Source organism: Bdellovibrio sp. GT3 (assembly GCF_037996765.1).
Taxonomy (GTDB): Bacteria; Bdellovibrionota; Bdellovibrionia; order Bdellovibrionales; family Bdellovibrionaceae; genus Bdellovibrio.
This window is the reverse complement of sequence record NZ_JBBNAD010000002.1, coordinates 1-44,697: the sequence shown is the minus strand read 5'-3', so window position 1 is coordinate 44,697 and position 44,697 is coordinate 1. Positions and strand designations below refer to the sequence as shown.

Annotated in this window: 48 protein-coding genes and 1 tRNA gene; 21 read left to right on the top strand and 28 right to left on the bottom strand. The window is 45.4% G+C overall.

Translation table 11 applies throughout. From position 1 onward, the window contains the following. The first annotated feature begins 203 nt into the window (after positions 1-203). On the top strand, positions 204-2,030 hold the full coding sequence (locus AAAA73_RS01115) for a hypothetical protein (protein ID WP_340596300.1): 1,827 nt from the start codon (positions 204-206) through the stop codon (positions 2,028-2,030). Between the two features lie 67 nt (positions 2,031-2,097). Here the strand turns inward: AAAA73_RS01115 and AAAA73_RS01110 are convergent, their stop codons facing one another. The 3 genes from AAAA73_RS01110 to AAAA73_RS01100 are packed head-to-tail and all read right to left on the bottom strand — an operon-like array spanning position 2,098 to position 4,593. Next, a complete protein-coding gene (locus AAAA73_RS01110; protein ID WP_340596299.1) occupies positions 2,098-3,327 on the bottom strand; it encodes a glycosyltransferase family 4 protein in 1,230 nt (409 codons plus the stop codon). Between the two features lie 22 nt (positions 3,328-3,349). Continuing rightward, positions 3,350-3,976, bottom strand: a complete 627-nt coding sequence (locus AAAA73_RS01105; protein ID WP_340596298.1) for an acetyltransferase — start codon at positions 3,974-3,976, stop codon at positions 3,350-3,352. After that, a complete protein-coding gene (locus tag AAAA73_RS01100; RefSeq protein WP_340596297.1) occupies positions 3,973-4,593 on the bottom strand; it encodes a sugar transferase in 621 nt (206 codons plus the stop codon). The genes AAAA73_RS01105 and AAAA73_RS01100 overlap by 4 nt, the downstream gene beginning before the upstream one ends. A 162-nt stretch (positions 4,594-4,755) precedes the next feature. Here AAAA73_RS01100 and AAAA73_RS01095 point away from each other — a divergent pair, with 162 nt between their 5' ends. Both AAAA73_RS01095 and AAAA73_RS01090 read left to right on the top strand, forming a co-directional pair. Continuing rightward, a complete protein-coding gene (locus tag AAAA73_RS01095; RefSeq protein ID WP_340596296.1) occupies positions 4,756-5,967 on the top strand; it encodes a DegT/DnrJ/EryC1/StrS family aminotransferase in 1,212 nt (403 codons plus the stop codon). Between the two features lie 21 nt (positions 5,968-5,988). Beyond that, positions 5,989-7,839 (top strand): polysaccharide biosynthesis protein, encoded by a 1,851-nt coding sequence (locus AAAA73_RS01090; protein ID WP_340596301.1) that lies wholly within the window; start codon positions 5,989-5,991, stop codon positions 7,837-7,839. A 67-nt stretch (positions 7,840-7,906) separates the two neighbouring features. Here the strand turns inward: AAAA73_RS01090 and AAAA73_RS01085 are convergent, their stop codons facing one another. The 4 genes from AAAA73_RS01085 to AAAA73_RS01070 all read right to left on the bottom strand — a co-directional run bounded on the left by AAAA73_RS01085 (position 7,907) and on the right by AAAA73_RS01070 (position 12,560). Then, positions 7,907-8,995 carry a DegT/DnrJ/EryC1/StrS family aminotransferase gene (locus AAAA73_RS01085; RefSeq protein WP_340596295.1) on the bottom strand — a complete coding sequence of 363 codons (1,089 nt, stop codon included), beginning with the start codon at positions 8,993-8,995 and terminating at the stop codon, positions 7,907-7,909. Positions 8,996-9,132: 137 nt separating this feature from the next. After that, complete coding sequence (locus AAAA73_RS01080) at positions 9,133-9,603, bottom strand: hypothetical protein (protein WP_340596294.1); 471 nt, start codon at positions 9,601-9,603, stop codon at positions 9,133-9,135. Between the two features lie 96 nt (positions 9,604-9,699). Further along, positions 9,700-11,142 carry a phosphomannomutase gene (locus tag AAAA73_RS01075; RefSeq protein ID WP_340596293.1) on the bottom strand — a complete coding sequence of 481 codons (1,443 nt, stop codon included), beginning with the start codon at positions 11,140-11,142 and terminating at the stop codon, positions 9,700-9,702. Positions 11,143-11,324: 182 nt separating this feature from the next. Then, positions 11,325-12,560, bottom strand: a complete 1,236-nt coding sequence (locus tag AAAA73_RS01070) for a hypothetical protein (RefSeq protein WP_340596292.1) — start codon at positions 12,558-12,560, stop codon at positions 11,325-11,327. 337 nt (positions 12,561-12,897) lie between these two features. On the opposite strand from AAAA73_RS01070, the gene cysK reads away from it, so the two are divergent. Both cysK and AAAA73_RS01060 read left to right on the top strand, forming a co-directional pair. Continuing rightward, entirely contained in the window at positions 12,898-13,896 is a 999-nt protein-coding gene (gene cysK, locus AAAA73_RS01065) for a cysteine synthase A (protein ID WP_340596291.1), read from the top strand. A 3-nt stretch (positions 13,897-13,899) separates the two neighbouring features. Further along, the gene (locus AAAA73_RS01060) at positions 13,900-14,646 is read left to right on the top strand and encodes an endonuclease/exonuclease/phosphatase family protein (RefSeq protein ID WP_340596290.1); all 747 of its coding nucleotides are present in this window, start codon (positions 13,900-13,902) and stop codon (positions 14,644-14,646) included. Positions 14,647-14,655: 9 nt separating this feature from the next. On the opposite strand, the gene AAAA73_RS01055 is transcribed toward AAAA73_RS01060, so the two are convergent. From AAAA73_RS01055 to AAAA73_RS01045, 4 genes are all read right to left on the bottom strand, one after another. Continuing rightward, positions 14,656-14,961, bottom strand: a complete 306-nt coding sequence (locus AAAA73_RS01055; RefSeq protein WP_340596289.1) for a BrnA antitoxin family protein — start codon at positions 14,959-14,961, stop codon at positions 14,656-14,658. Beyond that, positions 14,867-15,193, bottom strand: a complete 327-nt coding sequence (locus AAAA73_RS17375; protein WP_445292014.1) for a BrnT family toxin — start codon at positions 15,191-15,193, stop codon at positions 14,867-14,869. The genes AAAA73_RS01055 and AAAA73_RS17375 overlap by 95 nt, the downstream gene beginning before the upstream one ends. 114 nt (positions 15,194-15,307) lie before the next feature. Then, positions 15,308-15,835 (bottom strand): hypothetical protein, encoded by a 528-nt coding sequence (locus AAAA73_RS01050; RefSeq protein WP_340596288.1) that lies wholly within the window; start codon positions 15,833-15,835, stop codon positions 15,308-15,310. Beyond that, positions 15,822-16,358 carry an RNA polymerase sigma factor gene (locus tag AAAA73_RS01045; protein ID WP_340596287.1) on the bottom strand — a complete coding sequence of 179 codons (537 nt, stop codon included), beginning with the start codon at positions 16,356-16,358 and terminating at the stop codon, positions 15,822-15,824. Before AAAA73_RS01045 ends, AAAA73_RS01050 begins: the two co-directional genes overlap by 14 nt. A 66-nt stretch (positions 16,359-16,424) precedes the next feature. Between AAAA73_RS01045 and AAAA73_RS01040 the strand changes: the two genes are divergently transcribed. From AAAA73_RS01040 to AAAA73_RS01025, 4 genes are all read left to right on the top strand, one after another. Next, the gene (locus tag AAAA73_RS01040) at positions 16,425-17,072 is read left to right on the top strand and encodes a hypothetical protein (RefSeq protein WP_340596286.1); all 648 of its coding nucleotides are present in this window, start codon (positions 16,425-16,427) and stop codon (positions 17,070-17,072) included. A 12-nt stretch (positions 17,073-17,084) separates the two neighbouring features. Then, a complete protein-coding gene (locus AAAA73_RS01035; RefSeq protein WP_340596285.1) occupies positions 17,085-17,360 on the top strand; it encodes a heavy-metal-associated domain-containing protein in 276 nt (91 codons plus the stop codon). Next, the gene (locus AAAA73_RS01030; protein ID WP_340596284.1) at positions 17,335-17,712 is read left to right on the top strand and encodes a hypothetical protein; all 378 of its coding nucleotides are present in this window, start codon (positions 17,335-17,337) and stop codon (positions 17,710-17,712) included. Before AAAA73_RS01035 ends, AAAA73_RS01030 begins: the two co-directional genes overlap by 26 nt. A gap of 152 nt (positions 17,713-17,864) precedes the next feature. Further along, positions 17,865-19,928, top strand: a complete 2,064-nt coding sequence (locus AAAA73_RS01025; protein WP_340596283.1) for a sodium-translocating pyrophosphatase — start codon at positions 17,865-17,867, stop codon at positions 19,926-19,928. A 139-nt stretch (positions 19,929-20,067) separates the two neighbouring features. Here the strand turns inward: AAAA73_RS01025 and AAAA73_RS01020 are convergent, their stop codons facing one another. After that, positions 20,068-20,340: a TMEM165/GDT1 family protein gene (locus AAAA73_RS01020; RefSeq protein WP_340596282.1), complete on the bottom strand. Its 273-nt coding sequence runs from the start codon at positions 20,338-20,340 to the stop codon at positions 20,068-20,070. Positions 20,341-20,401: 61 nt separating this feature from the next. Here AAAA73_RS01020 and AAAA73_RS01015 point away from each other — a divergent pair, with 61 nt between their 5' ends. After that, positions 20,402-20,989 carry an exopolysaccharide biosynthesis protein gene (locus AAAA73_RS01015; RefSeq protein ID WP_340596281.1) on the top strand — a complete coding sequence of 196 codons (588 nt, stop codon included), beginning with the start codon at positions 20,402-20,404 and terminating at the stop codon, positions 20,987-20,989. 66 nt (positions 20,990-21,055) lie between these two features. Further along, positions 21,056-21,505 (top strand): cysteine rich repeat-containing protein, encoded by a 450-nt coding sequence (locus AAAA73_RS01010; protein ID WP_340596280.1) that lies wholly within the window; start codon positions 21,056-21,058, stop codon positions 21,503-21,505. Between the two features lie 47 nt (positions 21,506-21,552). On the opposite strand, the gene tsaA is transcribed toward AAAA73_RS01010, so the two are convergent. The 4 genes from tsaA to AAAA73_RS00990 are packed head-to-tail and all read right to left on the bottom strand — an operon-like array spanning position 21,553 to position 26,094. Next, entirely contained in the window at positions 21,553-22,338 is a 786-nt protein-coding gene (gene tsaA / locus AAAA73_RS01005; protein WP_340596279.1) for a tRNA (N6-threonylcarbamoyladenosine(37)-N6)-methyltransferase TrmO, read from the bottom strand. Further along, entirely contained in the window at positions 22,308-23,090 is a 783-nt protein-coding gene (locus AAAA73_RS01000) for an RNA methyltransferase (RefSeq protein ID WP_340596278.1), read from the bottom strand. The genes tsaA and AAAA73_RS01000 overlap by 31 nt, the downstream gene beginning before the upstream one ends. Continuing rightward, complete coding sequence (gene metG, locus AAAA73_RS00995) at positions 23,090-25,159, bottom strand: methionine--tRNA ligase (RefSeq protein WP_340596277.1); 2,070 nt, start codon at positions 25,157-25,159, stop codon at positions 23,090-23,092. Before metG ends, AAAA73_RS01000 begins: the two co-directional genes overlap by 1 nt. 35 nt (positions 25,160-25,194) lie before the next feature. Beyond that, positions 25,195-26,094 carry a carbonic anhydrase gene (locus AAAA73_RS00990; RefSeq protein ID WP_340596276.1) on the bottom strand — a complete coding sequence of 300 codons (900 nt, stop codon included), beginning with the start codon at positions 26,092-26,094 and terminating at the stop codon, positions 25,195-25,197. 144 nt (positions 26,095-26,238) lie between these two features. Here AAAA73_RS00990 and AAAA73_RS00985 point away from each other — a divergent pair, with 144 nt between their 5' ends. After that, complete coding sequence (locus tag AAAA73_RS00985) at positions 26,239-27,198, top strand: aminotransferase class IV (protein ID WP_340596275.1); 960 nt, start codon at positions 26,239-26,241, stop codon at positions 27,196-27,198. Between the two features lie 34 nt (positions 27,199-27,232). Here the strand turns inward: AAAA73_RS00985 and AAAA73_RS00980 are convergent, their stop codons facing one another. Both AAAA73_RS00980 and AAAA73_RS00975 read right to left on the bottom strand, forming a co-directional pair. Further along, positions 27,233-28,276 (bottom strand): rod shape-determining protein, encoded by a 1,044-nt coding sequence (locus AAAA73_RS00980; RefSeq protein WP_340596274.1) that lies wholly within the window; start codon positions 28,274-28,276, stop codon positions 27,233-27,235. Position 28,277: 1 nt separating this feature from the next. Continuing rightward, on the bottom strand, positions 28,278-28,895 hold the full coding sequence (locus AAAA73_RS00975) for a hypothetical protein (protein ID WP_340596273.1): 618 nt from the start codon (positions 28,893-28,895) through the stop codon (positions 28,278-28,280). Positions 28,896-28,978: 83 nt separating this feature from the next. Between AAAA73_RS00975 and AAAA73_RS00970 the strand changes: the two genes are divergently transcribed. From AAAA73_RS00970 to AAAA73_RS00960, 3 genes are all read left to right on the top strand, one after another. Further along, positions 28,979-29,740 carry a glycosyltransferase family 2 protein gene (locus tag AAAA73_RS00970; RefSeq protein WP_340596272.1) on the top strand — a complete coding sequence of 254 codons (762 nt, stop codon included), beginning with the start codon at positions 28,979-28,981 and terminating at the stop codon, positions 29,738-29,740. After that, positions 29,721-30,695 (top strand): hypothetical protein, encoded by a 975-nt coding sequence (locus AAAA73_RS00965; protein ID WP_340596271.1) that lies wholly within the window; start codon positions 29,721-29,723, stop codon positions 30,693-30,695. Before AAAA73_RS00970 ends, AAAA73_RS00965 begins: the two co-directional genes overlap by 20 nt. Positions 30,696-30,775: 80 nt before the next feature. Further along, positions 30,776-30,851: transfer RNA gene (locus tag AAAA73_RS00960), tRNA-His, on the top strand. A 47-nt stretch (positions 30,852-30,898) separates the two neighbouring features. Here the strand turns inward: AAAA73_RS00960 and soxR are convergent. After that, complete coding sequence (gene soxR / locus AAAA73_RS00955) at positions 30,899-31,348, bottom strand: redox-sensitive transcriptional activator SoxR (protein WP_340596270.1); 450 nt, start codon at positions 31,346-31,348, stop codon at positions 30,899-30,901. Between the two features lie 83 nt (positions 31,349-31,431). Between soxR and AAAA73_RS00950 the strand changes: the two genes are divergently transcribed. After that, complete coding sequence (locus AAAA73_RS00950) at positions 31,432-31,800, top strand: hypothetical protein (RefSeq protein WP_340596269.1); 369 nt, start codon at positions 31,432-31,434, stop codon at positions 31,798-31,800. Between the two features lie 41 nt (positions 31,801-31,841). Here the strand turns inward: AAAA73_RS00950 and AAAA73_RS00945 are convergent, their stop codons facing one another. The 8 genes from AAAA73_RS00945 to AAAA73_RS00910 all read right to left on the bottom strand — a co-directional run bounded on the left by AAAA73_RS00945 (position 31,842) and on the right by AAAA73_RS00910 (position 39,615). Next, positions 31,842-32,489, bottom strand: coding sequence for a sulfite exporter TauE/SafE family protein (locus AAAA73_RS00945; RefSeq protein ID WP_340596268.1), 648 nt, complete (start codon positions 32,487-32,489; stop codon positions 31,842-31,844). After that, positions 32,486-33,889: a cytochrome c oxidase accessory protein CcoG gene (gene ccoG, locus AAAA73_RS00940; protein ID WP_340596267.1), complete on the bottom strand. Its 1,404-nt coding sequence runs from the start codon at positions 33,887-33,889 to the stop codon at positions 32,486-32,488. Before ccoG ends, AAAA73_RS00945 begins: the two co-directional genes overlap by 4 nt. Beyond that, entirely contained in the window at positions 33,886-34,455 is a 570-nt protein-coding gene (locus AAAA73_RS00935) for a cbb3-type cytochrome c oxidase N-terminal domain-containing protein (RefSeq protein WP_340596266.1), read from the bottom strand. Before AAAA73_RS00935 ends, ccoG begins: the two co-directional genes overlap by 4 nt. Beyond that, a complete protein-coding gene (locus tag AAAA73_RS00930) occupies positions 34,439-34,624 on the bottom strand; it encodes a cbb3-type cytochrome oxidase subunit 3 (protein ID WP_340596265.1) in 186 nt (61 codons plus the stop codon). The genes AAAA73_RS00935 and AAAA73_RS00930 overlap by 17 nt, the downstream gene beginning before the upstream one ends. After that, entirely contained in the window at positions 34,621-36,744 is a 2,124-nt protein-coding gene (ccoN, locus tag AAAA73_RS00925) for a cytochrome-c oxidase, cbb3-type subunit I (RefSeq protein WP_340596264.1), read from the bottom strand. Before ccoN ends, AAAA73_RS00930 begins: the two co-directional genes overlap by 4 nt. Further along, positions 36,728-36,895, bottom strand: coding sequence for a cbb3-type cytochrome oxidase assembly protein CcoS (ccoS, locus tag AAAA73_RS00920; RefSeq protein WP_340596263.1), 168 nt, complete (start codon positions 36,893-36,895; stop codon positions 36,728-36,730). Before ccoS ends, ccoN begins: the two co-directional genes overlap by 17 nt. Further along, entirely contained in the window at positions 36,892-39,063 is a 2,172-nt protein-coding gene (locus AAAA73_RS00915) for a heavy metal translocating P-type ATPase (protein WP_340596262.1), read from the bottom strand. The genes ccoS and AAAA73_RS00915 overlap by 4 nt, the downstream gene beginning before the upstream one ends. A gap of 258 nt (positions 39,064-39,321) precedes the next feature. Then, positions 39,322-39,615: a helix-turn-helix domain-containing protein gene (locus AAAA73_RS00910; protein WP_340596261.1), complete on the bottom strand. Its 294-nt coding sequence runs from the start codon at positions 39,613-39,615 to the stop codon at positions 39,322-39,324. A 108-nt stretch (positions 39,616-39,723) separates the two neighbouring features. Here AAAA73_RS00910 and AAAA73_RS00905 point away from each other — a divergent pair, with 108 nt between their 5' ends. Together AAAA73_RS00905 and AAAA73_RS00900 are read left to right on the top strand one after the other, a co-directional pair. Next, a complete protein-coding gene (locus AAAA73_RS00905) occupies positions 39,724-40,374 on the top strand; it encodes a hypothetical protein (RefSeq protein WP_340596260.1) in 651 nt (216 codons plus the stop codon). Between the two features lie 20 nt (positions 40,375-40,394). Next, on the top strand, positions 40,395-41,018 hold the full coding sequence (locus AAAA73_RS00900) for an iron-containing redox enzyme family protein (RefSeq protein ID WP_340596259.1): 624 nt from the start codon (positions 40,395-40,397) through the stop codon (positions 41,016-41,018). On the opposite strand, the gene AAAA73_RS00895 is transcribed toward AAAA73_RS00900, so the two are convergent. After that, positions 40,975-41,664 (bottom strand): hypothetical protein, encoded by a 690-nt coding sequence (locus AAAA73_RS00895; RefSeq protein WP_340596258.1) that lies wholly within the window; start codon positions 41,662-41,664, stop codon positions 40,975-40,977. The two genes, AAAA73_RS00900 and AAAA73_RS00895, sit on opposite strands and share 44 nt — an antisense overlap. A gap of 186 nt (positions 41,665-41,850) precedes the next feature. Between AAAA73_RS00895 and AAAA73_RS00890 the strand changes: the two genes are divergently transcribed. The 3 genes from AAAA73_RS00890 to AAAA73_RS00880 all read left to right on the top strand — a co-directional run bounded on the left by AAAA73_RS00890 (position 41,851) and on the right by AAAA73_RS00880 (position 44,173). Next, entirely contained in the window at positions 41,851-43,173 is a 1,323-nt protein-coding gene (locus tag AAAA73_RS00890; protein ID WP_340596257.1) for a hypothetical protein, read from the top strand. 171 nt (positions 43,174-43,344) lie between these two features. Continuing rightward, positions 43,345-43,695 carry a hypothetical protein gene (locus AAAA73_RS00885; RefSeq protein ID WP_340596256.1) on the top strand — a complete coding sequence of 117 codons (351 nt, stop codon included), beginning with the start codon at positions 43,345-43,347 and terminating at the stop codon, positions 43,693-43,695. A gap of 205 nt (positions 43,696-43,900) precedes the next feature. Continuing rightward, a complete protein-coding gene (locus AAAA73_RS00880; RefSeq protein ID WP_340596255.1) occupies positions 43,901-44,173 on the top strand; it encodes a hypothetical protein in 273 nt (90 codons plus the stop codon). The last annotated feature ends 524 nt before the right edge of the window (positions 44,174-44,697 follow it).

Sequence of the window (44,697 nt, the reverse complement as noted above, 5' to 3'; positions counted from 1 at the left end):
TGGTACTGGCTTACTTTATCTAGTATCTGGAGGAATTGCGTGCCTTGCGCCTTCGAGTGCAATATCCAGGGCTGGCTTTTGGTTGTTTATTGCTGGAGTCGTAGTGAGGCTTGGCTTGGACCATGGGGAGTTGCAGTCAAGGTCAAGGACTAGTTGATATGCGATTTTCAACTTGTTAGTATATTTAGTCATTGGGAGTTTTTATGTGCGGTATTTTCGGCGTAGTGTCAAAGAAATCTATAGATAAACGAAAAGTTAAAGTTATTGCAAAACACGCACAACAGCGCGGGAAAGACTCCAGCGGTCTTGTCGTTGTGTCTAGTAGTGATATGAATATCTTAAAAGCCGATTTCGATATTATGTCTTTGTTTGCGAAAGCGAATTTGGATGGGGCAAGATTTGTAGCGGGGCATAGTCGGCTGATCACTAATGGTCATTCTGACAATCAACCTGTAATAACCGACGATATTATAGTTATTCACAACGGTATTATCGTTAATGAAGATGAAATTTGGTCAAAGGTAAAAACGCAACGAACACTTAGTATTGATACTGAAACAATAAATGCGCTGGTTGCAGATATCATTAATTCGGGAGAGAGCACAGACTTAATTCCTTCCCGGGTTCTGGGGGCAAGTAAAGGAGTTGTTGCTTGTGCCGTTATTTTGCCGAAATTAGGTAGAGCATATCTCTTTTCAAATAACGGAAGTTTGTATGTCGGAACGCATGAAGACGCGAACTACTTTTCTTCTGAAAAGTATCCACTTGAAGTCATTGGTTGTGAAAATATTGCGCAAGTGTTTGGTGATGCAGCGGTTTGGGAATTCTCGGTCGTTAATTCGAACTTTCAAACTCAAGAGTTTAAGGAAGTACGAGACGACTTAGTTCCAGGATTGGTTTTAAAGCACTCCCAAGAGAAGTTGTTGGAATATGAGCATCCCCACCTTCACCGCTGTTCAAAATGTATTCTTCCGGCTACCATGCCATTTATTAAATTTGATGAGAATGGAATCTGTAATTATTGTCATTCTTATCGCAAAAGGAATGTGCCTAAGCCTAGTGAGGAGCTCTATAAACTTGTGGCTCCGTATAGGAAAGCGGGTGGAGAGGCTGATTGTATCGTACCGTTTTCGGGGGGACGTGACAGTTGTTTTGCTCTTCATTTGATTGTCAATGAACTTAAGATGAAACCTATTACGTACACATACGACTGGGGAATGGTGACAGATCTTGGTAGGCGGAATATTAGTCGAATGTCATCAATTCTTGGGGTTGAGAATATAATAGTAGCTGCAGATATTACGCAGAAGCGACTTAATATCAAACGAAATTTACAGGCGTGGCTGAAGTCACCACACTTGGGTATGATGAGTATCTTGACAGCAGGAGATAAACACTTCTTTAGGCATGTTGAAACGGTCAAGAAGCAAACTGGAATTGGATTGAATTTGTGGGGGGTGAATCCGCTAGAGGTGACTCACTTTAAAACCGGATTCTTGGATATCCCTCCGGACTTCGAAAGTAAAAAAGTGTATACGCATGGAGTGTTGAACCAGTTTCGATATCAAGCTAAGCGATTCGCAGCTATGAGTCATAGTCCAGGTTACTTTAACAGTTCTCTTTGGGACACTCTATCTGGAGAGTATTATAGATCGTTTACAGAGAAGAGTGATTACTATCATTTATTTGATTACTGGCGTTGGGATGAAGGCGTAATTGATAAGACTTTGTTAGGAACTTACGATTGGGAGAAGGCGCCAGACACCAGTACTACATGGCGAATCGGCGACGGAACTGCTGCATTTTATAATTATGTTTACTACACTGTAGCCGGATTTACGGAACATGACACCTTTAGAAGTAATCAAATTCGTGAGGGGGATATTTCTCGTGAAGAGGCCTTGGAATTAGTGAAGGACGAAAACAAGCCGAGATATCCCAATATTAGATGGTATCTAGATGTTTTAAAGTTAGATTTTGATGAAGTTATTAATGTCGTAAACAATATTCCAAAGCTATATTTCAAATAGGATTTCTGCTTTTAACTAAAGGCTGGATACAACCCAATTTCTTCGGAGATTGGGTTGTGGTATTGGTCTAATGAGTATGTAATAAGTTTTTAATTATTTCATTATAGTCATTAGCTAACACAGTATAAGTGCGATTTTCGTATATCCATTTGTTTCCACGACTACCAATAGCAAGTCGCTCCTCCTTGGGCATTTGCATATACTTACTTATTGTCTTAACAACAGCCTGGGTGTCATGCGCTGGAATGAATTCGCCGCAATTAGCTTCGTTTACCATAGATGGGTATCCTGAATAAGATGCGATTATTGGCTTCCCGGCTCGCATGTAATCAATAAGCTTATTAAGTGACAGGCCAAAATTCCATACTTTGGAGTTGTGTGTTGAGAAGTAAAGAAGATCTGCCTGTGCTAACGCACTTTGCACCATATTTCTTGGAATCTTTGGAGCAAAAATTAGGTTTGGTAGATCGTATTTGCGCATGTACTCCTGTCGAAGTGCACCATCTCCTATCACAATAAAGCGAAGTTCTTTTTCGGATTGCATTCCCTTGGCTGCGTTCAGGAATGGCTCAAGCGCGTTGGTAATTCCGACAGTTCCTGCGTAAACGAAATTGAAATATTTTTTATCAAAATAAGTTAATTTATAGTTTTCAGTGAGTGGAATTGAGTCATCGGCAATATCCTTATCAATTCCCATCGGAATACATGCAACTGGAGGGTGGTTTTTTGTGACGGATTCTACGTGGTCTAACAAGTTTGGCATTGTACCTATAATATAGTCTGAATTTTTATAAGCCAACCTCTCCACTATTCCGAGGAGAAAAACAAAAGGATTGTTTTTACTAAAGCCGCCTTCTTCGATAATGGTTAATGGCCAGATGTCTCTGACTTCAAAAATCAGTTTTGCGCCGAATTTATTCTTGAGATGGAAGCCGTAGAAAATTGTCAGAAGGGATAAGCTAGACACTATGACCACATCAGGTTTCGGAAGATCTTGGGTTTTGAAAGTAAAGAGATTCCACTCAAAATGCAGCCAACTTAGGATTCGTTTGATTGATTTTGCCGTAGTGTATTTTAGAGTTTTCAGAAAAATCAGACGGTAGCCGTGCTTCTTTTCCGAATGACTTTTCCCAACAAACGAGGGGATTTCGCACAGATTATTTGAATCTGATGAAATCACTGTGACATTGTATTCAAGTTTTGCCAACTCTTTCATTAGAGAGTGTCCGCGTCCTCCAAATGAGCTCGCCGTTTGAGGTGCAAAATACTTTGTGATATACCACAGATTCGTTTTCATGTTTTGTTCCATGCCCCAAGATCTAATTTTTAATTTTTGCGGGTGTGCCCACGGCACAAGCATCATTGGGAATATCTCTGACGACCACGGATCCTGCGCCAACCGTTGCACGGGTTCCGACTTTCATCATAGGAATAACAACTGAGCGTGCGCCAACCAATGTTAAAGTGCCGACCGATACGCCACCACAAAGTACAGTTCCAGGCGCGATATGTGTAAACGCACCAATAAAACAGTCATGCTCCACTATGGCTCCGGAGTTGAGGATGCAGCCTTCGGCGATTTTTGCATCAGCATTAACGATAACGCCTGGAAACACCACGCTGCCTGCACCCAAGTTCGCAGTTGACGAAATAATCGACGATGAATGTACAAGGACGGGCAGATTGAAGCCAATTTGGGCTGCTTCAATCTGCAGTTTTTTTCGTGCGTCATTGTTGCCTATAGCAACAATAGCATGAGAAACCTGATTCTCATTGGCATAATTTTTAAGTTGCTGAATGTCGCTAAAAACTGGGGCTCCAAGGAAGTTAGTCTCTTTGGGGTTATTGTCGAAAAAAGCTGCAACTGAGAAATCTGATTTCGATTGAATGATGTCGAAGACTACTTTTGCATGACCACCGCAACCAAATATAACGATTTTTTTCATGTGATATCCGTTTTTTTAGTGGAATTTGAGCTGGCGTCAGCAAATGGTATCATCGTTTCTGAGTTTTTTGCGGCAACGCCCTCTCGGCGGAAAACTTTCCAGATCGTCATCAGAATTATTTTAATATCTAACAACAGACTTTGGTTCTCTACATACCATACATCCAAGTTAAACCTGTCTTCCCAGTTGAGCAGGTTTCTTCCATTTACCTGTGCCCAGCCTGTAATTCCGGGGAGTACATCATGACGACGTGATTGATGAGGGGAGTAGTGAGGTAGGTACTGCATCAACAGAGGTCGAGGTCCCACAAAGCTCATTTCTCCTTTTAAAACGTTTAGAATTTCGGGCAACTCATCAAGACTGGTGCGGCGAAGAAGAAGTCCGAATCTTGTCAGGCGCTGTGAATCCGGAAGAATATTGCCGGACTTGTCGTGCGCGTCCGTCATTGTTCTAAATTTGTACATTTTGAATGGTTTCCCGAGCTTTCCAGGGCGTACCTGGCAAAAAATTGCAGGTTTCCCTAGAAAAAGAATCACTCCAAGGTAAATGAGTGACATGGGAGCTGCAAAAATGAGGCAGCACAATGTGGCTAGAATGAGGTCGAAGCCTCTTTTCATAGATCTCCCTGAGTGAAAAATGGCTCACAGGCTAGCGGAAAAAGTATTGTATCTCAAGTGCTCTCGCGCAGCGCATCCTATAGAGATTCAAATCCGATATTTTGAGGACGCATGGTTTTTTTTAAATTATGCTACACCGGTTTGTATTAAAGAGGGAAAGTAATGAACAGCTTGTTAGCAATAGATGGTGGAGCCGCGCAAAGAAATACGGCTATTGCGCCATGGCCGTATTACGATAAAGATGAAGTTGATAAAGTGGCATCGATACTTGCTTCCGGCAAAGTTAACTATTGGACCGGTAACGAGACTAAGTTGTTCGAAACGGAGTTCGCAGCTTTTCATGGAATGAAGCATGGAATTGCGCTTGCCAACGGTACGCTGGCTTTGGAACTTGCGCTGATTGGTTATGGAATTGGTGTGGGCGATGAAGTGATTACCACTTGCCGAACATTTATTGCTTCAGCGAGCTGCGTTGTGCGAGTGGGGGCGACGCCAGTTCTTGTGGATGTCGACCCTAAGTCACAGAATTTGTTGCCGTCAGAAATTGAAAAATCGATAACTCCAAGAACGAAGGCCATTATTGCTGTTCATTTGGCGGGTTGGCCTTGTGATATGGAGGCCATTCTTTTTATTGCGAAGAAGTACAATCTGAAGGTTATTGAAGATTGCGCGCAAAGCCATGGAGCAAAATACAAGGGAAATTACGCTGGTTCTTATGGTGATATGTCGGCCTTTTCTTTCTGTCAGGATAAAATTATGTCCACTACGGGCGAAGGCGGAATGTTGTTATTGAACGATACAGAGCTCTACGAAAAGCTCTGGGCTTTCAAAGACCATGGTAAAAGCTATGATGCGGTCTTTAGGCGCTCTCATCCTCCGGGGTTCCGATGGCTACATGAAAGCTTTGGTACTAATTGGAGGATGACAGAGATTCAAGGGGCTGTTGGACGAATTCAGTTAAGAAAGTTAAACGACTGGATTTTGAAGAGACGCTTATTGGCAGACGCCATTAGTGCGGGGATTGTTAATGTTCCGGGGCTTGTCGTTCATAGACCAGACGACACAATTTATCATTCTTATTATAAATTCTACGCGATGGTAGACAGCGAGAGATTAAATCAAGGTTGGAATCGCGATCGAATTATGGCGGCTATCAATGCTGAAGGTGTTCCATGTTATTCAGGGAGCTGTAGTGAAATTTATCTAGAGCGAGCTTTTAAAGATGCTGGCCTAGGGCCTTCAGGGCGGTTTGTAAATGCACAGCGAATGGGTGATGATAGTTTGATGTTTCTTGTGCATCCAACTTTGGATTCTGAATATGCTAATGATCTGGTCGATGCTATCACGAAAGTGATGAAAGTGGCTGCTGGTTAGTCGAGAGGAACGGTGTTTTCTATGTTTGTGCGACTGGCTGGGCTGCCAAGGCGAATTAAAATATTATTGATGCTATTCAGTGATTTGGTACTGTTGCCATTGGCTCTTTGGTCTTCGGTCGCACTACGAATGGGTTCTTGGGATCCTGATGTTAGAAGTTATATCTGGTTATTTTTTGTTCTTCCGTTTGTGACGATACCAATTTTTATACGTATTGGTTTGTACAGGGCGGTGATTCGTTATTTGGACGACAAAATCATATATACAGTTTTTTACGGGGTAACTCTTTCAGTTCTTTTGTTGACGGCGGTCATTGTAATGGGGCGTGCTTCAGATTTGCCGCGCTCATCTTTGATAATTTATTGGGTCATGGCTATTGCATATATTGCTTCTAGTCGTTTTTTGGCTCGTGGTTTAATGCGTAGTCTTGAAAGGATAGAGGATCATCGTCAACCGGTCGTTATTTATGGTGCGGGAAGAGCTGGATTGCAAACGGCGTTGGCTTTGATGTCGGGACCTGAGTTTCGGCCGGTGGCTTTCTTTGACGATAATCGTGAGGTTCAAGGAACAAATGTAGTTGGTATACGTGTCTTTGATCCTTCTGAGGCACTTGAGGTAATGAAGGCGAAAGAATGTAGGCAACTGTTGATTGCAATGCCTTCAGCAACTCGTTCCCGTCGAAAGGAAATTATCCAGAAATTTGAGCGGGAGGGCATAGTTTTGAAAACCCTGCCTGGAATGGGAGAACTTGTGGGGGGGCGAGTTCGAATTGAAGACATTCGCGAAGTTGGAGTCGAAGATTTACTTGGGCGAGACCCTGTGCCCCCTTTTGAAGATCTTATTAATTCATGTATTCGTGACAAAGTAGTTTTAGTTACAGGCGCAGGTGGCTCAATTGGGGCTGAATTATGTCGCCAGATTGTTCTCAATACGCCTCGCAAACTGATTCTATTTGAGCAAGCAGAATTTGCGCTTTATAAAATCGAACAGGATATTCATCGTCATCGCATTAATTTTGAAGTCATTCCTGTGTTGGGCGATGTTCTGAATTCAGGGCATCTGGAAAAAGTAATTTCCAAGTATGGAGTTCAAACAGTTTATCATGCTGCTGCCTATAAGCATGTACCTCTGGTTGAAGAAAATATTATTGCAGGTGTTTTGAATAACGTATTTGGAACGTTGGCTGCCTCTAAAGCTGCTACAAGGGGAAAAGTTGATACGTTTGTGTTGATTTCCACTGATAAGGCAGTGAGGCCTACAAATATAATGGGAGCTTCAAAACGTCTTGCGGAACTTATTCTACAGGGTGCAGCTCAGGATACAACACATCAAACTCGTTTATGTATGGTTCGTTTTGGAAATGTTCTGGGGTCTTCTGGATCAGTAGTTCCTTTGTTTAAAGAACAGATTCGAAGTGGTGGCCCTGTCACTGTGACCCATCCTGAAGTCACTCGTTTCTTTATGACCATTCCAGAAGCTGCGCAACTAGTATTGCAAGCGGGAGCGATGGGTAAGGGCGGAGATGTTTTCGTTCTCGATATGGGTGAGTCTGTAAAGATAGTAGATCTGGCCAGAAAGATGATTGAACTCAGTGGTTTGGAAGTTCGAAATTCAGAAACTGGACAGGGTGACATCAGTATTGAATTCACGGGGCTTAGGCCGGGTGAAAAGCTGTATGAGGAGCTTTTAATTGGTGACAACGTTTCCTGGACATCGCATCCACGAATTATGACTGCGAAAGAAGTATCCATTGAGTTTAATCAGTTGATGTCTGCTTTGGAGAGTATGCGTGAAGCTTGCGTTGTCGGCGATGAAAAAATCGTACGGTCGATGTTGAAACAATTAGTTCCTGAGTATCAGTGTCCTCAGTGACCGTTGATGGTATTTGTATTCGCCCACAGAAACATGATTGTAACTGTGGGATAGTCAGCATTAGAATTTATTTTAGGGATTCTTTAACTGCCGCCACAACTTTATCTTGAGTCGCCTCATCTAAGTATGGATGCATAGGCAAGCTCACAACGCGGCTCGCAGCCTCTTCTGACTTAGGGTAAGAGCCTGCCTTGTACTGTCCTGCATAGACTGGCTGTAAGTGCAGAGGAATAGGGTAGTGAACAGCCGTAGGAATGCCTTGTTCTTTCATTTTATTGATGACTGACTCCCGGTTGTCGACTTCAATCGTATACTGTGCATAAGCTGAAGTGTTCTCTGTAAGTATTTTTTGAGTTGGGGCAATGTCTTTAATTAGTTTGGTATAGCGTGCGCCTATTTCATGTCGCAGTTGAATTTCATCGTCAAAGATGTCCATTTTAGCCAGGAGAATCGCAGCTTGAAGAGTGTCAAGTCGTGCATTCATGCCAATTTCTGTGTGGTAGTATCTTTTAGCCTGACCATGAGTGCGAAGAATTTTGATTTTCTCGGCAATTTTATCATCATTGGTAAAGCAAGCTCCACCATCTCCGTAGCAGCCCAATGGTTTTGATGGAAAGAAACTCGTGCAGGAAATTTTCGTAAGATTGCATGATTTTCTGTTCTTATATGTAGCTCCAAAACTTTGCGCAGCATCTTCAATCGTGACGATACCGTATTTCGCGGCAATTTCTTCAATGACATCATAATCGGCGCATTGACCATACAAACTTACAGGAAGGATCGCTTTTGTTTTTTTAGTGATTTTCTCTTCGATCAGATTGGCATCTATGTTGTAAGTTTCTCTATCTATGTCTACAAAAACCGGCACGGCGCCGAAGAAGCTAATAACCTCTGAAGTCGCAAAGAAGCTGAACGGAGTAGTGATGACCTCATCGCCTGGCTTGATGTTGATCGCCATAAGCGCCAGCATAAGAGCATCAGTGCCATTTGCATTCGTTATGCAATGTTTTGCACCCGTGTATTTTGCAAGACGTTCTTCCAATTCAAAAACCTCTGGACCCATGATGTACTGACCGTGATTCAGAACAGTATTAATTTTTTCCTGAACTTGTTTTTGAATTCTTTTTTGCTGGGTCTTTAGGTCGATAAATTCCATGTTGTAAACCTTAGGGATATGAATTGAGTAATGACGAAAGTTTTCTTAAAAAATGACAGAACAATGCAGAAACGCTGCTGTATTGTTTATTAATGTTTGGGTTAATTGTATGGGAACATTTTGTTAGCAGAGGAGAATTAAAACCTAAATCTAACCCCAAACCCAATATCCAAATCCGCATCCACCTTCGGGGAAACGTTCATCGCAACAGCCAACTCCCCAAAAACCTCCATCGCAGGATCAGAGATCATATAAGTCAAACCAACTGGCACACGTGGACCAAACGCCACATCACCGTCGTATTTGCCGTCATCGACAAAGATCAAACGGGCGCCGACGCCAGTGTATAGGTTCATTGGACCTTCAGTCGCCACTTCCCAGGATTGAACGTTGTCGAATAGGAATGTCGAGTGGAGTTGCAAACCACGGTATGAACCGCTGGATGCGCCCACGAAACCATCAACGGAGTTTTTTTCGTTCAAAGTCAAACGACCTGTAAAGCCAATAGGATCACCAACGACTAAGCCTGCTGCAAAGTCGGCGTGAGCCGTGGATGCACATAGAAGAGAGAATGAAAGAGCAAGTGCGGTAAGTACGTTTTTGGTCATAGGAATAAACCCTCCGCGGTAAATTCTGGAGGGCTCGGCTGCAATTGTCTACGCATTTGGTGCCAGGTCCTATTTACGGAAGCATTGGGTCATAGATTAAGGAGTCTGGATAAATTCCTTAATTTTTCCCAAAGCCTTTTCCGCAATTGCATCAGCCTCTTTTTGTGTAGAAGCCTCAGTGTAACAACGGAACTCCGGTGCATTCCCCGACGGGCGCAGGTGAACCACTTGCTCGCTGGTCGTCGTCATGCGCAAACCATCTAGAGTGTTCTTGGACCAAACATTGGCTGTCGGGAGAAGACTTTTGATGAAAGCGTCTGGATTGGCACTTACGGATTCTATAATTTTAGCGCTTTTTTCCGGCGGACAATTTTTCGCAAGCACACTTGATGTGAATCTTGGTGGAAGCTTGTCGACAACATCGGCAACTGTGCACTTTCTTTTCGCAGCCATCCCCAAAATAGCCAAAGCAGGCAGGATCGAGTCGCGCGTTGGCAGGGATTTTAGTTCTGTCGCAAGTTTAACAGGGGAGGATAGAATGTAACCTCCGTTTGCTTCAAAACCCGCCACTGATTTAAATTCGGAGTTCAGGTTGTTTAGCGCCTCAACCACATAAGGTGATCCGATTTTAGTGAAGATGATCTTTTTAAATTCTTTGATTTTAGAAACTCCAGAATTACAGCTGATCGGAAGTGCGATCGCCTCGACCCCTAGGAATTCGGAGCAAATAATCCCAAGCTTGTCCCCTTGAACCAGGCGGCCTTTGTTGTCGATGACCAGAGGTCTATCGCCATCACCATCTGTGCTGATCAGTGCGTCGGCATTGTGCTCGCTGATCCATTTTTTGAATAGATCCAAGGACTCAACAGCCTCTGTGTCGACGGGAATAAATTGATCGCTGCGGCCTACGCGAATGACCTGAGCTCCAAGGTAGTCAAGGATGCTGCCCATGTATTCACGTGCGGCAGAGGAGTGTTCGTAGAAAATAACTTTTGTACCTTTAAGGCTGTGATTCGCCAGTGCTTTTACATAGCGGTCGATGAAAAGCTCTTTGGCATCATCAGATGCTTTTTTGGTGTCAACGGCGGATTTTCTGATCAAGGACCCCTCTTCGTCGAAGAGTTCCTTGGCGAAGTTCTCTTGTTGCAGTCTTTCGTAATTTTTGAAGATTTGCTCGTCGTCGCTTTTTAGTGTTTCGCCTGTTGCCAGATAAAATTTGATTCCATTGCGATCAGCCGGGATGTGACTGCCTGTCACCATGATAGCTAGGGATTTGTTTTCTGCAGAGTAATAAGCCAGGGCCGGAGTCGGCAGCACACCACAGTTGTGGATGCCCTTTTTATGATCGGCTAGTGCATGCTCGATGGCGTTTAGAATCTTGGGGCTGCTTTCTCTAAGATCCATACCCACTGAAACGTTGCTCGCTGGAGTCGCGATATTCGCATGTTGAAGAAATGCAGTCGTAAGAAGATACGCCTCGCGGTCCGTAAACTCCGTCACCAATCCACGCACTCCGCTAGTCCCAAATTTCAATCCCATGCTTGTCTCCGAAAGGTACGCCGTACCTTCGGAGGTGCGGCGCAGAACCGCCGCGGTTCCGCACTGAGTAATGTATCGTATGAAACGGGTCAGGGGGAAGCTGCGTTTGGTGCCAGGTCCTGTTTACGGAAGCGGCGCAGAACCGATATCGGTTCTGCGGGGCGTAATACAATGGTTGGTAATTAATTTCCTATTGTTACACGAACGTTGGTATCGATCATTCCTAGTTGCCCGTCATCGCCGTCTTTGCCATCGGCGCCATGTTCGCCATCTTTACCTTTGTTGCCGGGAGATGCGCTTGCACATTTATGGAAATGATTGCCTGGAGCGCCGCCTGGTCCACCGATTTGTCCAGGGTTACCTTTGCCTTTGCGGCCACCTTTGCCGGTTTTTTGGAAAACTTCTAGTGAAAACTTAGAATGATCTTCGATTTTTACACTGAGGTTTCCTGTTGAACCACCTTTAGATCCATCTTCGCCGCGGGAGCCACTTAATCCGTTTGCCCCATCTGAACCGGAGGTTGGGTTTGTGATACATCGTGGTTCTTGGGCGCCAGAGCAGTGCTTGCCGTGACAAGGGATCATTTTGGATAAAACTCCATCTTCGCCATTCTTGCCCGCAGCTGCAGGTTGACTCATGTGTCTGCGGCCTTGTTCAGAAATTAAGTCAATAGCGTCTCTTCCATCTGTGCCATCAGCGCCAATCATTGCGACGCGAAGATTTCCTTCGGCATGGTCTGCTTCAATGGAGATATTGGAATTTTGAAACTGAAGCGGTTTGTTTCCTATTGTCTTTTGATTAAAAGTGACAATATGCGATCTATCTTCGGCAATACCTGTTTGGTTTTCAATGTCTTCAACATAAAGTTTGTTGGTCTCAATTCTTATGTTGTGGCCGTTAGTGAAGAGTTGTGCGCCATTTAAAAAGTATGTTCTGTTAGGTGTGATATTAAGTTCGGTAGATAGCGAACCTGATTGCGTAACAATATAGTCATATGGGCTGACTAAGTCTGTGCGTTCAAGTTTGGAAAGGAACGAGCCACCATGGACGGGCGCAGCGTAAGCACGAAGAGTAAGATTAATCTTTTGATTGTGTTTTGTGTCGTATTTGAAAAAGTTGTTTCCGCTGACTGATTTTTGGAAGTTTCCATTAATGTACACCTCCATAGACCCAACTTCTTCAGGCCATTTAACAACCATCTGATAGTAACCGGGCTCATCCAGCTCTACGAATTCAACCGAGGTATTTGAAGGTTTAAGAACCACAACGCCGTTCTTATGATCCTCCTGCATCTGCTTCGTAACCTCATCCGCCAAGTCCTGGCGCTGTTTATCCTCAGCATCTTCCTTCTTGAAGGCACATGCGCCGACAAACAAACACAAACCAAGAACCAACAATTTATGTAGTGATAGCTTCATAAAAACGCTCCATTAACAGGGCAGTATAAATAATCACATTCGTTATACCCGAATTTTTGCCCGTTTCAGAGGCAAGGATTGGGGAGGGAAAGAGTTACCTAAGGTGTCTGATTTTTAGACATTGCCAAGGGCCAATAGGCAAATAAACAGCATCCTGTGAATAAGCAGTCGTCTATGTTTTGGACGCATTAAAACCTTGTACTAAAACAAGGTCGGGGAATAGCAGAATTCCCGCAAAATCCCCCTCTGCCACTGGTGTCTCTTCAGACTCGGGAGTAGACTATATATCTAGTCTCCGGTCCGAGGGGGCTTCCAAAATAAAAGGAACTTTTCAGCCATGAGAATCTATTCAGACATCACAAAAACTATTGGTAAAACACCCCTCGTTCAAATGCAAAGAATCGGCAAGGGGCTTCCGGGAATTCTGCTTCTAAAACTTGAATTCTTCAATCCGTTGGCTTCGGTTAAAGATCGTATCGGTCTTGCGATGATCGAAACTGCCGAGCTAGAAGGAAAATTAAAACCCGGCATGGAAATCATCGAGCCCACCAGTGGCAACACGGGAATCGCGCTGGCTTTTGTGGCGGCAGCAAAGGGCTACTCAATTACTTTAGTGATGCCAGAGACCATGTCGCAAGAACGCAGAACTTTGCTTCTGCTTCTTGGGGCAAAAATAATCCTGACTCCGGGGCCACTTGGTATGAAGGGTGCGATCGCTAAAGCGACCGAGCTTCATGAGCAAAGTAAGAACTCGTGGATGGCCGGGCAATTTGATAATCCAGCCAATCCGGCAATCCACAAAGAAACCACCGCCCTGGAAATCTGGCAGGATACTGACGGACAAGTGGATATGGTCATCAGTGGAGTGGGCACTTCGGGAACAATCACAGGTGTCGGGCAAGTTCTAAAAGCAAAAAAACCTTCCGTGAAAATCATCGCGGTCGAGCCAACTGAAAGCCCCGTGCTCTCGGGCGGTAAGCCAGGCCCCCATAAAATCCAAGGGCTTGGCGCGGGCTTCGTGCCCTCTGTGATGGATCGCGGGGTTGTGGATGGTGTGGAGCAAGTCTCTTCCGAAGAATCCATCAAGATGGCTCGTGAAATCATCAAAAAAGAAGGCATTCCTGTGGGAATCTCTTCTGGTGCCGCGGTTGTTGCGGGTCTTCGTCAGGCCTCCAAAGAAGAAAATCGGGGCAAGAATATTGTTGTTATTATTCCAAGTATGTCGGAAAGATATCTTTCAACTCTTCTGGCCGAGCAGGAGCGCACGGAAGCTCAGGCTTTGAAAGTACAAGAAGTGAATGAAGCCTATCTCGCAAAAGTGGGCAACAAAGGATAGCGAATGGTTCCCTTTAAGATTCCAGATATTGGAAAAGTATTAATGAAGATCGGGGAGGCGGGCGAAGTGCTTGCTCCCACGTCTGAGTTGAATATCTTTGTCTGGAATGTGTATAAGGGACAGCGTGCACATATCTTTGAAAATGATTTCCGTAAGCACGGCAGTGGTAAGGATTTTATTCTGCTGCAGGAAGCCTTGGTTGATAACAAGATGCCGCTTCTATGGAAGCAGGATTTTTCCTCTTATGAGTGGCATCTGGCGCAAAGCTTTCACTACAAGAAAAACCAGAACAGCACCGGTGTTGCCATCGGCTCCAAATACACTCCCAGTGCCGTTGATTTTATCCGCTCCAGCTCGCGAGAACTTTTTTGGCTGACTCCCAAGTTGACGCTTTTTAGTGAGTATGAGTTCGAAGGTCGTAAGGTTCTGGTCGTGTGCACGCACGTTCTGAATTTCGTGACCACGGGGGCCTTTACAACTTCACTTTATGAAATAGCCGAGCGCATATCCACGTTCGATGGCCCTGTGGTTTTGGCCGGAGACTTTAATACGTGGAATGTAAAACGGCATTTGATTATGAAATCAATTTTCCGTGATTTAAAGCTGGAACATCTAGATCTGGAAAATGACGGACGCTTGCTGAAGCTTGATCACGTCTTCGTGCGTGGCTTCGATGTTCTTAAAGCCGAAGTGCACAGCTCGGTACTTAGTTCCGACCACTTTCCGCTGGAAATTAAGCTAAAACTTTAAGCTTAGGTCTTAGACAGCTTTCTTTAAAATTTCGTTGATCAGGCTCTGGTAGGGAATGCCTTGCTTCTTGGCTTTCTTTTTAAGTTTATTTAGAACTTCTTCGTCAATTCGAATGGAAATGGCCTTGCGCGGGAAAAAAGAGATCAAAGGACGGCCAGGGCGCACCATTCTATCCAGCTGCTCCGGGGTTAACTCAGGCATATCCGAATAGTCTATATCCTCATCCTTTACTTCTCTGGGAATACCTATTTTTTTCGCTCTTACTAGCACTTCTTGCATTGATAATTCTACAATATTGGATTTCTTTTTTCTCATCTGCTGATCTCCTTATTGTGAAGGTCACCGATAAAATGCGACCGTTCATGGAAAGTCCAAGTGCAGTAAAACGCTTTTCGTTCTGCGAATGCTTCAAGTCTTCTTCTATTAAAATAGAGGCATCTAGCCAAACCGTACCTGCTTCGCTAAAGTCTATTCCGTGTTTTAGAATATTTCTGGCACTCTTGGTGGGATCCCATTGAAATAGGATCCCTTTATTATGTATATACATAATTATTCTCTAAGTAAAGATGTTAGAGAACAGCTATAAGCAATTGCTGTGCGCCAATTACTTATAATTAAAATGTATTAGGTAAATTCTGAAAAGCGAATGTCGGACTTGTGTTTAGCTAAAGCTAAAAACCTTCTTCAAAGTCATGCGCGAAACCGAAGCCATCTCTCCAGCCACCAAAGCGCCGAAGATCCAGAAAACCCCGGCTTCCCATGAAATCCCTTGAGCCAGCATCGCAAACACGCCTAGTGATAGCAATGCCACAGAGCCGATCGTCAGTGCGCGAGAGCGCATCACCACCAACCACTCGTCATACTTCAATACAAAGCGTGCCAGGATGAAAGTCACAGCCAAGTAGAAGGCTCCGCAAAAGGCCTGACAAAACATCGGGGAGATATTCATGAACACGTCCATCAAACCTTCACCATCAAAGAACAAACGCGTGCCAAACTGAGGGCAGGCCATCAAGGTGAAGAAAGAACTCACCAAATGGATGCCACCCAGCTTCACTGCAACCGCAGATTTTTTAGGAGCTGTGCGCGCAATTTCAGAATGAATTTTGTTTAAGACAAAAGAAGAACCCGCAGGCACCTGACCCGCATCGTTTTTAAAAGACTCAAAATCATTTTTAACGTCTTTCATTTTTTCTCCTTAAGGCTTTCAGCGCCCGGCTTACCAATTGACGAATGTTGCTGTCTGAAGTTTTCATTCGACGTGCCATTTCATCGTATTCAAGTTCGTCCAAATACCTTAAACGCAAAGCCTCTTGTTCCCGAGGCTTCAGTTCATTCAACAAGACCGAGGCCTCCTCCTCATGCTCTATATTAGGAGAGGGGGCTTCAGTTTGTGACAATTTATCGTCCCATTCGAGGTCTGTTCGGTTTTCTTTTTTGCGATAATCTTTTAATTCACTGCGAGTGATGACGTAGATCCAGGCCAAGGCTTTGTGTTTGGGGTCGTAGAGGTGTTTTTTACGAAAGACCTGCATAAAAACGATTTGCAGGACCTCATCCGCTTTTTCAGCAGATAAACCGCGCTTTTTAGCATAGGCAAGAACACGCCCGGAATGTCTCAAGTAGAGATAATCCAATGCCTTCGTCTCTCCGTCAGCCAGAGAGATTAAAAGTTCTTCGTCTGTTTGGTCTTCCAATTTTTTTTCAATCACTTTGTCACAAAACCTTTGTCCTTATCCTAATAGCCTATGAAGGAACACACAAGCAGGAAGTAAGACATGATAAAGACGTTACTACTCGCACTCACAGCCACATTTCTCACAGCCACATTTATTTCTCTGGCAAACGCATTTGCTCATCCGGTTTCATATCAAGGTGCCGTGTCGCTTATGTCATATAATAAGCCTGATGAAAATGAATTGCTATTAACTTACTCCTTTAAATCTTATGTGGCCGCAGGTCTGTATTACTTCCGTGAAGGTGAAACAAATTATTCGATGCCGCGAGTGAATTTACTCGCAAAACGTTGGAATAACGAAGACTCCCAAGCAAATATTTATCTTGGCGCGGGCTACGGTGTCGAAAGATCTTTTGATGAAAGCAAAGCCGTTACTTATGGCTCTGTCGATGTCGATTGGGAGTCACGTAAGTACTACACCGCCGCAGCTTACAGTCGTTTCTTTAGAGACAGCTCCGGCCCTCAGGCACGCCCGGATTTTGAAATGATCAAAGCCCGTGTCGGGTTTGCTCCTTATCTGGCCGAGTACAACGACATCAATGCCTGGTTGATTCTTCAAGCTGATAAGAAAAACGATTCCGGCACAGAGCTCACTCAATTCGTAAGACTATTTTATAAAAACGTCCTGATTGAACTGGGTGCGGGATTCAACGGTAACTGGGCATTTAACTATATGGTGCATTTCTAATAAGGAGAAATCATGAAGGCTTTAATTTTTACATTCTCAATTCTTGCTTCAACATTTGCATTCGCGGCTGAAACAGAAACAGTCGGGGTGAACGGGATGGTGTGTTCATTCTGTGCTCAGGGAATCACTAAAAAATTTCAGGAACAACCCGAGGTGGATAAAGTGGATGTGAGCCTGGAAAAGAAATTTGTCAAACTCACTTACAAAGACGGCAAAAAACTTTCTCACGAGAAAATTTCAAGTCTGCTAAAGGATGCGGGTTATGAAGTTAGCTTCGACAAAAAATAGTTTCGTATCTTATCTGACTCTATTTAGTTCGGCGGGGACGCTCATTTGTTGTGCGCTTCCCGCGCTCTTGGTGAGTCTTGGCTTGGGGGCGGTGCTTGCAGGTCTTGCAAACAATATCCCGGGTTTGATTTGGATTTCTGAACACAAGGTTCAAGTGTTCGTTTTTGCAGCAGTGATGTTGGCCTTTAATGGCGGGTGGTTGTGGTACAACCGCAACGCGCCTTGTCCTATTGATCCGGATCTTAGAGATGCCTGCATAAGAGGCAGAAAGTTCTCAGCTCGCGTTTACGCGATCTCAGTAGTTGTTTTTTTGATCGGTGTCTTCTTCGCATTCATCGCTCCGAATATCTAAAAGGTACGGCCTTACCTTCCAAGTAAGTCCGTACCTGACGCGCTGGGCCTCGAAAGCGTGAACTCAGCACTCCCTTCATTGACTGCATGCAATGTTTTTATTATCCCTAAGTCTTCGTAATTTAAACGAGAAATCAAACATGGAGTGCAACAATGTTTAGTAATAACTTGCTAATGTCTCCAGCGATCGCTGGGGTTATTGGTTTGGTGTTGGCAGTAGTTCTGTACCTTCGCGTGAAGGCACAGCCAGCTGGCAATGAAACGATGAATCGTATCGCGGGCTACGTTCGTGAAGGTTCAATGGCTTTCCTTGTACGTGAGTACAAGGTTCTTTTTGTCTACGCTATCGTCGTAGGCTTGATTCTTTGGTTCGCATTGGGCTTGGTTGCAGCAGGATCATTCATCCTGGGTGCATTCTTGTCTTTGCTTGCGGGCTTCTTCGGTATGAAAGCTGCGACTTACGCAAACGTTCGTACTACTCAAGCAGCAGCAACTGGTTCTAAACCAGCAGCTCTTCTTGTGGCTTTGGACGGCGGCGCTGTAATGGGTCTTTCCGTTGCGGGTCTTGCTTTGATTGGTCTTGGTTGCCTTTACTTGAAATTTGATGGCACTGAACAAATGGGCACAATCCTTCACTCCTTCGCAGTAGGTGCTTCTTCAATCGCACTTTTCGCGCGTATCGGTGGTGGTATCTATACTAAAGCGGCTGACGTTGGTGCAGACATCGCTGGTAAAGTTGTAGAGAACATTCCTGAAGACGATCCTCGTAATCCAGGCGTTATCGCAGATAACGTGGGCGACAACGTTGGTGACGTGGCAGGTATGGGTGCTGACATCTACGAATCGATGGTTGCGGCTATCGTTTCTGCTACAGCAATCGCTTTGACTATCCCTCTAGAGGGCTTGTCTAAATTGATCGCTGAGGGTGCTGATGCAGCCAATGCTCGTACTGCGGGCGTTATGCTTCCATTGCTTCTTTCCGGTCTTGGCATGGTGATCTCTATCATCGTGATCTTTGCCGCGCGTATTTTCAAAAACGGAAAGCCAGCAACGGTTCTTCGTAATGCTTTGATCATCCCGCCAATCTTGTTGACGATCGCTTCTTACATCATCATGCCGATGTTTGGTCTTTCCCAAACAGTGACTGTTGCTTTGGCAGCAGGTGCATTCGGTGGTGCTTTGATCGGTTTGATCACTGAGTACTACACGGCAGCTCGTCCAATCCGTTTGGTTGCTGAGGCAGCTTTGACAGGTGCAGGTACTGGTGTGATCCGTGGTTTGGCAGTGGGTATGGAATCAACAGCGATCCCAATGTTGATCGTGGTTGCTGCAGCTTACGCTGCGGACCAAGCTTTGGGCCTATACGGTATCGCTATCGCCGCAGTTGGTATGTTGGCCGGTACTGCAGTTGTAATGACTGTGGATGCTTACGGTCCAATCGCCGATAATGCTGGTGGTATTTCTGAAATGTCTGGTCTTGGTAAAAACGTTCGCGACATCACTGATGAATTGGATGCAGTTGGTAACACAACAGCAGCTATCGGTAAGGGTTTCGCTATCGGTTCAGCTATCTTGACGGTTGTTGCTCTATTCTCTGCATTCAACATGGAAGTAAACCATGTTCGTATCAAAGCGGGTATGGCTGCAATGTCTTTGGAGCTAACTACTTCAGGCGTATTGATCGGTATCTTGATCGGTGCAATCCTTCCGTTCCTTGTTGGTTCAACAACAATGACTGCGGTTGGTAAAGCTGCTCAAAAAATCGTAATCGAAATTGCTCGTCAGTTTAAGGAAATCCCAGGCCTTCGTGAAGGTAAAGCAGAACCACAACCTGCACGTATCGTGGATATCGCAACAAAAGCAGCTCTAGTAGAGATGATTTTGCCAGGTATGATCGCGATCCTTGCTCCGGTAGCAGTTGGTTTCTTGATGGGGCCTCAAGCTCTAGCAGGTATGCTTGCTGGTTCATTGGCTGTTGGTGCAACAATGTCTTTGTTCATGGCGAATGCCGGTGGAGCATGGGACAACGCTAAAAAATTCATCGAAAAAGGTGGATTGCCAGGTCATCCTAAAGGATCTGACGCTCACAAAGCAGCTGTCGTTGGTGACACTGTTGGTGACCCGTTCAAAGATACTTCAGGTCCAGGTGTTGCGATCTTGATCAAAGTTATGTCTGTCGTTTCTTTGTTGATCGCTCAATTGATCGCTACTATCTAGTAGCGGTCTTTGACCCGAATATTCAAAACAAAAAAAGGAGTCGTTAAGACTCCTTTTTTTATTTGCTAATGTTACATAATGCTTCTGGATCGCATTCTTGTTATTCAACAGGCGCGAACCACATCTTGCTGAACTGAATTTATCCTTTAGATGTTAGAACCCAAATCCCGACCAGGATAAACAAAGTCCCAGAAACGTATTTCATCATTTGTGGATTCAATAGTTGTCCTAAGTATCGACCAAAGATCACACCCAAAGCGCCGGCAAGTCCCAAAGCCAATACAACAGCAATTAAAACAGTCATGGTGGACTTGGTCTGGCTCGATGCTGCTAGAGCTGCGAATTGAGTTTTGTCACCCATTTCCGCCAGGAAAATTGTTATGAATGTGCTCGCAAAAATCTTCCAATCCATAGCCGGTCCTTTAGAATAATATGGAATCTTAGTCATAGGTTCTTGGCGAAAGGAAAGCAAATTGAAAAGTGAATTTATTGCCGCCATGGATCTGCTGCAGGAAGAAGCGGGACATGGAGATCTCTCTTTAAAAAGAGTGTTCCAGCTGCTGGGTGAAGAGGGACACGGGATGATCTTGTTGTTCCTGTGTTTGCCGTATCTTTTTCCCATCCCCGTGCCGGGGCTTTCAACGATTTCAGGAATTCTGATAATACTGGTTTCGTTTTTTCTGCTTAGAAGAAGGCCACCGTGGCTGCCCAAGCGCTGGGAGCAGGTTTCGGTCTCTGCAAAAACTGTTTTGAAACTTAGTAACTATGCTGAAAAAGTGTGGACCTACGTCGCAAAAATCGTGCGAAAACGAATGCAGTTTTTCTATGAGCTTCAGGCATTCCGTGTCCTGAATTTTCTGGTGCTTTCCGTAAACGCCTGTTTACTTGCGCTGCCTTTGCCCATTCCGTTTTCCAACACTGTGCCCGCAATTGCCATCGTCCTGTCAGCAATTGGTTACCTTGAAAGAGATGGCCTGTTCACACTGTTTAGTTATTTGTGGTGCGCAATTGTCGCCAGCTTTTTTACCTCATTGGCAATGGGAGCAAGACTTTTGCTGTAGTCCGGCAAAACGATATTGCATCAAATCCGAACAGGTCTATGATTATCCTATTCCATAGGAGGAAAAATGAAATCATTGATCGCATCATGTGCTTTTGCTTTGACGACTTGTTTTGCAGTAAGCGCATTCTCTCAAGGCGCCGCAGAGGTGACTCCAGCCCCGACTACGACTCCAGATATGTCCCAACCTGCACATGGTGCAATTAAAGATGGTCCTTGCATGAAAGACCGCGAAGCATTGTGCCCGGGTGTGGCCCCAGGTAAAGACATGCACAAGTGCATGCGTAAAAATAAATCCAAAGTATCCAAAGAGTGCAAAGCTAAAATGGAAGACATGAAAAAGAGCTTCAAAAATATCCATGAAGCATGTCACGAAGATGTGGAGAAATTCTGCTCTGACGTGAAGCCAGGAAAAGGTGCAGTGATCCAATGTATGAAAGGTCACGAGGACCAAGTTTCTCAAGCCTGCAAAGATCAATTGGCTAAAGTTAAAGACAAACACAAAAACGGAAAATAATCCGATTCCTTCAGAAAGCCTCAATCTCAAATTGGGGCTTTTTTATACTAAAAAGTTTGCTTTAAAAATTCCCGGTGGATTTCTTTGTCCTGATAAGTGTCGTCAGAGTTTTTTAAATCCTTTGAACTGTAACCACTTTCAATCCGTAAAACATTCACTGTCTGATCTTTCACAGTGAAGACCGCTCGCCAAGTGCGATAGGCGATAATGAACTCACTTTCAGAGAGAGCTTTAACGCGCTTCTTTTTTCCGTTGGTAGGTTCAAATTCCAATTGATGCTGCAAAAAGCCACGCAGATTTTCAACTCCCATGGCTTGCAGGTAAACCAAAGCTTTTTCGGCTGCTACAGAAAACTCCACATTGTGTTTTTCCGCTTCATTCAGCCACTCGGGCTCGACTTCGGGGAAAGAATCCGCATAGGCGACATAGGGTTTGATATCCAGAATCGGGGAGCCATCCAAAATGTCTGCTCCCGCAACTGTGATGCTTAGTTTTTCAATACTCACCACATCCACGCAGCTCATGCCAACCGGATTGGGGCGGTAAGGGGAGCGGGTGGCAAAGACGCCGATTTTAGTGTTGCGCCCGCGAGGTGGCAACACCATGGGATTCCAATGGTCGTTGCGATGAAAGGCAAATATCACCCAAATCTTTTTGCAGCCTTCAAGACCCGTCAGCGCCTGTTCAAAATTCTGCCCACCAAGGAGTTCAATCACTCCTTCAGCATGATGACTGTCGGGCTGGCGGCCCGCCTCGTAGGGGTGCACCTGGGAGCTTTTAAAATAGCCAATCGGTGTGAGCTCTATTTTCGGGTTCGCCACTGTCTCATCCATTCAAATCCGGCCACTGCCGCAGTGACGCCCACGTTTAAAGAATTTTTACGACCACGCAAAGGAATCACGCGAACTTCGTCGATCAGTTGCAAAACCGTTGGATCCAAACCAAAGCGTTCGTTACCTAAAATAAACGCCGTGGGTTCAGCTTCAAAGCTTTCGTATAGGTCTGACGCTGAGGCCGCTGTTTCAAGGGCTACCAGGCGGTAACCATTTTCTTTCAGCATCTCCAGGCACTCCATCAAGTGGGTGTGTTCCTCCCAAGTCATGTATTCCTGAGTACCCATGGCGGTCTTTTCCACTTTCCACTGCGTGGGGTTGGGAGTGTAGCCGCAAAGGCAGATGCGCTCAGCACCCAGGCATTCTGCGGTTCTAAATATAGAGCCGACGTTGAAGGCCGAGCGGATATTATCCAGGACAAAAACCAGTGGCAGCGTTTCCTGCGGAGCTGCGTTTTTGTCGTTTTCAATAATCAGAAATTCATCATCCTGCAAATTGCGATTCAAAATTCGTTCAAAGGGAATTGCAAAGCTCACGAAGTGCTTCAAAGTCATTTTCCCGTGCAAGTGATCGCGCAAAGGTGCAAGGCGACCCACATCTGCATTCTCAGACGAAGTCAGTTGGGAAATTTTATCTTTAAGCAGAGCAAGTTTAGATGGATCAAAAGAAAAATCCCCCGAGGATTTCTCAAGCTCAATAAAAAGCTTATGAATTTCTTCGAGGGATTTCTTATCCTGAGCTGAAAGGCTCATTACTTCACTCTTTGGCCGACTTTAGCGCCATCATCCGGGGAAAGCATGAATAAATCACTGCCACCAGTACCGGCCGCCAGGATCATACCTTCAGACATACCAAATTTCATTTTACGCGGTTTTAGATTCACGCACACCAAAAGCTTACGACCTAAAAGTTGTTCAGGTTTGTAAGCAGCTTTTATACCGGAAATAATCTGACGAATCTCGCCATTGCCGATATCGACTTTCAAACGAAGAAGCTTGTCGGCTTCTTTGATCTCTTCAGCTTCAACAACCTGACCAACACGAAGCTCGACTTTTTCAAAGTCCGCAAACTCAATCTCGCCCGGACCCGCCTCCGCTGAAGCTACTGCGGGCGTGCCCGCCACGGCCTTGGCGGCGGCAGGGGCTGTGGAAGCGGCCTTCTTCGCGGCCTGGATTTCTTCGTTGATCTTGCGACCTTCCTCAACCATGGCTTTCACTTTGTCAGCTTCCACGCGGGTTGCAAGGTGCTCGTAATCGTTAATTGAACGATTTGTCAGAACAGTATTGATGTCGCTCCACTTGTAGTCGCCTTCGCCCAATAGCTTAGCCACTTTGGCCGTGTATTCAGGAAGAACCGGTTTCAGGTAGATTGCCAGCATTCTGAAAACATTCAAAGTCGTGGTGATCACTTGTTTTGTGCCAACTGGATCTGCTTCCAATGTCTTCCACGGAGCTTTTTCGTCAAAGTACTTATTCGCATCATCAGCAAGAGTTCTGATTTCAGTCAGAGCTTTGGCGAAATCACGGGCCTCAAAGTGGCCAGCAATCACTTCTGATTTGCTTTGCGCGTGCGCGATCAGCTTTTGCCCCTCAGTGTCTGGCGTGCTCATTACGCCGTCCATTTTCTTTTTCAACATCTGGCCGCCACGGGAACCGAGGTTTGTGATTTTACCCACAAGCTCCGAGTTCACACGGTTTACGAACTCTTCCAGATTCAAATCGATATCGTCCACAGAGCTGTTTAGTTTTGTGGAGTAGTAGTAGCGCAAGTACTCTGGGTTCAAATGATTCAGGTAAGTACGAGCCGCAATAAATGTCCCTTTGGATTTGGACATTTTTTCGCCGTTCACCATCAAGTGACCGTGAACGAAAACCTGATTCGGCGAACGGAATTCCGCAGCCTTCAAGAAGGCCGGCCAGAAAATCGTATGGAAGCGGGCGATGTCTTTACCGATGAAGTGGTAGATTTCACGCGTCGGATCCTGCCAGATGTCTTTCAAGGTTTTGCCTTGAGACTTTGCCCAGATTTCAGTCGTGGACATATAGCCCATCGGTGCATCCACCCACACGTAGAAAAACTTTTTGCCATTCGTGCCCGGAATCGGGAAGCCAAAGTACGGCTCATCACGGGAAATATCCAGATCGTGAAGATCCTCATTGAACCACTCGAGCATTTTTTTTGCGATGTCCGGGGCGCAGTGTTTCGGGATCCACTCTTCCAGATATTTTTTGAAATCATTTAGTTTGAAGAAAATACTTTCGGAGTCTTTAATCACCGGAGTGGTGCCGCACATTGAACAGTGCACATCCTTCATATCACTAGGTGAGTAAGTGGATGCGCAGACATCACAGGAATCTCCGTATTGTTCTTTGGCGCCGCACTTAGGGCATGTGCCCTTAACAAAACGATCCGGCAGGAACATCTTGTCGTGGTTGCAGTAAAGTTGTTGAATGGCTTGAGTGCGCGTGTGATTGCCTTCAACGAACTTGCCGTAGAATTGTTCAATCAGGGCTTTGTTTTCCGGAGCGTTTGTAGAACCGTAGTGAGAAAACTTAATTTGAAAATCCGCGAAGTCAGCCGTGTGTTCTTTAAAAGAAGCCGCAATCAACTGTTCCGGAGTGATGCCTTGCTCGCGAGCCTTGACCATGATCGGAGTGCCATGGGTGTCGTCGGCGCAAATGAATACGCATTCGTTGCCGCGCATGGTTTGAAAGCGTGCCCAGAAATCAGCTTGTAGATACTCCACCAAGTGGCCCAAGTGAATGTAGCCGTTGGCGTAGGGCAGGGCACAGGTCATCAAAATTTTACGCGGCGAACTCATCAGCTTAACTCTCCAGTTTTTCTACCAATTTTACTCTAGTCTTTCCACTCTACTTTGCCTGAATCCAGGTGATAAAGTGCTCTAGAGATTTTTACATCACCCGAGCCTACAGCGTCACGCACGATTTGCGAATGCAGCAAAAGATCGTGAGCCACTCCAGAGACGTTAGCAAAGGATTCCTGCACCAGTCCTCGAGACGGAGTTTTCCCTGCGAATTGCGTAATACGAGGTTTAATATCGTCGACAATTGCGTTTAATGCGGGGCTGCCAAGATCATTACCGGTCATGGCTGCTGCCACGGCACCACAGGAGCTATGGCCTAGTACCACGATGAGGTTCGCTCCCAGGTATTGAATGCCGTATTCAATGCTTCCGATAACGGATTCATTCAGTGAATCACCTGCGGTGCGAACGACAAAGATCTCGCCCAGTTTTTGGTCAAATACCAATTCAGGTGGAACGCGGGAATCGCTGCACGCCAATACGATCGCATGGGGTTTTTGGCTCTCCACCAGACGGGTGCGATCCTTGGTGGATACCCCATCCGAACGCAAACGACCTGTAACATAACGAGTGTTTCCGTTTTTTAACCAACCCAAGGATTTTTCCGCAGCAACAGGACCCATCATGCGAGCTTTAGCTCCTGGGATTGCAGTCTGGTTGGAGGTGGTAGCCGCAACAGGTGCTGCCGTGGCAGTGGCTTGTTGGTTTTTTTCAGCCTGTTTTGCAGCTTCAGCGGCGACGGCTTCGCGCAACTCCTGCGCACGGGCTTGGTCTTCGGCTGTGCCGGAGTCTATGACATTGGCTTTTGCTGGATTGCCTTTTTCATCCTTAAGGGAAACTTGCATTTCCTGGTTGGGGGCGCGTCTGCCCTGAAAAAGTGAACACGCGGACAAGCTCATTGCAGCTACTAAAAAGGCCACACGAAAAATCATAGCATCCTCCCTGATGTCTGAAGCTATATTGTCCAAATTGCAAGAATAGAAGGTCAAACTAAAAAACAAAAAACTTGCCAATTTCATGCTGCCATTCTGAGAATAGAAGTGGCTTAAGACTCATCTATAAGGACGGCTTTCAGTATGTCACTTACCTTACTCACCCCGGCACAGATTCTTGCAAAACTCGCTGAGAAAAAATATCCAGCTCAGCAATCATACTTAGCCATGTATAGCACTTGGTGGGGTGGAATCGTGACGGAGCCGGGTCTTATGACTGTCCCGGTGGATGATCATCTGGTGCACAGGGGAGATGGCGTTTTTGAGGCAATCAAGGTCGTCAATGGAAGAATTTTTTTGTTTGCAGAACATATGCGTCGTTTGGAAGCTTCCGCAGCTCAAATCGGCTTGAAGCTTCCCATGTCCATCGCGGATGTTAAATCTGCGATTTCTGAAACTATGAAAGTCGCCAAGGTTCAGGATGCATTACTGCGTCTTTATGTCTCCCGTGGTCCGGGTGGATTTACCACGAATCCCTATGACTCTGTGGGCGAGCAACTGTATCTGGTCGTGACAACCTTAAAGCTTTTGCCGCCCGAAAAATATCAGGAAGGTGTGAGTATTGCTAAAAGCGCGGTTCCTCCCAAGGAGCCGGCCTTTGCAAGAATCAAATCCTGTAACTATCTTCCCAATGTTTTGATGAAAAAAGAAAGTGTCGATCGCGGGGTTGATTTCACCATCAACGTCGATGACAAAGGAAATTTTCTGGAAGGCAGTACCGAGAATATGGTCATCTTGAATAAAGACGGTGTTTTAGTCAGACCGCCACTGCACCAAATTCTAAAGGGCACCACAATGATGCGAACTTTTGAGTTGGCGGAGGCCCTGATTAAAAGTGGTGAGCTTAAAAGCATTCAAGAAAGTAATATCACAGAGCAGGATATTAAATCAGCCAAAGAAGTGATGATGATTGGCACCACCTTGGATGTGTTACCCGTGACAAGATACGAAGGGCAAAAGATTGGGTCAGGAGTGCAGGGGCCGGTGGCGAAAAGACTTAACGAACTTGTTCGTGAAGATATGAAAAACGCAGAGCAGATCTAAAAAAAAAAGCCCCGAAAATTCGGGGCTTTTTAGTTTAAACTTCCAATTGAATCTTATCCAAAAGTTCTGGATCCGAAAGTACTGCTTCGCCACCCAAGGCGATGGCTGTTAGTGGGCTGTCGGCCACGCGCACATTCAAGCGCACTTCGTTTTGAATGCGCAAGTCAAAGTCGCGAATCAAAGCACCACCACCAGCAAGGACAACGCCACGCTCGATGATATCTGAAACCAGTTCAGGAGGTGTGTGCTCAAGCGCCTTATGGATGGCATTGATCACTTCCTGAATACAGGAATTCATCGCAAGACCCACTTCTTCCGAACTCACGTCAATGGACTTTGTCATCCCTGTCTCCGCGTCGCGGCCAGTGATGCTTGCCATTTTGATGTCTTTCTTGGGAACAGCTGTGCCGATTGCGACTTTCAAGTATTCAGCAGTCACATCGTTGATGATCAGTTTTTTGTAGCGTTTGAAGTAGTCAATGATAGCGTCATCAATTTTGTGACCACCCACGCGGGCCGCTTCACAATAAACGATGTCAGCCAAAGCGATAACCGCAACTTCCGTTGTGCCACCGCCCATATCAATGATCATATTTCCTTCGGCGGATTTCACGTTCAAGCCAGAACCAATCGCAGCCGCCATCGGCTCATCGATCAGAAATACTTCCTTCGCGCCGGCAGCTTTGCAGGATTCGATCACAGCTTTCTTTTCCACTTCGGTCACACCATACGGCAAAGACACGACAATGCGCGGGCGCGAGAAAGCGGATTTAACTCCGGGTTGGCTCAGGAAATGTTTCAACATGACTTCAGTGGTTTCAAAGTCAGCGATGACGCCATCACGGATTGGTTTTTGCGCAAAAATATTTCCAGGATTGTTGGCCAGTTTTTCCTTGGCATCGGTGCCGACTGCGATCACGCGTTTGCGACCCGGACTTGTTTGCTGGTACGCAATCAGGGAAGGCTCATTCAGAATGATTCCCTTACCGCGACCGGCGATCAAAGTATTCGCAGTGCCCAAGTCGACATACAAATCAGCAGCGGTGCCGGCTTCGTCTTTAAAAAACCATGAAAACATATTAATTACCGAATCCTTTGCTGCTTTCAAAAGGGAAAGTCGCGAAAATACTGATGTAAGTGTACGATTTATTCAAGTCTACACCAACTTCACCACCCAAAGTCATTGTGTCTTTTAGGTCTGGGTGTTGCCATTCTGTGCCCACCGCCAAGTTTGTAGCGATGTAGTTGTCTTCCTTGGTGTTCAGGTAAGCGAATGGAATCGCGATGTAGGGGACGGTCAAGCCATATTCAGTCTCAAATCTTTTGCTCAAAAGAGGAGCTGCTTGAACTTGCAAGACGTTGTCGTCATTATCGCGGGCAAAGCCGATGCCGGCGCGGATACCCATGGCAGGCTGATTTGCGAAATCTGGAATGGGGATCCATTTAACACTGGCAAATGCATTAAAGTCGATAGTTCCGCCGCCGATCAAAAAGCGCGCGCTGGTGGAGTCATTCAGGCCGGTTTCGACAAAAACGTCGAAGTTTGCGCCGCTTTCCCGGTTGGTTAGAATCTGAGGTTCAAAACCAACTTGAATAAGATTGGAAGAAAGGACCTCCCCGGATTCCAAAATGCTTAGATAAGCATGCGCCGGCGAAGACAAAAACAGACATAAAACGAAGTATTTAGCAAAATTCATCAAGAAAAACCTTTCAGCTCAAAAAAATGGTATCGAGTTGCGAATCATTTGACAAGACCTTGATCGAACACCAAGCTAATTCAGTGACGAAACTTCCAATTTCTCTTGTTGTGATTGCCTTAAACGAAGAAGCGCACATTGATCGCTGCATTCGTTCTGTTCCATTTGCCGACGATGTTGTGGTAGTCGACAGCTTTTCGACGGATCGCACTGTGCAGATTGCTGAAAAAGCAGGCGCCCGTGTGTTTCAGGAAAAGTGGCGCGGTTTCGGACCGCAAAAGGCCTTTGCGGCCGAGCAAGCAAAGCACAACTGGATTCTTTCCTTGGATGCTGACGAAGCGCTCAGTCCAGAGCTTGCTTCGGAAATTGTAGAAAAGTTCGCAAGCCTTGACTCTGAGGCGGGCTATCTGTTTCCCCGTAAATCCTTTCACATGGGGAGATGGATTACGCACGGAGGTTGGTATCCTGACTTCCAGCTCAGATTATTCAATAAATCAAAAAGTCGTTGGAATTCCGCAAATGTACATGAAAAGGTCGAAGTGAAAAGTCACCTTAAAATGACCTCACCATTGCTTCATTATGTCTTTGATGATTTAAGCGATCAGGTCATCACAAATGACCGATACTCCGGATTGGGAGCTCGCGAGCTGCAGGCACGAGGGGCGCAATTCTCCTATTTAAAGATGATCTTTAAGCCTTTCGGCAAATTTATTGAAACTTATTTCGTAAAAGCCGGATTTTTGGATGGCTTGCCAGGATTTGTGATCGCTATTGGTGCCGCTTATTCGCTATTCTTAAAGTATGCAAAACTCTGGGAGCTCGAACGTGTTAAAGAAAACACTTAAACTTAAAGCGATACTTTCACTACTTACTTTAAGCGCCGGATTGGCCGTGGCGACTCCGCCAAAGTATCCAGCCATTGAAGAGGTTGTTGGGAAGGTTGTTTTGACCGGGAAAGATGGCCATAAGGTCAATCTGACCCGCAACACGCCTTTGCAGGAAAAAGCTCTTTTTGAAACGGGCGATGATTCCAGCGTGCGGATTGCATTTGGAGAAGTTCGTAAATTCACAGTTCTACCGAACAGTTCAGTTCTTTTGCCAACCATCAGTTGGGAGGGTGGCGAGGCGCCGGTCTTGATTTTAAACTCCGGAAGTTTGCGATGGGTGCAAAAAGAGGGCGAGAAAACCCGTTACAACACGGTGTTGCGTACTGACCTTTACGAGTTTATTCCTCCGGCTGGTGATTTTATCTTTAATATGAATTCTCCCAAAGCTTATGGCGAAGTGAAGGTGATTAAAGGTTCTATCGAGTTTTCGGCGATGAATGGTGAAACAACGGCAACAGCGAAGGCGGGCGAGCAGGTCGGCTTTCAGGGGATTATTGAAGGCGGGGAGATCGCCTACGATGTTCTTTTGAAGGGGCGCAAAATTCCCCGTGGCAACCTGACTCCGGTCACCAAGATGTCGGCCAAAGAGATTGCATTATTCGACGGTGCCGATAAGAAACGCCAACAGCAAGAGGAAAATCGTGTTCGTAAGGAGCGGGAAGCTGCTGAGGCTGCAAAGCGCGCAGGAGGCGTATGTTCCGCGCCGGCTGCGAACTTTAATGAGTGTTCCTGGGTGTGCAAGGGCAACCCTAAGGGGCAAAAAAAGCAGTGTCTTTTAAACAGCCCGGGGGTCACCTGTGAGCGTCGGCGCTGCAACGCAAACGGCGAATGGTCTGACTTAATGGTCCTAAATGCGCAAAATGCCAGCATTCACTGCCAGGCTCATCCGGTCGTAGCCCCTTGTGATTACTAGGGTTTAAAGAATTTTTAAAAACCGCTTTTTCGATCTTGCACTTTGTCCGCCAAGGCTCTATAAAAGATCTTCCTTTTGTGGTGGCCGTAGCTCAGTTGGTAGAGCATCGGATTGTGATTCCGAGTGTCGCGGGTTCAAGCCCCGTCGGTCACCCCATTTTCTTCAAAAAAGCTGACTTCGAGTCGGCTTTTTTTATGCCCAAATCACTTCAATAAATGAGCTCCGGGTCCTTTTTTGGCAAGCTTGTCGTTGCCATTACGGATCGGGCACGCATCGATCGAAAGGCAGCCACAGCCGATGCAAGTATCAAGGTGATCTCTTAAGTTTGTTAAGGCCTCAAGTCTTGCTTCGATCTGGATTCTCCACTTTGTCGCCAAAGTTTTCCATTCACGCTGAGTGGGAGCGCGATCTGTGGGTAAAATCGCCAGACCCTGTTTGATCTCTTCCAGTGAAAACCCCAAATTTTGCGACGCCTTGATGATTGCTAGTATCCGCAACATTCCGCGGGGGAAGCGGCGTTGGTTGCCTTCGTTGCGAGCCGAATAAATAAGCCCCTTTGATTCATAAAAATGGATAGCAGTGACCGCAACGCCAGATCTTTTTGATAACTCACCGATAGAAAGAATTGATGCGACCGAGTCATTGTTTTTCATAAATGCTATTGACCTCTAGTTAACTAGAGGTTTTAGCATCAACTTCAAGACGATGTCAAAACACTGTGTCGGTAAGGAAAATCATGGAATATCTTACGTATAAAACTCTTCACATCATTAGTATCGCCACTCTGATTATCAGTCTGGGGTTTGTCATTGCCGGCACTTGGATCGAGGGGAAAAACCAAATTCGAAAGATTGGCTTTATCACTCACGGGATAAGCTGGGTCTTGGTGTTTTTTACTGCCCACAAGTTGGTGGGTGTTTTGAATATGGGAGAAAACTTTCCTAATTGGGCCATTGCTAAAACAGCCTGCTGGTTGCTTTTGGGAGTGGGAGTGTACTTTGCAAAAAAGAAGCCTCAATGGGCGGTGGTTCATTATAGTATGGTTGTTTTTCTTTGTTCCGTCGCGATTGGCTTAGCCGTTTTCAAGCCGGATTTATCATTCTAAAAATCACAAGAGCAGATCAAAGTTACCTGATTGGTCAAACGTTAGCCTGTATGAGAAAAATAGAAAAAACTCCATAACGAGTAACCCGAAGCCACAACCAAGATTAATCCCGCCAGTCGTTGCTGACGAAGCGGGATTTGGCGCAGGCCTTTGTGAATCATCGCAGGCAAAGCAGCCATGGCCGGAAGCCCACCCACCCAAAATAAAAACATCAAAGCTCCACCCATCAAAGAACTCTGTAAGGCTACCGCCGCAGTAATATAGGTGTACAACCAGCCACAAGGCAGTATTCCAGTTAATAGTCCCACGGCAAAACCGGACTGATTTAAATGAAACTTACGCATCTGACGAAACACCATGATCAATCCATGAGGATCAAGCTTTAGAGTCAATTTATCACCCCATCGTGGAGCGATCAGACGCAGACCCATACTCAACAATACCAACGCAAATAAAACTGCAGAGGCAGTACGAATCCACTGGTACTGCGAGCCCAGTAGTAATTGGCCCATACCACCAGCGAATGCACCTAGCGCAACATAAGCAATCAAGCGACCGATGTGATACGAGAAAAGCGATTTGCGCTCTCCCATCAGGCAAGCGATAGGTCCGCACATAGCAGCACAGTGCCAGCTTCCTAAGAAACTCGTACTTAATATTCCCAGAGCCAGCAACATTCCCGAGTTCATAGCTTTGGCCCCACAATGATCAATTCTTTTTCGCTTTGGTTGACGATTTCACCATGGCGGCTTTCAATTTTTACTTTGGTTTTAATTTGTCCATTGGTGCCTTTGAACAAACTCTCCGGAAGACGCACAAAAAAGTACCACTCGCGGTCTTCATGCGCCTGCAATGTCAGGGGATTTTCAGCCACCATGATCAGTGCGCCGGACTTCAAAATTTCATCATCAACGGAGAGTCGGTACTCAGTGGCGACGCGCTCCTGATTCTGAATATGGATTTTGAATTGGTTTTGAATGATATCTTTGCTCTCCTCATTTTGAATATATGAGTAAGGCAGCCCCTGACCTCGCAGTAGTGTCCAATGAAACGCATCGCGGGTGGTGATTGCGTAAGTCAATCCAGAGATCAACATCAGTAAAACCGCCATGTATACCAACGGCCTTGCGCGGGTGAGTTTGATTTTACTAAAATCCAAAGTGTCATAACGGATAAGTCCTTTGGGTTTGCCCACTTTTTCCATGATCTCATCACAAGCATCCACGCAGGCTGTGCAAGCGATGCACTCCATTTGCAGTCCATTGCGTATGTCGATTCCTGTTGGGCATGAATTTACGCAACGGTTGCAGGCAACGCAGTCGCCTTGGGTGCCGCCGGCAGGAACCTGGCCACGGCGTGGTTCACCACGTTTGGTGTCATAAACGACAGCCAGGGACTTGTTATCGATAAGCAGTGATTGAAAGCGACCGTAAGGGCACATGATCACGCAGAACTGTTCGCGGAACCAGGCAAAATCAAATAGCACCAAAGCTGTTACGATCGAAACCAATAAGAAATAGCTCCAGTTTTCAGATGGCGGATTTTCCATCATCCGTATCAGGCTCTTTGCTCCGGCAAAGTAGGCAATAAAACTGTGTGCGATCAGCGATGACACTAAAACGAAGAGCACCCATTTACTTCCGGTTTTCCGAAACTTTGTGAACGTCCACGGTTCTGTGCGAAGCTTGCGGCGTTCAACATAGCCACCTTCGGTCCATTTTTCGATTCGTCTGAAGACGGCTTCAATAAACACCGTTTGCGGGCAAGCCCAGCCACACCACACACGGCCCCAGACGGAGGTAACAAATGCCAACCCCAGCACAATGGTGCCTAATATGAAAAATAACAGGGGAGTGTCGTGGGCATGAAATAATATTCCAAAGAATGAAAATTCTCGATCAGGGATATTAATCAGAACGGTTTGGATACCACGAATTGTAGTCCATGGCAGAATCAAAAAGATCACCAATAAAACGGAATGCACCCAGGTGCGATGCCGTTTGTAAAAACCTTTCACCTCTGCAGGAATGATCGCGATACGATCACCGTATTCATCAACAGAGGTGAGGAGGTTTGGATCGAGACTCATTTCACTTCTTCTCCTTGAGGTGGTTTCGCACCTGCGGGTTTGGAATCCAACTTGGACATAATATATTTTGCTGTCGCATAAAGTTCATCACGTTTCAGAACAGGACCCCACGGTGGCATCCCTTTTTCAGCGGCGCCGTCGCGAATGACTTTTACTATATCCATACGCGTCCCTTTGCCATGAATCCAGAAATGATCCGTCAGATTTGGACCAATCAATCCTTGCAGTTCCTGACCATGACAAGCGGCACACTTACTGGTGAAGACCGCAACGCCCATGTTGGTGTCAATTTTATCAAAGGCTTCTCGAAGTGATTCCTCGGTTTCAATGGGAGCGGAAGCCACTGATTCTGATTTCTGTTTTTCAAGTTCGGCCATGTTCACTGCCAACTCTTCTTTTAATGTCAGTCCGCCCGCGAACTGATAGTGCAAAAAGTAGAGAGCACTAAAAATGATCGTCAGGAAAAACAGCCACAGCCACCAGGTTGGCAGGTTGTTATCGTGCTCGATAATGCCATCATACTCATGAAAGTGCTGCTGATTCTGGTCATTATTTTGGTCGTGCATTTGAAAACTCCTCGTCCATTAGGGGCATTTTTTCCATATCCCCGTAGTGATTCCTGCTGTTTTTGCGAAATACCCAAAGCAAAACACAAACAAAAAACGTAAAAAATATGACCAGACCAAAAGACGTCAGATAGGTATCTGTAAAGGCTTGTAAACCTAGTTGTTTCATTGAGCTTTTCCTTTCTGACCCAAGGATTGCAGGTAGGCGATCAAAGCCACGATTTCCTTTTTCTCCATTCCACGGGGACCACCGTTTGCTTCTATGTCTGCAGCGATTTCCTTTGCCTGCTTCTGGGCGATGCCATCTGCATTTGCGGCAGTGTTGTCATCATAAGGCACACCTAAAAGCTTCATGACAGAGACTTCTTTGCGTAGACGCATGAAGTTCGTGTCTTTATCTGCCAGCCATGGATAGTTTGGCATGATGCTGCTTGGAGTGACGGCGCGCGGGTCCATCATATGGCTGAAGTGCCATAGGTTCGGATACTTTTTGCCAACGCGGGCAAGATCCGGTCCTGTCCGTTTTGATCCCCATTGGAACGGACGATCCCACATGGATTCTTCAATTGTGGAAGCGGGTCCGTAACGTAATACTTCAGAAACAATCGGGCGGATTTGTTGTGAGTGACAGACATAACATCCTTCGCGAATGTAAATACTGCGACCTGCAATTTCAAGGGGCGTGTACGGATCTGTGATTTGAGCCGGATTGATGTATTTATGAAGAGAAAGAGTCGGGTAAATTTCAATGAATGAACCAACGGCTATTGCCAGGAAGGCCAGCACAGAGAATACAAACCCCATGCCTTCCAGTTTTCTATGGTCTGAAGTATAAATCTCACTATAGCCAGTTCTGGTTACCTCAACCACGTCCTCTTTGACTTTTGGTGGAGCCAGTTTGATTGTTTTATAGATGTTGTAGCACATCAACAGGAAGCCAATCAGGAAGAGTGTTCCGCCCAAGGCACGGGCCCAGTAAAGAGGAACAATGCGCACAACTGTCTCCATGAAGTCAGGGTAAACCAGCGTGCCTTCTTTGGTGACAGCTCTCCACATCGAACCTTGAGTGATACCGGCAACGACCATCGAAACGTAGTACAGAATGACGCCGGCAAGACCCAACCAAAAGTGATTCTCCAAAAGTTTCTTGGAGTAAAGCTGCGTTTTCCAAAGACGTGGAACCATATAGTAAAGCATCCCGAATGTCAGGAAGCCATTCCAACCCAAGGTCCCCCCGTGCACGTGACCAACAATCCAATCAGTATAGTGTCCTAATGCGCTCACGGATTTAATGGAAAGAAGTGGTCCTTCAAATGTCGCCATACCATAGAAAGTCAAAGCCGCCACAAAGAACTTAAGAAGCGGTTCTGTACGAAGCAAGTTCCACGAACCTTTTAAAGTCAAAAGGCCATTGATCATTCCGCCCCATGAAGGAGCCAGAAGCATCACGGAGAAAATCATCCCTAATGTTTGAGCCCATTCTGGCAAAGAGGTGTATAGCAAGTGATGGGGGCCAGCCCAGATATAGATGAACACCAAGGACCAAAAGTGAATAATAGACAGACGGTAAGAGTAAACCGGGCGATTGGCGGCTTTGGGGATATAGTAGTACATCAAACCCAAAAACGGGGTTGTCAGGAAAAAGGCCACGGCATTATGTCCGTACCACCACTGTACCAGGGCGTCCTGGATACCTGCGTACACCGGATAAGACTTCATGAAGGCCACCGGGATCTCGATTGAATTCACAATATGCAAAACTGCCACCGTGATTATTGTTGAGATATAAAACCACAACGCCACGTAAAGATGCTTTTCACGACGACGGTGAATCGTCATGAAGAAATTTACCGCAAAAACAACCCAGATGACGGCGATCGCAATGTCAATCGGCCACTCCAGCTCTGCGTATTCTTTCGCCTGGGAGTATCCCAGTGGTAAAGTGATCGCTGCCGCGACGATAATAAGTTGCCAGCCCCAGAAGTGAATGGCTGAAAGGGTGTCTGAGAACATGCGTGTTTTTAGAAGTCTTTGGGATGAGTGGTAAATCCCGGCGAAGATCGCATTACCACCAAAAGCAAAAATTGCCGCGTTGGTGTGTAAGGGGCGCAGTCTGCCGAAAGTAAGCCATTCCATATTCATGTTGGCTGGCCACCATGGAATTTGAATGGCTGCGATCAAGCCGAAAAGAAATGCCGCCACAGCCCAGACCATGGTGGCTATCGCGAATTTCTTTACGATGTCGTCGTCGTAGATAATTTTCTCTACAACCTTATTTGATGTGTTCACGTTCAGTCCTTTCGTTTTCATCCAAAAGCATGCGGTGGGCGGGAGTTTCCAGATCATCGAACTGACCTTTGGAGTTCGCCCAAAAAAATGAGTACAGGAAACCTGCGCCCAGTAGTAAAGCCATCGGAATCATAAGTATTAAAATATTCATCTCATCCCCCAAAGTGAGGTGAGTACAATCAGCACCGAGCTGATCGGCATCAGAATTGCCGCCATCATTGGATCAATAAACCCCAACAATGCGGCAGCTCCGCCCAGCAAGTTATAAATTAACGACACAGTTAAAGTTCTGGTAAGAACCTTGCGAGTTCTCTCAGCCAAGGCAAAGAGGTCCAGTAAGGGGTTCAATCCGCCTCGGGTGAAGTAAACATCTGCATATTGCAGACTCAGGTCGACGCTGCCTTTGACAGCAATACCGACAGAGGCATTTTTTAATGACAATGAATCGTTGGCGCCATCACCGATCATGCATGTATGGTCGTGGATCTTTAAAAATTCAAATTTTCCCTCAGGAGACATTTCTCCCAACGCGTTTTCATTTGGAATGAAACATTTTTGGGCAACCTCTTTGGCTCTTGCATTCGAGTCACCAGAGAGTAAAAACGTTTGAATGCCTTTTGCGTGAAGTCTTTTGATAATTGCGGGTGCCTCATCGCGCAAACGGTCTTCAAAGAAGAGGTGGCATACAGTCATTCCATTTTTTTGAACCTGAATGACCATTTGAGAGTTTGCGTGGGTTACTTGCGCCGTGCTGATTTCGTATTGGTCACCACTAACCTGACCTTTTACTCCATAGCCTATAATCTCACCCAAATCGGTGATACTGTTGGAAGGAGTGGTGTCAGCCCATGCTTGACGAATTGCAAATGCGATAGGGTGTTGAGACGACGACTCCAGTCCAAGAATGATGGACTTTAAATTAGCGGAAAGATCTGTCGGCACGCTCTGGGTAAGGCTTAAATTTCCCGTTGTCAGTGTTCCAGTTTTATCAAAAAAGACATTCTTGATTTCCAAAACCTTCTCAAAGACATTTGAACTTTTAATTAAAATTCCTTTTTTCTGAGCTTTCTTTAAAGCAAGTCCCAAGGTTAAAGGAGATCCAAATGCCAGTGCGCAAGGACACGCAATGACAATCAAAGCCAGGGCTCTTTGTAGTGCCACTGTCAGATCCACGAAGGAGTATCCAATCGCAAAAACCGCTGCCAACGAAAAGACACCAACTATCAAATGCTGAGCCAGACGCTCCGTAAGCCCCACGAAATGACTTTTTTGATAACTCTTCTGATCCAAATCCTGAAATAGCTGACCTATTTTGCTTTTCTCAAAAGAGACCTTTGCCTGCATCAGAACAGGACTGCTTAGAAGTTTCGTTCCTCCGAGAAGCTGCATCCCTTGGGAATAAACTTGTGGTACAGATTCACCATTGAACAGGGAAGAATCCACCGTGGCGCATTCGCCCAAGAGTTCACAGTCAGTCGGGAGAGTCTGTCCTGATCTGATGCGGATAATGTCATCAGGTCGTATAAGATTCCATGGAATCAATCTGGAGGTATCGTTATTCATGCACTCGTAGATTTGATCCTTGAAGTAGGTTTCCATGCGTGCAGGAGCCAGATAGTTTTGCTGCACTCTTTTCAGCAGATAGCGTGCGCTGAGGATTAGAAACAGAAAACTTGCGGTGCTGTCGTAGTAAATGTCACCCTTGCCGTTAATGAAGTTCCAAGTGGAAAGAGAGAATCCACTCAACATGGCGATGGTAATCGGCAAGTCCACATTCATGGTGCGAAATTTTAGTGCATTCAGGGTGCCATGATAAAACGGTTGAGCACTGTACAACAAGACTGGCAAAAACAGCAAAAGTCCAACAGCATTAAAAGCTTTTTCCCACACACCGGAAAGTCCTGCATATATGGGAATCGTGAATAACATTATATTGCCAGCACAGAAACCTGCGACCGCAATGCGTTTTAAGAATGTTCTGTTTTCCTGAGTGTATTTATCCTGAATATTATCAGCTGTGCCAATTAGTCGGGGAGTGTAGCCCAATTCCGAAATTGCCTGAGCCACCTTTGCTAAAGAGCCCTCGGGTGCAAGTGTCACCGCCACCGTGGATTGTCCAAAGTTGACACGTGCTTCTGAAACTCCAGGACAGTACTCCGTGAGTTTTTCAATCAAGTGCACACAGGAAGAACAGTGCATGCCCTCGCAAAAAATCAGATAGTCATATCCTTTGTCGATACTTTGTTTGTACTGGATTTGAAATTCGGGTTGGTCCAGATAGGCAAAGGGATTCTTATCAGAAAGATTTAAGAAACCCATTTGGGTGCTCAAGATCCGGCATGCTTCACAACAGTACTCGAATCCATTTGAGGGACTCAGGCAGTATTTGCATGTGGTTAGCCGATCGAGCTCCATGTGTTCAGTCTCCTAACATGTGCTTGATATCCTTATCGACGATATCTTAAGGATTAGCAATGCTGAGGACACAACAGGAGTTAAAATCCACCTCGGGTGGAGTCTGGGGAAACTGCATCAGTTATTTAAAGTAGATGATGTCGACTCAACTAAGATCACTCTTTATTGCAGCGATTTCATAGCCTTTTTAATTATTCCTGATTCTGTAAAGACATTTTGATGGTTCGTTGTGATTTCGCTAATTTGTCTCTCTAGGATGTAGTTGAAAAACGTCTCACGAGGGGAATCGTAGATACGCGCCAGTTCACCTATGACAAGTATAGGAGGCTGGGAGATGTTGCATTCCCAATCAGAAACAATTTGACCCGATTCGTAACCAAGAATCTCTGCGACTTGAGTCTGAGACAGACCTTTGACTTTTCGGCAATAGGCTAGAAATTCACCGTACGAATTCATTTTCTCATCTCTCCACTAAACATTTCTCTGTGCACATCCGAAATATCATCGTGTTTATGTTTATACAAACACGGAAATGTTTCTACCTAAAAACCAAGAGGAATTTACATGAACTTTTCATATCGCCTCATCTATACGACGGGTGCAAAAACGACTCAGGAGATCGGTTACGTAAACAAGTGTTACCACCTTTGGGCCAGTGAGTTTGGCGCGGATTTGGCTTCACGTGGAGCAAAACTTAATCACGATGAATTTCAGCGTGCCAAGGTGATTGCGGTGGTTCTAAAGGATGACGAGGTCGCTGGATTCCATTTGTACAGTCCTTTTGACTTGCGTGAAAGCAGCAGCCTTGATCATTCATACGTTCGTGCGATGTCTGAAGAGGCCAAAACCAAACTTCTTGAAAAGAACATCAATTCATTCCTGGCAATGGAGTATTTAACGGTAGCCCCGGGCTTCCGTACCAAAGAAGCCGGCGGTCCTAAAGTGGCGGAGCTTATCGTTCGCTTGGGTCTTAAAGTCATGAAGGAGTTAAATCTCGAAGGTGCTCTGGGGATTGCACGTATGGACCGCAAGGTTAATTTCCTGGGCGATTTGATCGGATTCACGGAAATTGCTCAAATCAGCAAATACAACAATCTCTGCTCGGTCATGGTGATGAGTAAATACGAAACACCAAGGGAAGCGGATGATTTCACCAAAAAGACAGTGGAAGCCCTTTGGGGTGGTATGCCACAAACTTCAAAAATCGCAGCTTAATTCAAATTACAGGAGAATTTATGAAACCAGCAGAATTCAGAGCAAAAGCCACTGCCAAAGTAGATGAGATGTGTAACTTTATTGAAACCATGCCGTGGGAAAGTGTTAACTTTTACAGTTCATGGGTTGCGCAAACCAACGCATTCGTTGCGCATACATCGACATTCCTGAATATGTGCAATGATCTTTTACCGAAAAGTCATCCATTGAAAGCCCAATTCGAACACCATATCGAAGAGGAGGCGGGCCATGAGAAAATGAGTAAGAATGATTTGAAGTTCATGCGCAGTGAATCTTCTCATGTTTTCAACTTTACCGATGTTTTCTGGAAAACCCAATACTATTGGATTAAAGAAGTCGGTCCTACGTCACATTTGGGATACTCGCTTTTCCTTGAAGGATTGGCAGCGAAGTCAGGTCCAAAAGTTTTAAACAGAATCAAAGCGGCAGGTATTAAAGGTTATACCTTCCTGAAAGTTCACGCCGAAGAGGACGTTGAGCATTTTCAGGATGTATTGAAGGCGGTGGATCAGGTGACTGATCTTGAACGCGCACATATCTATCAGAATCTGTGCGAGTCCATGGAAATCTATTACAGAATTATGAATGAGTGTGCAAAGGTAGCGCACCCTCAAGCAGCCTAAAGGTTTCCAAGGCCGCAACTGCAACCACAGTGGTGCCAATTGTAATTGGGGCCACTGCTCGGATCTGCACTTCAGAAACATAACGACCCTGAGAGCGAATTTCCTTAACCGTATGAGTGGGAATGTTCGGTTTCAGGGTTGTTTTATTTAATCCCATAAACGTCTCGTACCCGATCTCTTGTAGCTTGTCGGAAATGACAGAATCTCTTTCGTACAAGTTCCACCATTGACCGGAAAACATCACATCCGGCGCATAGGATGAAAAATCAAACAACTCAGGGTTCGCAAATAAGCGGCGGTTGTCGCTGCCGAAAATCTCAACAACGTCTCCATCCTGAATTTGGTTGATAAAACTCTCGGGAGCCGAGAAGTTCAAACGCGACAGATAGTAGCGGAAAATATCTTTTGTTTTTTTGTGATTTCCACCCGAAGCCACAAATTCCAGAATAAGCTTGGACCATCTTTCAAGGTCCTGCAGAAGATCCAGCTGCTCCTTGTTTGAAAGAGTGAAAAAGTGGTCGTCAAATCGTGAAGATAAATAGACTCTGCCAGTGGCCTTCAGAGCCTCACGCAAAAGCAGGCGGGCTTCAGTATACTGTTCAGAGATATTTGCAAAAGGGATTTCGTTGACGGCACTTTTTTCCATGTTCCCTGTGTACCATTTGGAGCTAAATAAACAAATATTTTCCAGCTCACCCTATGGAGTTTGCATGTTTGACCATAATATAGGCAGGCAAATGGGAAAAAATATACACTTACTGTTGTTTATAGCAATGGGTCCAAAGAGGGCATGAATCTGGAACTATCCAATATCAACAAGAGGAATCCAGTTATGAAAAAGCATATATTCGTTAGCGCTTTCATATTGTTGACAGTTGGCTGCCAACCGAACAGTGACGGTAATCTATTGTCTCATTCTGGGACAGATCCCTTTACGACGAAACCCGCGAACCCCGATGAAGTAACTGTCAAGACTCTGCAAAGAGGATCGGTTTCCCGGCTTGATCAAACTATTACAGCAGGGCAATCATCCGACGGTTCTGCTTTAAGCGCAGATTCCTTGAATGCGGCTATTTCTGGAATGGTCTTCGAAGCTGTTGTGCGTTTGCGAATGGATCTCGCTGGAGATTCATCAACCACTCCAGAATCGGAAGCATTTGATAATTTGTTTAAATCAGTCTCAGGTGGTGAAGACCTGACGTTCTATCAAGCTTTAAAGTCCAATAAGTACATATTTGATCTTTCACTAGCTGAAGGAAAGGTAAATCAGATGGATATCAATGTTCTTGCGCAAGCCTTCAAACAGGCGGCAGCATCCTACGGTTTGGATGTCGCAGCTCAAGAGCTCATCTCGCAGGGGATCTTAAAGAGAACTACTTTGTTGATGCCATTGGCGTCTCAGAAAATGCTGGCAACGGTGAATGGGGAGTTGCTGCAAAAGAGGGTAAACACACTCGCCGAGTCGACGGCGCTGAAATTCGAAGACTTTTGCCCAGGCTTGAGTTCCTTCGTCACTGCAGCAGAGAGTTTTTACGAGGATAAACAGTATGTTTTGCCAACGCTGATTAAAAATAAAATAAAGTATGTAAAAGACACTTTGAAATCGGAAATCGCAGCATGTGCAAAGGGCTCAGGAGTGCGTTCCGAAGAGGCAATGAAAAATGTTGAATCGGCGTTTGATATGGTGACCTTCGATTTAGGTTCATTGGAGCTCTATTTAACTCCAAGAAACGACTTTAATTGGGAGGAATACAAGAATTTCAAAATCAAAGCCTATCTGGCTGAGGCTCTTGCTGCCTCAAAAGCACAATTACAAGCTGTCGACGTGGATTGCTCAGTCAATGGTGAAAAGGTGCAATCATCAGCTACGGAAGTTTCCGAAAATGGGTCTGTTGCGTTTGAATACCTTGTTGATGGAGTTGCTCCCATCGTATTGGAGCGCATGCCTTCGCAAAGGGGACTGACGTTGGCATTCGTTGCCAAGGATATCAAAATCACAAACGTCAAAGGAATGAGTTTTACCAAGATAAAACCTGAGACTCTTGTATCTGCAATTAATCTAATTCCAGGAATCAGTCAGGAATTCAGTCTCCTGTTCGCACCAAAAAGCACTTCTGTCGAATCAATCCTGAAGTGCAAAACTAAGGGGCACTGAGCGAACAGGCCGAGTAGTGGAGCCAGCAGATTCGGGAATGCTCCTCATAATTCCTGCGAGGAGATTCCACGAATATCGCACTATGAAACTACCAAATACGAGAATTCTTATTTTGCGTTCTTAATTCATTCTCTTCAGATATTCTGCCTGACACGAGTGGGGTATTTGTTGATGAACTTTCCTGTTTCTGCACTTCTTGGTTTCTTACTTGTCTTTCAGACGATGAATCGGTTGAATCAACTGAATCCTCTTCCTGAAAGAATCAAAACCACTGTCACTGCGTACCAGGATCAACGCTATCAAAATATCGATCGTCAGATTTTGCAGGACGCACTCGAATTTCAGAACCCCCATCGGTTTTCGGTTGTTCCGGCAAAGCGACTTGTGACTTTTGAAAAGTATCTGGCAATGCAGAAAAAGAAATCCATCAAGCGTCGCATAGCAAGTGTAGGTAAGCCCAAGAAGGTTTCGCAAAAGTTGCGTAAGCTGCAAAAGCCTGCCGCCAGAGTGGCGAATCGATAGTCTCAGTTTGAGTCAATTCACCGTGTATATCTTGTTCATGTTTGTTTCCTAGTCATCTTTCTGGAAACAGGCCGGGTTTCAAGGACTTCCATCGGTGGAGCGGAGATACTCCGGGTATAAGTGCTCAGACCCGTCTTCGGAATATCAACAACTTAACCCCTGGTCTGTTCCTTGCTTTGAAGAGTATCCAAGCACTGGGGGGAACATGCTTCAAAAAATAGTTTTGCTTCTTGTTTCTAGTTTGTATTTGTCACTGGCCTCTGCGCGCAGTGATTTCAACTCTATGATTGAGAGCACCAATCAAGAGGGCCAAGCACTCCAACAAAATCTCGCGCGAGCTGTGAGCTCCGAGAATTCATTCTCTGCTGACGTCGTCTCTGTGAAGCGAGCGCGCGCCTACAATCCGGTGACGTTTAATCCTTTGGTTGAAAACGATGGAGAAGTTGAAGTGATCGTAAAAGACAGGGAATCCAAATAAAGATCTTAAGATAGGTTCAGCGAGTTCTTTATATATGTGGGTTTTATGGATGGTTCCTCGTTTCTATATATAGAGCGGGGATTTTTAGTTCTGTTCGAAGCCTTTCTCAGCTTTCATTTGAAATTACCGCCTGATTCTGCCTATTTGTTGGGGCCTGATATTTCAGCATGAAGCGCCGCGGAGTTAGTTTCTGCCCATATTCTTAGCAAAAAGTGCACTTTTTGCCTGATTAAACTGCATCCGAAAATAAATAAAAAAGCCCTTGCCTGGTTTGGGTAATAGGCCTATAACTCAGCCTCACCGCCGCGATGTTTGAAAAATCAAACACAAACAGCTGACCTAACTTATTGATTTGTATTCAATAATGTTTTTTCTTGCTGGCAGCTGGTCTGATCAAACGATTTTCTGAATTTTTTCTTTTTGAAAAAAATTGAGAAAAAAGTTTGAGAGGGTGTTGACAAGGGCTTCGGCCTTCGATACAACCGTCTACCTCGTCGCTAAGTAACATTAACGATGAGAAATGT

Coding starts and splice junctions, on each gene's coding strand:
- AAAA73_RS01115 (WP_340596300.1), top strand. CDS start 204: ATGTGCGGTATTTTCGGCGTAGTGTCAAAGAAATCTATAGATAAACGA.
- AAAA73_RS01110 (WP_340596299.1), bottom strand. CDS start 3,327: ATGAAAACGAATCTGTGGTATATCACAAAGTATTTTGCACCTCAAACG.
- AAAA73_RS01105 (WP_340596298.1), bottom strand. CDS start 3,976: ATGAAAAAAATCGTTATATTTGGTTGCGGTGGTCATGCAAAAGTAGTC.
- AAAA73_RS01100 (WP_340596297.1), bottom strand. CDS start 4,593: ATGAAAAGAGGCTTCGACCTCATTCTAGCCACATTGTGCTGCCTCATT.
- AAAA73_RS01095 (WP_340596296.1), top strand. CDS start 4,756: ATGAACAGCTTGTTAGCAATAGATGGTGGAGCCGCGCAAAGAAATACG.
- AAAA73_RS01090 (WP_340596301.1), top strand. CDS start 5,989: ATGTTTGTGCGACTGGCTGGGCTGCCAAGGCGAATTAAAATATTATTG.
- AAAA73_RS01085 (WP_340596295.1), bottom strand. CDS start 8,995: ATGGAATTTATCGACCTAAAGACCCAGCAAAAAAGAATTCAAAAACAA.
- AAAA73_RS01080 (WP_340596294.1), bottom strand. CDS start 9,603: ATGACCAAAAACGTACTTACCGCACTTGCTCTTTCATTCTCTCTTCTA.
- AAAA73_RS01075 (WP_340596293.1), bottom strand. CDS start 11,142: ATGGGATTGAAATTTGGGACTAGCGGAGTGCGTGGATTGGTGACGGAG.
- AAAA73_RS01070 (WP_340596292.1), bottom strand. CDS start 12,560: ATGAAGCTATCACTACATAAATTGTTGGTTCTTGGTTTGTGTTTGTTT.
- cysK (WP_340596291.1), top strand. CDS start 12,898: ATGAGAATCTATTCAGACATCACAAAAACTATTGGTAAAACACCCCTC.
- AAAA73_RS01060 (WP_340596290.1), top strand. CDS start 13,900: ATGGTTCCCTTTAAGATTCCAGATATTGGAAAAGTATTAATGAAGATC.
- AAAA73_RS01055 (WP_340596289.1), bottom strand. CDS start 14,961: ATGAGAAAAAAGAAATCCAATATTGTAGAATTATCAATGCAAGAAGTG.
- AAAA73_RS17375 (WP_445292014.1), bottom strand. CDS start 15,193: ATGTATATACATAATAAAGGGATCCTATTTCAATGGGATCCCACCAAG.
- AAAA73_RS01050 (WP_340596288.1), bottom strand. CDS start 15,835: ATGAAAGACGTTAAAAATGATTTTGAGTCTTTTAAAAACGATGCGGGT.
- AAAA73_RS01040 (WP_340596286.1), top strand. CDS start 16,425: ATGATAAAGACGTTACTACTCGCACTCACAGCCACATTTCTCACAGCC.
- AAAA73_RS01035 (WP_340596285.1), top strand. CDS start 17,085: ATGAAGGCTTTAATTTTTACATTCTCAATTCTTGCTTCAACATTTGCA.
- AAAA73_RS01030 (WP_340596284.1), top strand. CDS start 17,335: ATGAAGTTAGCTTCGACAAAAAATAGTTTCGTATCTTATCTGACTCTA.
- AAAA73_RS01025 (WP_340596283.1), top strand. CDS start 17,865: ATGTTTAGTAATAACTTGCTAATGTCTCCAGCGATCGCTGGGGTTATT.
- AAAA73_RS01020 (WP_340596282.1), bottom strand. CDS start 20,340: ATGGATTGGAAGATTTTTGCGAGCACATTCATAACAATTTTCCTGGCG.
- AAAA73_RS01010 (WP_340596280.1), top strand. CDS start 21,056: ATGAAATCATTGATCGCATCATGTGCTTTTGCTTTGACGACTTGTTTT.
- tsaA (WP_340596279.1), bottom strand. CDS start 22,338: ATGGATGAGACAGTGGCGAACCCGAAAATAGAGCTCACACCGATTGGC.
- AAAA73_RS01000 (WP_340596278.1), bottom strand. CDS start 23,090: ATGAGCCTTTCAGCTCAGGATAAGAAATCCCTCGAAGAAATTCATAAG.
- metG (WP_340596277.1), bottom strand. CDS start 25,159: ATGAGTTCGCCGCGTAAAATTTTGATGACCTGTGCCCTGCCCTACGCC.
- AAAA73_RS00990 (WP_340596276.1), bottom strand. CDS start 26,094: ATGATTTTTCGTGTGGCCTTTTTAGTAGCTGCAATGAGCTTGTCCGCG.
- AAAA73_RS00985 (WP_340596275.1), top strand. CDS start 26,239: ATGTCACTTACCTTACTCACCCCGGCACAGATTCTTGCAAAACTCGCT.
- AAAA73_RS00980 (WP_340596274.1), bottom strand. CDS start 28,276: ATGTTTTCATGGTTTTTTAAAGACGAAGCCGGCACCGCTGCTGATTTG.
- AAAA73_RS00975 (WP_340596273.1), bottom strand. CDS start 28,895: ATGAATTTTGCTAAATACTTCGTTTTATGTCTGTTTTTGTCTTCGCCG.
- soxR (WP_340596270.1), bottom strand. CDS start 31,348: ATGAAAAACAATGACTCGGTCGCATCAATTCTTTCTATCGGTGAGTTA.
- AAAA73_RS00950 (WP_340596269.1), top strand. CDS start 31,432: ATGGAATATCTTACGTATAAAACTCTTCACATCATTAGTATCGCCACT.
- AAAA73_RS00945 (WP_340596268.1), bottom strand. CDS start 32,489: ATGAACTCGGGAATGTTGCTGGCTCTGGGAATATTAAGTACGAGTTTC.
- ccoG (WP_340596267.1), bottom strand. CDS start 33,889: ATGAGTCTCGATCCAAACCTCCTCACCTCTGTTGATGAATACGGTGAT.
- AAAA73_RS00935 (WP_340596266.1), bottom strand. CDS start 34,455: ATGCACGACCAAAATAATGACCAGAATCAGCAGCACTTTCATGAGTAT.
- AAAA73_RS00930 (WP_340596265.1), bottom strand. CDS start 34,624: ATGAAACAACTAGGTTTACAAGCCTTTACAGATACCTATCTGACGTCT.
- ccoS (WP_340596263.1), bottom strand. CDS start 36,895: ATGAATATTTTAATACTTATGATTCCGATGGCTTTACTACTGGGCGCA.
- AAAA73_RS00915 (WP_340596262.1), bottom strand. CDS start 39,063: ATGGGTTTCTTAAATCTTTCTGATAAGAATCCCTTTGCCTATCTGGAC.
- AAAA73_RS00910 (WP_340596261.1), bottom strand. CDS start 39,615: ATGAATTCGTACGGTGAATTTCTAGCCTATTGCCGAAAAGTCAAAGGT.
- AAAA73_RS00905 (WP_340596260.1), top strand. CDS start 39,724: ATGAACTTTTCATATCGCCTCATCTATACGACGGGTGCAAAAACGACT.
- AAAA73_RS00900 (WP_340596259.1), top strand. CDS start 40,395: ATGAAACCAGCAGAATTCAGAGCAAAAGCCACTGCCAAAGTAGATGAG.
- AAAA73_RS00895 (WP_340596258.1), bottom strand. CDS start 41,664: ATGGAAAAAAGTGCCGTCAACGAAATCCCTTTTGCAAATATCTCTGAA.
- AAAA73_RS00890 (WP_340596257.1), top strand. CDS start 41,851: ATGAAAAAGCATATATTCGTTAGCGCTTTCATATTGTTGACAGTTGGC.
- AAAA73_RS00885 (WP_340596256.1), top strand. CDS start 43,345: ATGAACTTTCCTGTTTCTGCACTTCTTGGTTTCTTACTTGTCTTTCAG.
- AAAA73_RS00880 (WP_340596255.1), top strand. CDS start 43,901: ATGCTTCAAAAAATAGTTTTGCTTCTTGTTTCTAGTTTGTATTTGTCA.